At 44.3% G+C, this 57,671-nt stretch carries 42 protein-coding genes (2 of these 42 cut by a window edge); 22 read left to right on the forward strand and 20 right to left on the reverse strand.

All coding sequences use genetic code 11. From position 1 onward, the window contains the following. Together tyrA and AC27HD_RS04300 are read right to left on the reverse strand one after the other, a co-directional pair. A protein-coding gene (gene tyrA / locus AC27HD_RS04295) for a bifunctional chorismate mutase/prephenate dehydrogenase (protein WP_487104056.1) crosses the window boundary here: on the reverse strand, positions 1-398 show its beginning. Its footprint begins 748 nt before the window's first position; only the first 398 of its 1,146 coding nucleotides appear in the window; the start codon lies at positions 396-398; the stop codon falls past the left edge of the window. A 303-nt stretch (positions 399-701) separates the two neighbouring features. Continuing rightward, positions 702-1,790, reverse strand: coding sequence for a 3-deoxy-7-phosphoheptulonate synthase (locus AC27HD_RS04300; protein WP_032094551.1), 1,089 nt, complete (start codon positions 1,788-1,790; stop codon positions 702-704). Between the two features lie 515 nt (positions 1,791-2,305). Here AC27HD_RS04300 and AC27HD_RS04305 point away from each other — a divergent pair. Both AC27HD_RS04305 and AC27HD_RS04310 read left to right on the forward strand, forming a co-directional pair. Beyond that, positions 2,306-3,340: a metal-dependent hydrolase gene (locus tag AC27HD_RS04305; protein ID WP_032094550.1), complete on the forward strand. Its 1,035-nt coding sequence runs from the start codon at positions 2,306-2,308 to the stop codon at positions 3,338-3,340. Positions 3,341-3,538: 198 nt separating this feature from the next. Next, entirely contained in the window at positions 3,539-4,258 is a 720-nt protein-coding gene (locus AC27HD_RS04310) for an enoyl-CoA hydratase/isomerase family protein (RefSeq protein ID WP_487104058.1), read from the forward strand. 94 nt (positions 4,259-4,352) lie between these two features. Here the strand turns inward: AC27HD_RS04310 and AC27HD_RS04315 are convergent, their stop codons facing one another. The 7 genes from AC27HD_RS04315 to AC27HD_RS04345 form a co-directional block, all read right to left on the reverse strand. Next, a complete protein-coding gene (locus AC27HD_RS04315; protein WP_487104060.1) occupies positions 4,353-5,201 on the reverse strand; it encodes a type 2 periplasmic-binding domain-containing protein in 849 nt (282 codons plus the stop codon). A 256-nt stretch (positions 5,202-5,457) separates the two neighbouring features. Next, positions 5,458-5,817, reverse strand: coding sequence for a 50S ribosomal protein L19 (gene rplS / locus AC27HD_RS04320; RefSeq protein ID WP_032094606.1), 360 nt, complete (start codon positions 5,815-5,817; stop codon positions 5,458-5,460). A gap of 18 nt (positions 5,818-5,835) precedes the next feature. Further along, positions 5,836-6,552 carry a tRNA (guanosine(37)-N1)-methyltransferase TrmD gene (gene trmD / locus AC27HD_RS04325; RefSeq protein WP_052010028.1) on the reverse strand — a complete coding sequence of 239 codons (717 nt, stop codon included), beginning with the start codon at positions 6,550-6,552 and terminating at the stop codon, positions 5,836-5,838. A 45-nt stretch (positions 6,553-6,597) separates the two neighbouring features. Continuing rightward, on the reverse strand, positions 6,598-7,119 hold the full coding sequence (gene rimM / locus AC27HD_RS04330) for a ribosome maturation factor RimM (RefSeq protein WP_032094546.1): 522 nt from the start codon (positions 7,117-7,119) through the stop codon (positions 6,598-6,600). Between the two features lie 23 nt (positions 7,120-7,142). Further along, positions 7,143-7,394 (reverse strand): 30S ribosomal protein S16, encoded by a 252-nt coding sequence (gene rpsP / locus AC27HD_RS04335; RefSeq protein ID WP_032094545.1) that lies wholly within the window; start codon positions 7,392-7,394, stop codon positions 7,143-7,145. 254 nt (positions 7,395-7,648) lie between these two features. Further along, positions 7,649-9,028 (reverse strand): M20/M25/M40 family metallo-hydrolase, encoded by a 1,380-nt coding sequence (locus tag AC27HD_RS04340; RefSeq protein WP_487104062.1) that lies wholly within the window; start codon positions 9,026-9,028, stop codon positions 7,649-7,651. 89 nt (positions 9,029-9,117) lie between these two features. Beyond that, positions 9,118-9,990, reverse strand: coding sequence for a mechanosensitive ion channel family protein (locus tag AC27HD_RS04345; protein ID WP_487104064.1), 873 nt, complete (start codon positions 9,988-9,990; stop codon positions 9,118-9,120). Between the two features lie 363 nt (positions 9,991-10,353). Between AC27HD_RS04345 and AC27HD_RS04350 the strand changes: the two genes are divergently transcribed. The 4 genes from AC27HD_RS04350 (at position 10,354) to AC27HD_RS04365 (ending at position 17,755) form a co-directional block, all read left to right on the forward strand. Continuing rightward, entirely contained in the window at positions 10,354-12,129 is a 1,776-nt protein-coding gene (locus tag AC27HD_RS04350) for an ABC transporter transmembrane domain-containing protein (protein ID WP_052010018.1), read from the forward strand. Positions 12,130-12,215: 86 nt separating this feature from the next. Then, on the forward strand, positions 12,216-13,271 hold the full coding sequence (locus AC27HD_RS04355) for an efflux RND transporter periplasmic adaptor subunit (RefSeq protein WP_487104066.1): 1,056 nt from the start codon (positions 12,216-12,218) through the stop codon (positions 13,269-13,271). After that, positions 13,264-16,383 (forward strand): efflux RND transporter permease subunit, encoded by a 3,120-nt coding sequence (locus tag AC27HD_RS04360; protein ID WP_032094544.1) that lies wholly within the window; start codon positions 13,264-13,266, stop codon positions 16,381-16,383. The genes AC27HD_RS04355 and AC27HD_RS04360 overlap by 8 nt, the downstream gene beginning before the upstream one ends. 436 nt (positions 16,384-16,819) lie before the next feature. Further along, positions 16,820-17,755, forward strand: a complete 936-nt coding sequence (locus tag AC27HD_RS04365) for a hypothetical protein (protein ID WP_487104068.1) — start codon at positions 16,820-16,822, stop codon at positions 17,753-17,755. Between the two features lie 23 nt (positions 17,756-17,778). On the opposite strand, the gene AC27HD_RS04370 is transcribed toward AC27HD_RS04365, so the two are convergent. From AC27HD_RS04370 to ffh, 6 genes are all read right to left on the reverse strand, one after another. Continuing rightward, a complete protein-coding gene (locus tag AC27HD_RS04370) occupies positions 17,779-19,050 on the reverse strand; it encodes an alpha/beta hydrolase (protein WP_487104070.1) in 1,272 nt (423 codons plus the stop codon). A 77-nt stretch (positions 19,051-19,127) separates the two neighbouring features. Next, positions 19,128-19,520 carry a TerB family tellurite resistance protein gene (locus AC27HD_RS04375; RefSeq protein WP_032094542.1) on the reverse strand — a complete coding sequence of 131 codons (393 nt, stop codon included), beginning with the start codon at positions 19,518-19,520 and terminating at the stop codon, positions 19,128-19,130. 266 nt (positions 19,521-19,786) lie between these two features. Then, complete coding sequence (locus AC27HD_RS04380) at positions 19,787-21,004, reverse strand: phosphoenolpyruvate carboxylase (protein ID WP_269517877.1); 1,218 nt, start codon at positions 21,002-21,004, stop codon at positions 19,787-19,789. Continuing rightward, positions 21,001-21,636 carry a hypothetical protein gene (locus AC27HD_RS04385; RefSeq protein ID WP_032094540.1) on the reverse strand — a complete coding sequence of 212 codons (636 nt, stop codon included), beginning with the start codon at positions 21,634-21,636 and terminating at the stop codon, positions 21,001-21,003. The genes AC27HD_RS04380 and AC27HD_RS04385 overlap by 4 nt, the downstream gene beginning before the upstream one ends. Then, positions 21,633-25,331: an ATP-binding protein gene (locus AC27HD_RS04390; RefSeq protein WP_487104073.1), complete on the reverse strand. Its 3,699-nt coding sequence runs from the start codon at positions 25,329-25,331 to the stop codon at positions 21,633-21,635. The genes AC27HD_RS04385 and AC27HD_RS04390 overlap by 4 nt, the downstream gene beginning before the upstream one ends. Before the next feature lie 95 nt (positions 25,332-25,426). Next, positions 25,427-26,842, reverse strand: coding sequence for a signal recognition particle protein (gene ffh / locus AC27HD_RS04395; RefSeq protein WP_032094538.1), 1,416 nt, complete (start codon positions 26,840-26,842; stop codon positions 25,427-25,429). Between the two features lie 300 nt (positions 26,843-27,142). Between ffh and AC27HD_RS04400 the strand changes: the two genes are divergently transcribed. Together AC27HD_RS04400 and AC27HD_RS04405 are read left to right on the forward strand one after the other, a co-directional pair. Then, positions 27,143-27,934 carry a cytochrome C assembly family protein gene (locus AC27HD_RS04400; RefSeq protein ID WP_487104075.1) on the forward strand — a complete coding sequence of 264 codons (792 nt, stop codon included), beginning with the start codon at positions 27,143-27,145 and terminating at the stop codon, positions 27,932-27,934. Between the two features lie 139 nt (positions 27,935-28,073). Continuing rightward, a complete protein-coding gene (locus tag AC27HD_RS04405) occupies positions 28,074-29,366 on the forward strand; it encodes an HlyC/CorC family transporter (protein ID WP_032094536.1) in 1,293 nt (430 codons plus the stop codon). Between the two features lie 171 nt (positions 29,367-29,537). On the opposite strand, the gene AC27HD_RS04410 is transcribed toward AC27HD_RS04405, so the two are convergent. Further along, complete coding sequence (locus tag AC27HD_RS04410) at positions 29,538-29,750, reverse strand: hypothetical protein (protein WP_032094535.1); 213 nt, start codon at positions 29,748-29,750, stop codon at positions 29,538-29,540. 136 nt (positions 29,751-29,886) lie between these two features. Beyond that, the gene (gene sixA / locus AC27HD_RS04415; protein ID WP_487104078.1) at positions 29,887-30,402 is read right to left on the reverse strand and encodes a phosphohistidine phosphatase SixA; all 516 of its coding nucleotides are present in this window, start codon (positions 30,400-30,402) and stop codon (positions 29,887-29,889) included. Between the two features lie 167 nt (positions 30,403-30,569). Between sixA and AC27HD_RS04420 the strand changes: the two genes are divergently transcribed. The 3 genes from AC27HD_RS04420 to AC27HD_RS04430 all read left to right on the forward strand — a co-directional run bounded on the left by AC27HD_RS04420 (position 30,570) and on the right by AC27HD_RS04430 (position 38,550). Beyond that, positions 30,570-33,317: an insulinase family protein gene (locus tag AC27HD_RS04420; protein WP_487104080.1), complete on the forward strand. Its 2,748-nt coding sequence runs from the start codon at positions 30,570-30,572 to the stop codon at positions 33,315-33,317. A gap of 212 nt (positions 33,318-33,529) precedes the next feature. Further along, complete coding sequence (locus AC27HD_RS04425; RefSeq protein ID WP_487104082.1) at positions 33,530-38,086, forward strand: EAL domain-containing protein; 4,557 nt, start codon at positions 33,530-33,532, stop codon at positions 38,084-38,086. Positions 38,087-38,382: 296 nt separating this feature from the next. Further along, a complete protein-coding gene (locus AC27HD_RS04430; RefSeq protein WP_487104084.1) occupies positions 38,383-38,550 on the forward strand; it encodes a hypothetical protein in 168 nt (55 codons plus the stop codon). A gap of 135 nt (positions 38,551-38,685) precedes the next feature. On the opposite strand, the gene AC27HD_RS04435 is transcribed toward AC27HD_RS04430, so the two are convergent. From AC27HD_RS04435 to fadI, 3 genes are all read right to left on the reverse strand, one after another. Continuing rightward, positions 38,686-38,883 (reverse strand): hypothetical protein, encoded by a 198-nt coding sequence (locus tag AC27HD_RS04435; protein ID WP_487104086.1) that lies wholly within the window; start codon positions 38,881-38,883, stop codon positions 38,686-38,688. Positions 38,884-39,888: 1,005 nt separating this feature from the next. Continuing rightward, positions 39,889-42,060, reverse strand: a complete 2,172-nt coding sequence (gene fadJ, locus AC27HD_RS04440; RefSeq protein ID WP_442853183.1) for a fatty acid oxidation complex subunit alpha FadJ — start codon at positions 42,058-42,060, stop codon at positions 39,889-39,891. Between the two features lies 1 nt (position 42,061). Further along, complete coding sequence (fadI, locus tag AC27HD_RS04445; protein ID WP_032094529.1) at positions 42,062-43,372, reverse strand: acetyl-CoA C-acyltransferase FadI; 1,311 nt, start codon at positions 43,370-43,372, stop codon at positions 42,062-42,064. Between the two features lie 435 nt (positions 43,373-43,807). Between fadI and AC27HD_RS04450 the strand changes: the two genes are divergently transcribed. The 11 genes from AC27HD_RS04450 to putP form a co-directional block, all read left to right on the forward strand. Next, positions 43,808-44,764: an AAA family ATPase gene (locus AC27HD_RS04450; RefSeq protein ID WP_349379021.1), complete on the forward strand. Its 957-nt coding sequence runs from the start codon at positions 43,808-43,810 to the stop codon at positions 44,762-44,764. A gap of 3 nt (positions 44,765-44,767) precedes the next feature. Further along, the gene (locus AC27HD_RS04455; RefSeq protein ID WP_487104088.1) at positions 44,768-45,730 is read left to right on the forward strand and encodes a DUF58 domain-containing protein; all 963 of its coding nucleotides are present in this window, start codon (positions 44,768-44,770) and stop codon (positions 45,728-45,730) included. Continuing rightward, complete coding sequence (locus AC27HD_RS04460; RefSeq protein WP_052010017.1) at positions 45,730-46,251, forward strand: DUF4381 domain-containing protein; 522 nt, start codon at positions 45,730-45,732, stop codon at positions 46,249-46,251. Before AC27HD_RS04455 ends, AC27HD_RS04460 begins: the two co-directional genes overlap by 1 nt. After that, the gene (locus AC27HD_RS04465; RefSeq protein WP_487104090.1) at positions 46,251-47,285 is read left to right on the forward strand and encodes a vWA domain-containing protein; all 1,035 of its coding nucleotides are present in this window, start codon (positions 46,251-46,253) and stop codon (positions 47,283-47,285) included. The genes AC27HD_RS04460 and AC27HD_RS04465 overlap by 1 nt, the downstream gene beginning before the upstream one ends. Continuing rightward, on the forward strand, positions 47,282-49,324 hold the full coding sequence (locus AC27HD_RS04470) for a vWA domain-containing protein (protein ID WP_487104092.1): 2,043 nt from the start codon (positions 47,282-47,284) through the stop codon (positions 49,322-49,324). Before AC27HD_RS04465 ends, AC27HD_RS04470 begins: the two co-directional genes overlap by 4 nt. Further along, positions 49,325-51,130: a BatD family protein gene (locus AC27HD_RS04475; protein WP_487104094.1), complete on the forward strand. Its 1,806-nt coding sequence runs from the start codon at positions 49,325-49,327 to the stop codon at positions 51,128-51,130. A 135-nt stretch (positions 51,131-51,265) separates the two neighbouring features. Further along, positions 51,266-53,119 carry a DUF885 domain-containing protein gene (locus tag AC27HD_RS04480; protein WP_487104096.1) on the forward strand — a complete coding sequence of 618 codons (1,854 nt, stop codon included), beginning with the start codon at positions 51,266-51,268 and terminating at the stop codon, positions 53,117-53,119. A gap of 149 nt (positions 53,120-53,268) precedes the next feature. After that, entirely contained in the window at positions 53,269-53,826 is a 558-nt protein-coding gene (locus AC27HD_RS04485; protein WP_487104098.1) for a sigma-70 family RNA polymerase sigma factor, read from the forward strand. Continuing rightward, positions 53,819-54,523: a DUF3379 family protein gene (locus AC27HD_RS04490; RefSeq protein WP_032094522.1), complete on the forward strand. Its 705-nt coding sequence runs from the start codon at positions 53,819-53,821 to the stop codon at positions 54,521-54,523. The genes AC27HD_RS04485 and AC27HD_RS04490 overlap by 8 nt, the downstream gene beginning before the upstream one ends. A 416-nt stretch (positions 54,524-54,939) precedes the next feature. Continuing rightward, on the forward strand, positions 54,940-56,799 hold the full coding sequence (locus AC27HD_RS04495) for a diguanylate cyclase (protein WP_487104100.1): 1,860 nt from the start codon (positions 54,940-54,942) through the stop codon (positions 56,797-56,799). A gap of 216 nt (positions 56,800-57,015) precedes the next feature. Next, a protein-coding gene (gene putP, locus AC27HD_RS04500; protein WP_487104102.1) for a sodium/proline symporter PutP crosses the window boundary here: on the forward strand, positions 57,016-57,671 show its beginning. 850 nt of this gene lie beyond the right edge of the window; 656 of the gene's 1,506 nt are visible here — the first part of the coding sequence; its start codon is at positions 57,016-57,018; its stop codon lies off the right edge, out of view.

The raw sequence follows: 57,671 nt of genomic DNA on the forward strand, positions 1-57,671 counted from the left end.
TCTTTTTCAACAACGCCCACGTTGTATTTACTGCGCTGAAACAAACTAACAAACACTCGCCCGAGTGCACCGCCGCCACCAATAACAACCACATTGTCGATATCTGGTTTCACGCAGCGGTATTCATTATTTTGAGTATGGTAAGACTCGCGCATAACGCGGCGAAGAAGATCTTCTGTTAAATCGGCAGAAACCCCCATTTCTTCAGCTTGTTGTCGCCTAGAAGCAATAAGGGCTTTCTCCCGTTCGGGAACGTAAACAGGCATTCCCGCTTGCGCTTTAATCTTCCCTACTTTGGTGGTGATTTCATTGCGCTTTGCAAGCAGTTCAACGAGCTGGGTATCCAGCTCGTCGATGCCTTCGCGCAGTGATGCCAATTGCTGTGAAAAATCGGCCATTGTGGTTTATCCTTGAATCAAATGGCACTAGGGCGTGTTGATCTTTGATGTACGAGTTTTGGGCTAAATGGAAGCATTTTAATCGCGAAACAGTCCTGTAGGCCTAGTGGGCTAAGTCAAAGGGCTGTGACAAAGAGTAAAATGCTTCCATTTAGCCCCCTTCGGGCAGCGCCTGTGAGCTATTTACTCTGCGTTGAATGGTTTCGATTTAGCCCGCTAGACCTTCAACCATTCGCCTTGTCTAAATAGCTCACAGACCGCTGCAAAAATGTACAGCAAAGATCAACACGCCCTAGTAATTCGTTATGCTACTGTGCGCTTATTTTGACGTAAGGGTAGCACAGTTATCAATTTATCTCTGGTTTGAGATATGAGGTTTTCAGTGCTTTCCCAATCAATACAGCCATCGGTAATTGAAACACCGTAGTCTAACTCCTCGTACTTCTTACCTTCTGCTTTTTGATTGCCAGGCTTTAAGTGACTCTCAAGCATAATGCCGATAATAGATTGATTACCTTCCAAAATTTGATTGACCACATTTTGCGCCACTAAAGGCTGACGACGGTAGTCTTTTGAAGAGTTAGCGTGGCTGCAATCAACCACTAAACCTGCCGTAAGATTCGCATCTTGCATCTCAAGTTCACACTCAGAAACGCAAACAGAGTCGTAATTAGGCTGCTTACCGCCGCGAAGAATAATATGGCCATCCGGGTTTCCGCTAGTGCCAATGATACTTACCTGGCCTTGCTTATTTATACCCATGAAACGATGCCCAGATGCAGCTGATTTGAGTGCATTAATAGCAATGCCTAAACCGCCGTCTGTACCGTTTTTAAAGCCCACTGGCATGGATAAGCCACTCGCCATTTCACGGTGAGTTTGCGACTCTGAAGTACGTGCACCAATAGCTGACCAGCTAAATAGTTCAGCAAGGTACTGAGGGCTTATAGGATCGAGTGCTTCCGTTGCAACCGGCAGCTCTAATTCTGCTAACCAAATTAGAAGTTCTCGGGCTTTGCGTAAGCCAGTTTCAATATCGAACGTGCCATCGATATGTGGGTCGTTAATTAAACCTTTCCAACCTGTCGTAGTGCGAGGCTTTTCAAAATAAACCCGCATCACAATAAATAGCGTGTCTTTGCATGATTCGTGAAGCTCTTTTAGCTTCAACGCATACTCTTTAGCCGCTTCAACATCATGGATAGAGCAAGGGCCGCATACCACAAGCATACGATGATCACGTCGATGGATAATATCTGAAATAATTTGGCGTGAATCTGAGATAGCCGCTAACGCTTTGTCTGAAACAGGCAGTTCAGCACTTAACGCATCGGGAGTAATAAGCACATCTTCTGCACTTACGTGAACATTATTAACAGTGTCCTTTATCATGGAAAGCTCTCTTAACTAAAAAATGAAAAAAAATATTAAACGCCAAAAGAGTATGCAACCTGCATGTAAACCTTATTGTACAACCAGCTTTTTCTATATTTCTTTAACGTCGTTGACTTTTTAACAATTAACCACTAAGGAAGCAAGCAATAACGCATAATACTTTGAACTAGGTTAGATGGGATGCGAATGAAGGGTCAAACTGGCGTTTTATTACCCACAATGAGTATAAATCAACCAACTGTGAGCTTACGGGTTTTCTGTGGTATGAGATTAGTATGTCAGTGATATAGGCTGATAGGGCACTGATATGTTAGTTAAGTTAAACGGTGGTATTGCGGTTACAATAAACAAAGATGCCCAGGCTAAGAAGATAAAAACCTAACGCTATTGAAAATGTGAGACTTGCTCCAAATGTGATACTTACTCGAAAAGAGCTGGCTGCTTTATAAGAAAATTGGCCTGATGAGGGGCTCATGTCGTATGAGTATAAAATTAGAAATTAAGTGGGCTATATGGACTCTCTCACACAAGCGGCATTAGGTGGCGCAGTTGGTTATGCGGTACTTGGAAACAAAGTGGGTAGAAAGGCCGCTTTATGGGGCGCAATACTTGGCACCGTTCCGGACTTAGATGTTTTTTTACCCTACGAGGGTGCTGTTGAAGCATTTACCTACCACCGCGGATTTAGCCACTCGCTGTTAGTCCACTTGCTTATCAGCCCCTTAATTGTGTGGTTACTCACACACATTCACAAAGACACATCAAGATTCAAACATCGTTGGTTTTGGTTGGTGTTTCTGTGTTTGTCTACTCATGCGGTTTTGGATAGCTTTACGGTTTATGGTACTCAGTTGTTGTGGCCTATAACCGAATATCCTTTTGCCATATCGAATATTTTCATCATCGACCCATTTGTCACTGTTCCGTTGCTTGTTGGCTTAATCATGGTGTTATTGCCCAAGATTCAAAACATAACAAAAGCGCGAGCCAATGCATTCGGTTTACTTGTAAGTTGCATCTATTTAGGTTGGTCACTTATTGGCAAACTTATTATTGATAACAACGTTGAATCGGCGTTAGCCAAACAAGGTATTCAGTCACAGCACTACATGAGTACACCTGCGCCGCTCACAACACTGTTGTGGCGTATCGTGGTAGTCGCTGAAGACAAGTATTATGAAATCTATACCTCTGTTTTTGATGCGGTAGAGGATGTCAGTATTGACGCCTACCCTACCGCCCCTAAATTACTTATTCCCGTGCAATCTGAATGGGGCATAAAACGCTTACAATGGTTTACCAAGGGGTTATATTCTGTGCGATTACAAAATGATGACATCATTCTCTCAGACTTAAGAATGGGTGTAGAATGTGCTTATGCGTTTAACTTTAAGGTCGCCGAACAAACGGATTCAGGCGTTGAGGTGGGTTCATTTGAAAAATTCAGTGAAAGACCCGACTTAAGCGACATGCAGTCTATTTGGCAGCGTATTTGGGACCCGTCGATTTCATTAGCACCAACCGCAGACCGGCAACCTTCTTGCTAGTAATTCTTGCTCGTAAAATGAGCGCGTAACGTGAGCTCGCTCTTATGCATGGTGGTTGCCCAGCGTCCTGTAGTGCAAATTTACAATAAGACTGCAGTGGTTTGCATGCATCAATGAATAAATATCATTAGGTTAAATTTCTCATTTGCTTATATTTATAGAAGAATACGGTAAACAATAAAGTAAAAGAGACTACGAATGGAAAATATAGCGTTAACGTATGATGGTGATGTGGCCATTCTATTGATGCAAAATGGTGAGAACCGACACAATCCCGCCTATGCTCAGGACATGTTAAAAAGCTTACAGCGCGTTATCGAGAACACCTCCTGTAAAGCACTGGTCATCACATCAAATGATGAAAAATGCTTTAGTTTAGGTATAGATACCGATTGGTTAATGCCTGCAATGAAGGCGCAGCAGTTTGATGAAATTAAAGCGTTTATGCATAGTATGGATGACGTATTTAAAACCTTACTGTTGTTTCCCCTACCTGTGATCGCCGCCATTAACGGTCATGCTTTTGGCAATGGAGCCATTCTTGCTTGTGCATGTGATTTTCGTTTTATGCGTTCAGACAAAGGGTTCTTTTGTTTTCCCGAAGTTGATTTATCTATCCCCTTTTTACCCGGCATGATTGAGTTTGTAAAAAAGGCCATGCCTTATTACCGTTTCAATGAGATGAAACTGTCGGGTCGACGAGTGTCTGGTATAGAACTCGAGCAAGACCATGTCATAGAAAAAGCCTATGACAGCCAAGAGGCGTTAATGCTTGGGGCAGTGGAATACGCAAAAACATTTGATAAAAAGCGTGGTATTTTCGGTGAACACAAAAAACGGTTGCACAAACATATTGTTAATACCATCGACACCGAAAACAAACCCCTTATTGAATCGCTATCACTTATGACAAAATAAATAAGAGTGGCTGGGGAAAGGCGCTGTGGCTTTTCTCCACCGCATTTAGATCGTGTTGTCCTTTAAAGTAAGTTTCTGTTTCAGACATGGTAGTTTATTCATTTATGCTCAATGATTCCGCCATGCTCTGTGATTCATTTATACTCAACGACTCTGCCATGCTCAAGGACTTTCCTTTACTCAATGACCTTCCTATACTCAAGGACTTTCTTTTACTCAATGAGTAGTGACTCATCATTTTTTGCCATGCCTCGGTTTTCAGTTGAGTGCCTAGCCTTTTATTTACATGCGCTGCAATGGGGCTTAAGTGTTTTGGCACTAGCACGTGTCTTAAATAGCTCTCATGAGGGATCGTTGAGATATGAAGCGAATCTATATATTTGGTTTTTTCATGTAGATACTCTAAGGTGCTTCTACTAACTACACCAAAATCGACTCTTTGGTGATAGACCATATCGATTATTTGCTCTGCAGACTCAGTATCAAATCGCTCCAACCGTCCACTAACCACTGCTTTGTTAAGCCCAACATAAAATAACCCTCTCACACCAGCCATGGTTTTATCACTTAGCGTATCGATACGAAACTCAAACGGCGTATCAACGTGGGATATAATTTCGTCCCTGTCTTCTATAAACGCTGACGTCCATAGGTATTTACTTTGCTGACTGTCTGAGAACCAATGGGGACTCACACCTAAAATGACGCCCTCTAGATTACCCCGCTCAAGCAGTTTATTTATTCTTTTTCTGGGCATGTAGGCGAGTCTGTATTCGATTTCATCGTCACTTATCAATGAGAGCAAATCGAAATACAAACCTGACTTCAATTTTTCGTCGATGATGTAAGGAGGTTTTAGATGATAGGTGTAGGCAGTGACAACGCTTGGGGATATGTCGTTGGTTGCACTTAAAAGGGAAGTATTTGCGAACAGCAACAACATGGCTAAACATGCTTTGTGCCTTCTTTTACCTAACCGAAGGACCACGCTAGGTTTCGCGAAACAGTGATACAGACTATTTATTGATAAATTAAACAATGGTTCAGTGCTTCAAAAATTAACTAACCATATATTGAAGCTATAACTCGACTACCCGCTTGTCAAACCTAAAACTCACATCTTAATTTTTAATGGCCACAAAAAAACCCGCACAAGGCGGGTTTTTTCGAAGTTAACAATAACGCAAGAATTAATAATCTTAGTTAAGCTTCTCTTTGATACGTGCAGATTTACCTGAACGCTCACGTAGATAATAAAGCTTAGCACGACGAACCGCACCGCGACGTTTAACTTCAACAGAAGCGATTTGCGGGCTGTGTGTTTGGAACACACGCTCAACGCCTTCGCCGCTAGAAATCTTACGTACGGTAAAAGACGAGTGCAGACCACGGTTACGCTTAGCGATAACAACACCTTCATAAGCCTGAAGACGCTCTTTGTCACCTTCGGTAACGCGAACTTTAACAATTACTGTGTCACCTGGACCAAATTCAGGTACATCAGTTTTAAGCTGTGCTTGCTCAATTTTTTTGATGATATCTTGACTGACTTTGCTCATCATATCCTCTCGTCCTAGTTAACTGTCATCTCGCCGCAGCTGCGCTTGGAATAGTTCAAGCAAACGCATCTGCTCCTCAGTCAGAGCTAGGTGATTTAACAAATCAGGGCGACGTTGCATAGTTCTACCTAAAGACTGCATCAGTCGCCACTGCCTAATTTTTTCGTGATCACCACTTAATAACACCTCGGGCACCTTTTGACCTTCTAGTACTTCTGGCCGCGTATAGTGCGGGCAATCCAAAAGACCGTCTGTGAAGGAATCTTCTACTGCTGAGGCTTTATGCCCTAGCACGCCGGGAACCAATCGGGCAACTGCGTCCATTAAGACCATCGCCGGAAGTTCTCCACCGCTTAACACATAATCACCAATGGAGACTTCTTCATCTACGTGGCTTTCGATTACGCGTTCGTCGATTCCTTCGTATCGACCGCAAATTAAAATTGTGCGTTCGATACTGGCCAAGCGTTTAACGCCAGCCTGATCAAGGGGTTTTCCTTGGGGTGATAAGTAGATCACCTTACTGTTTTCACCGCCAATATTCTTGGCAGCGTGTATTGCGTCAGTTAGCGGTTTTACCATCATAAGCATGCCGGGTCCGCCTCCGTAGGGGCGATCGTCTACTGTACGATGGCGATCATGAGTAAAGTCACGGGGGTTGAAGGTATCAACCGATAACTTACCAGATTTAACTGCCCTACCTATTACACCCTGTTGGGTAAATGGGGAAAACATATCTGGAAAAAGGCTAATAACTCCGAACCACTTTTCCGGTGTCACTTAAAACCCCGGGTCCCAGTCAACTTTAATGACCTTCGCTTCCTTATCTACCTCGTGTACGACTTCGTCGAATACAAAAGGCACAAGTCTTTCTTTTTGACCAAAGGCATCGCCTACATTAGCTTTAACGTGAATAACGTCGTTAGCACCTGTGTTAAATACCTCTTTCACCACACCTAAGTCGTAACCTTGCGTAGTTACCACTTTCATGCCGGTGAGCTCTCGCCAGTAAATGCCATCGTCGCCCAAGTCGGGAAGTTGCGAAGCGTTAATGTAAATATCCAAGTTTTTGACGCGTTCAGCATCATCTCGGTTCTCTACACCCTCAATCTTTGCAACTAGGCTTTTGCCGTGCGTTCGCCATTGATCAATCGAACATTCTTTTTCTTCACCAAGAAACCAAGGCGTGTACTCGAAAATGCCCTCTGGCTTTTCTGTATAGCTGTTGATTTTGACCCAACCTTTAACGCCGTAAGGCGCTCCAATTTTGCCAACAATCACTTTGTCAGACGCTAGACTCATCTATACTCACCAGTTAAAACAGCTTACGCTGCAGATTTTTTCGCTTCTTTTACCAAGCTAGATACGCGATCTGATAAGCCCGCGCCTACGCCAACCCAGTAATCTACACGTTCAAGATCGATGCGAAGACGTTCCGCTTGACCTTGTGCAGTTGGGTTGAAGAAACCGATGTTTTCAATGAAACGACCGTTTCTTGCACGGCTGCTATCAGCAACCACTAGTTGATAAAATGGACGCTTTTTCGCGCCACCACGCTGTAAACGAATAGTAACCATAAAATGCCTCGAACTCGTTGTAGCGTTACCGTTAACTTAAACCCTCTTATCACGCGCAAAAAGTAAGCGCCTGATAGAAGGCTGGCGAATTATACGGATGTGGTGTTCGAATGCAAGTAATAATGCGGGATAAATGGGATTTAGCGGGCCTGTAATGCCGGTCTTGCGGCCCGCTTGAATTTTGGGTCAAACTTACACGTTAAGTAATGTGGTGCACTAAAGGTCTACACTCACTTTTGAACAAGATGCACGACCTATTTTGGGGTGCCTTGTTTTGGGGGGCCTTGTTTTGGGGTGACGTGTTTTGGGGGGCCTTGTTCGCTTAATCGATATATGAGCACAGCTGCCTTGTGAATGTTTTGAGCAAATGTAGACATGTCGGCAACTTCATCTTTCGTGTGGCCGCCATCTCCCATCAATCCGAGGCCATCTATAGCCATGTCGACATGGTCTGCGGCAAATGAAATATCAGCCGCCCCTGCATTGCGCGGGTTTACTGGCGCAATCGGTCCGTAGCCTAACGACTCACTCACGTCGCTATACATTTTTAAAAGAGCGTAATTTTGTTCGGTTGGCGCCATTGGTGGATACCCTTCAGCGAAGGTAAGCGTTGCCGACGTGTGCGCTAAATTGTTAGTCACTATGTCTTGCATCACACGCTTTGCTTTAGTGAGCTCATCTTGGGTCAGTGTGCGAATTCCACCTTTTACAGTCACCTCTTTGGCTACCACATTTGTTTTTCCAAAGCCTTGAACAATAGAATTTTCGGCCTGAACCTCTACTTCGGTTCCTCCCGCAATTAACCCTGGGTTAAAAGTGATATTGCCAACACCGGCCAATTCCTCTCGAAACGTATTTAAAATACGTGCAGTTTCAAAAATAGCCCCATAACCTATGCTGTCGGTAAATATTTGAGAAGAATGAGCAGGTTTACCCGCTACATCCAACTGCCACCCTATTGAACCCCTCCGAGCAACTACTGCGGTTTTGATATCGCCATCAGCATCTTCAAAACCCAATGCGATGTCTGCCCAAACAGCTGCATCAATTAGCGCTTTTTTCGATAATGAAAGTGGACGCCCACTACTTTCTTCATCGCCAGTCATCACTACTTTTATGCTCACATTATCTAGCAGGTCGAGTGCTTTGAGGGCCTGCAGGGCGGCAATAATTATCACATCCCCACCCTTCATGTCTGTAATACCAGGGCCCGCAATATGAGTCTCGTCTACAGGGCGGTACGTCTGAAATGCATCATCTTTTGCAAATACCGTGTCTAAATGACCAATCATCAGTATTTTCGGCCCTGTATTACCGTAGCTGGCTACCAAGTGCCCTGCTCGATTAAACTCGGCGCCATCAACCCACTGGGTGTCAAAGCCCATTGCATCAAATTCAGACCGATAAATAGCGCCAACTTTTTTAACACCGTCAAAGTTCATCGTGCCGCTATTAATGTTCACCGTCTTTTCTAACGTTGTCTTTGACTGCTCAAGAGATTGGTCGATGTACTGCGTGATTTTTTTCTCAGTTGCGGTATCAGCCATACTGGTATAGCTAATTGCGCACAAAAAACTTGTAGCGATTGTTAGGCTAGCCACCTTTTTTATTTTTCTATTCATCTTTGGTGTCATCTTTTAGCATCCTTACGGTTAGGTGAAACAGTCAACTCACCTTTTTAATATAAGCGATTAAATAGGGTGAGTAATAGCATCTGCTGTCATCATACAGGTTCATTATCATTGTGGTTGCTAAGCGGCAGCGGCTCTTTAAACGTAAGCGTGCGATAAGGGAATGGAATTTCAATACCGGCTTCGTCTAACGCTTTCTTAATTGCTGTTACAACGATATCCCTACTTTTATGCATATCGATAGGTCGTGAGTTTGCCCACCAGCGAACGGTGAAATCAAGAGACGATGAATTGAATTCACGGGCGTAAACTTCAACACCTCGCTGTTGATTTATGTCATCGAGCCCTTCTAATGCGCTACGAATAACTTCACGGGCAGTGTCGACATCTTCACCATAGGCAACGCCAACAACAAGGTCAAAGCGACGAAGTGACAGATCCGTGAGTACATAGACTGGGTTTTTAAAAAGAAAGCTGTTGGGAACGATGATGAGCTGATCATCCGTTTTGCGAAGATAGGTTTCTCGAACCGTTATTTTTTCTACTCGTCCATTGATGCTCTCGCATTCAACGAAATCTCCGATACGCATGGGTTTGCGCAGCATAATCAATATTCCCGCAAAAAAATTCTCGAAAATATCTTTAAACGCAAGGCCTACTGCTACAGAGCCCAACCCTAATACGGTTAGTAACTTCGCTGGGGTGAGACTAGGAAATATAATCGTAATGGCAATGAGAAAGCCCACCGTCCATACCGTTACCTTTATAAGACTGGCGAATAATTCGCACAATGAACGGCGAATTTTCGAGTTTTTTAAAGACCGCTTTAGGACAGCAGTGAGAATTCGAGCCATCAGCCATGTGATGATGAGAACCACGAGTGCAATTGCAAGTAGCGGAAGTAGCTCTACAAACCCCACCCACATTCGCTGGACTTTTTGAAATAGTGGCTCAATAAAATTCACCAGGGTGCTCCATAAGTGAAAGGTTTAACACAGAAGTGTCTGCAACCTTATTTGTTGTTTTTGTAGCATAAACTAAACACCTTCCACACCCAAGACTGTTTTAGCGCGGGTTACATTCAACATATAAGCAAACCTGAGACAACGCTGACAGCAGCAAACAAGTACTTTGTTCCTAAAAGCGGCGCAACGAAAAATTAGCTTATCGAAAAGTGGCTAACTCCCATCCAACTGATTTACTGCAAATGTAGTCGCATGTACAAATCAACTGGAGCCATTAACACGTATACTCAATTCTACTGCGCCGCATGTTGCGATTGCAGAGCAACGTGAACAAACCCCCGAAGTATTTAAAAAGAGGCTATTTTGACGACTCCACTTGATGAAGTGTCCACTAAACAGGTTTTGCATTGGATTGGCTCTCACTTAAGCCATTACAAAAAAAGAGTAGCGGGTGCAGTTGTCGCCTTGCTCACGGCCGCTGTTGCTTGGCTAATGCTTGGCCAAGGGATCAAATATGCTATCGACAACGGGTTTGTGGACAACGCTTCTGATACGCTGAATCAGGCAACCGTTGTTGTACTAGGTATAACCTTGGTAGCCTGTATTGCTACCTATGCTCGTTTCTATTTAATGACATGGCTAGGTGAGAGAGTAAGCGCGGATATAAGAAACCAGGTTTATTCTCATTTGCTGTCATTGCCCCCGTCGTTTTTTGCCGAATTGAGAACCGGTGAGGTTATCTCTCGATTTACCAGTGATACCACGGTTATCCAGACCGTCGTTGGTATGAGCCTGTCAATGACTCTGCGTTCTGTGATTACATTCATTGGTGCTCTGATTCTAATGGGTATATCGAGCCCCTTGTTAACGCTGTGCGTTATTGTGGCAGTACCTGCGGTATTAGTGCCTATTAAAGTGCTTGCTCCACAAGTCAGGAAGTTTGCCAAAATTAGTCAAGACAAAGTGGCAGACCTAGGCTCACACATAGATGAGAGTCTTCATGAAATCATGACAGTGCAGGCTTATACGGCAGAAAATAAAGAACGCTCTCATTTTGCCTCAAGAGTAGAGGCTGCCATGGGGGCCGCTGAACACCGAATACATTATCGCTCGCTGCTTATTGGCTGCATAATGTGTTTAAGCATGACGGCGATTATTTTTATCGCATGGGTTGGCGCACGCCAAGTGCTAGAAGGGCAAATGTCCGTCGGTGAACTATCCGCCTTTTTGTTCTATGCAGTAATGGCTGGTGGCAGCGTCGCTACAATAAGTGAAGTTATAGGAGAAGTGCAGCGCGGCGTGGGCGCCAGCGAGCGTCTTTATCAACTTATCCAAGCTGAATCAGATATTCAGCCCCCTTCAAGTAATACAGACAATGAAGAAACGGTTGTCACATTAGCGGAAAACGCATCCCCTGCTATAAACATCAACAGCGTCAGTTTTAGCTACCCAAGTAGTAAAGCACTGTTTACTAACCTCAACCTCAATATCCGCGCTGGAGAAAAACTGGCGCTGGTTGGCCCTAGCGGCGCAGGCAAAACGACATTATTTCAGCTTCTTATGCGTTTTTATGAGCCTTCATCAGGCAGCGTTGTATTTAACGAAACCAACATCAACAACCTGCCATTAGCACAATTACGTGATCAAATAGCCGTAGTAACCCAAGAGCCCGTGGTATTTGCCCGCTCTGTGATGGACAACATCCGCTATGGAAAACCCGAAGCCACTGATGAGGATGTGGTTAAAGCGGCAAAGCTCGCTTTCGCCCATGAATTTATTGATGCCCTTGATAACCGATACGACACCCAGCTTGGTGAACGCGGAATTAAATTATCAGGTGGGCAAAAACAACGTATTGCCATTGCTAGGGCTATTTTAGCCGACCGACCTATTTTACTGCTTGATGAGGCAACCAGTGCCCTCGATGCCATGAGTGAGCGAATGGTTCAACAGGCAATTAACCGCTTAATGGAAGGGAAAACCAGCATTGTGATTGCTCATCGACTAGCAACGGTTCAACACGCCGACCGCATTGTTGTAATGGATAAAGGAAGCATAGTGGCCACCGGGGATCATGCCTCTTTGATGAAAAGCGATACCCTGTATAGGGAATACGCTGAACTGCAATTGCTTAGCTGAACCGCCTATGGTGCTATACGGTATAAATTTGCACTAGCCAAAAGTCTAATTAAAAGACAAAAAACTTATAACTAATGGGTTACAAAATGAACAAGTCAGTGGTTCGCACAATGAAGACATGGATTGGTCTTTTTTCTTTATTTTTGTTTATGCCGTTCGCACACGGTCAATACATGGGTGACCGACAAGCCAAGTTGGTTGTGACAAAACCTATCGAATTCATGAACGAGATTCGCAAGGTTGAGGCGGTAGGTAGCGCTGAAGCAGTGCAGTCTATCGTGCTTTATTCCGCTGTAGCCGACGAGGTTACTGAGATTAATTTTGTGCCCGGTCAAAATGTCGAGGAAGGAAAAGTACTTGTTCGCCTTGACGACCGCAGACAAAAAACTGCATTAAAGCGCGCTGAACTTACCCTAGCTGACGCCCAGCGTACCGTCGAACGTCTTGCATCGAGTTACAAAAAAGGGGCAATCCCGGTAAATGAACTTGACCTTGCCAAGACACAGCGTGATTTAGCAGAAGTCGCGTTAGAAGATGCAAAGACAGATTTAGAAGACCGTCGTATTGTTGCGCCCTTTGACGGCGTTGTTGGCTTTACCGACGTGGAAGTGGGCGACCGTATTAATGAGCAGACGATGATCACCACGCTGGACAATCGTAGCAAGCTGTTTGTTAACTTTAAAGCTCCTGAAGCAGCTCTAGCTGTATTGCTAGACGGTCCGCAGGTTATCCTAGAGCCGTGGAGTGATAAAGAAAAAAGCGTGAAAGCAGAGATTGCGCAGGTAGATTCGCGTATCAATGAAACCGACAGAACACTACGAGCACGAGCTCTTTTGGACAATTCATCTGATCAATTCAGACCAGGCATGAGTTTTCGAGTTAATCTTTCCATTGAGGGCGACCGATTTGCCGCCGTTCCAGAATCAGCTTTATTATGGGGTGCCACTGGTGCTTACATTTGGCTTGCGGTAGATGGCAAAGCACAAAAATTAGACGTAAATGTTCATCAACGTCTTCGTGGCATAATATTGGTATCGGGTGATATCACTAATGGTGACACACTCATTGCTGAGGGTGTACAGCGCCTGAGAACTGGCCAATCTATCACTACCGAAATAGCTGGGGGGCCAGCCGGTGAGTGATAAACAACTTTCTTCACAGGCAAACGACCTTCCATCGCTAGCGATAAGACGTCCAGTACTTATTGTTGTTTTAAATTTGCTTATCGCTATTGCTGGGTTTGCAGCGTTAAGCGGTCTTGAGGTTCGCGAACTTCCCGATGTAGATACGCCGCGAGTAACAGTTACAGCGACATTCCCTGGTGCATCACCTGAAACGGTTGACGCAGAAGTAACCAGTCGCCTTGAAGGTGCGGTAGCGCGGGTAAGTGGTGTAAAAAACATTTCAGCGCAAAGCGAAGAAAACTCGGCCCGTATTCGTGTTGAGTTCCGCCCTGGTGTTAACCTAGAGGACGCCGCGAACGAAACCCGTGAGTCAGTAAGCCGCGTACAGCGACAGCTTCCTGAAGATGTTGAACAGGTTGCCATTATTCGCGCTGACAACGACGCTCAAGCTGTTGTGAGCTTAGCTATATCGAGTAAAACACTTGATATGGAAACACTCACCGAACGAGTAAATACCGATGTCGCCCCCTTATTTTTAAGTATTCCAGGGGTTGCTGATGTCAATATGCGCGGTGAAAGGGAGCGCGTGCTCCGGGTGTCAGTCGATCCACTGAGATTAACCAGCTTTGGACTGTCGATGAGAGACGTGTCCGACGCGCTTGTTTTAGCTCCGTTTGATGTGCCCGCCGGTAGTATTCAGTCATCTGAACAGGCTCTTATTGTTCGAGCTGACGCTACGTCAGTATCAGCCCAAGATGTTGGCGATATCGTTATATCAGGCGACATACGGGTTAACGATGTAGCAAGCGTATATTTTGGCCCAGCAGATTCAACCAGTATGGTGCGATTAGACGGCATGCCGGTTATTGGCTTGGGGGTTATTCGTCAAGCCAGCTCTAACACCATTGAAATCTCTGATGAAGTGCTTGAAATGGTGGGTGAACTAGACAAACGCTTTACTGATATGGATATTGTGGTCACCGCAGACGACGCCGAATTTATCCGTGACTCGGTGAAAGAAGTGGTTATTTCACTTAGCCTCACTGTGGCGCTAGTGATTGTTACGTTACTTGTCTTTATTGGCTCGTGGCGCGCAACGCTCGTCCCCGCCCTATCCATTCCAGTGTCTTTAGCAGGTGCGCTTGCAATAATCTGGGCAATGGGCTTTTCCATTAATATTTTGACCTTGCTAGCGCTTGTGCTTGCCACCGGTATGATTGTGGATGACGCTATTGTTGTGTCAGAGAATATTCAGCGCCGTCGCAGCATGGGCCTTGGCGCAAGGGCAGCTGCGGTGATTGGTACACGAGAAGTGTTTTTTGCGGTAGTGGCAACAACCGCAGTACTTGCATCTGTATTTATCCCCATTGCGTTTTTGCCATCTACGGCAGGTAAACTCTTTAGAGAATTTGGCGGTGTATTAGCCGGCGCAGTGATCATTTCCTCGTTCGTTGCCCTTTCACTGGTGCCTGCGCTTACTGCCCGTCTTGCAGTCAAAAAGCCAAAAGAAAACGGCAAAAGCTTTTTTAACGCCACCTTTGGCCGATTTGGTAACGCGTGTCTTTCGCTGTATCAATCATCGCTATTAAAAGCGCTAAAATATGGTTGGGTTGTTGGTGTATTAAGTCTAGCAGCCGGCGGTGGCGCCTATATATTATCGGGTAATATCGATAATGAACTACTGCCTAGTGAAGACCGTGGAACGATACGCATTTTTGCTCGTGGTCCTGACGGTGCCGGTCTTAACTTTATGGATAGACAAGCCGAGAAGATGGAAGAGATGCTGCTTCCTTATGTGGAAAAAGGCACAATAGATTCTATGTACACCGTAGTTGGGCAATGGGATCCGAACATTGTCTTTATCACCGCGCCCCTGAAGCATTGGGACGACCGCGATATGTCGCTACAAGATGTGGTCAATGAAATTCGCCCAGGCCTGCAGGCTATTCCTGGCGCACCTGGAAACGCATTTGGCGGAAATAGTTTGAATCTTCGCGGACAAGGCGGCGGTTTGGAAATGGCGTTAACCGGTGATACGTATGAAAATATTTATCAGGCAGCGCAGACTTTTGCCACTGAAATAGAAACTAAGCTACCCTATTTAGGCCGTCCACGGGTGAGTTATGACCCTACTCAGCCACAACTGCGTGTGAATATCGACAGACGACGTGCTGAAGAGCTTGGTGTGCCGTTAAATGACATTTCTAGTGCACTACGCGCCGCGGTAAATGGCGATGACATTGCCGATTTGAACGTAGGCGATCAGTCTATTCCCATCATGCTTCAAACCAGCAATAGAAATACGATGGCGCCTTCAGATCTGACTAACCTCTACGTGAAGAGTACTGATGGCAACCTTGTCCCACTATCGAGCGTGGCCTACATTAGCGAAGAAGGCGTAGCAGCAGAATTGGAGCGTCAGGCCCAACGTAGAGCCATTGAGCTTGAAGTTGAGCTGCCTGAAGATAAGGCGCTGAGTGATGTGGTTGAAGAAATACGCGCTATTTCTCAAGATACATTGCCAGATGGTATTGGCCTTATCTTTTTAGGTGAAGCACAAACTTTTGAAGAAACGTCTAAGCAAGTCGCACTTACCTACGTACTGGCATTTGTTATTGTGCTATTGGTATTGGCTGCACAGTTTGAGAGTGTTAACAGTGCAGTAGTAGTCATGCTGACTGTTCCCTTTGGTATTGCGGCGGCGGTTTATGCATTGTTCTTAACCAGTACTTCAATAAACGTTTACTCACAGATTGGCTTAGTCATGCTCATTGGCCTTTTGGCGAAAAACGCCATATTACTTATTGAGTTTGCCGACCAGCTTCGGGATAAAGGGTATTCTGTTTACGATGCTATTGTGGAAGCAGGCACGGTACGTTTAAGACCTATTATGATGACATTGGTGTCTACCATTTTAGGTGGGCTTCCATTAATTCTATCCACTGGCGCTGGTGCGGAAGCAAGAAATGCTATTGGTTGGGTGGTATTTGGCGGCCTAGGTATTGCGGTTGTTTTCACGCTATACCTCACTCCTGTGCTGTATCTTGCTCTAGCCCGATTTACTAAGCCTAGAGCTGATGCTAGTGACCAGCTTGAAAGGGAATTAGAGGAAGCTCAGCCACATACGTAAGTGCCAATAGCGTAAAAACAGCAAATAACGCTTAGCTAATTGAAAGGTCGTTCTTGAAGAGCGGCCTTTTTGTTTTGATGGTGATAAATATTTTAAAAATCATGTGCATTACAAACCCTAGACACTATATTCGTTTATTTAAAAACAAAATTTCAGTTCATCAGGGTTAATCTTATAGTCATGTGGTCGCAGTGTTTTTAAAATATCTGCGGAACATGCTAATGTTAACCAGATGGTTGTTAAATGTAAAAAAACCGATAAGGAAATGGTTTTGAATAAAAGAATACTGTTATCACTAGTTTGGCTATTATCGAGTCAAGTTTTTGCTGGCCAACTGACAAAAACGTACTCTTGCGACACGTGCGATTACGAGGACGCGTATAACATAGCCCAAAAGAGGTTCAAGCCGATAGCTTGTACTTCAGGGTCAAATGGTATGCCAACGTTCGATGATACATTTCAATGCAACACGACATTAAATATTGTCATTGTGGCTAACCCTATTAGTTCACAGGCATTCAAGTTTGAGATTGAAGCTACAAATCACAACCAATATACAGACGCAGTAAAAGTTACTGTAAATAACAAAAGCATCAATGCAAATGAATCAGCTGCCCTTCGAGCATTCTATGAGATAAATAAAGAGTTTCGAGATGCAATAAATGGTTTCTCTAATTCGGTTCAAAACCTATCATCCAGTCGATATTCTCCGTCTCACAAAACTAACACTTATAGCACTAATGCTGACGATTCGTGTAATAACCACCCATCCGTTATTTTTAAACCTACAGCAGAAAAAGATGTACTGCGAGAGCTAACAAAGAACTTAGCTCGAACAATAGTCACAAGAGGCTGGAACGATGTATATGAAGAAGTAAGATTTAACGGTGCTGGGGTTCAAATATCGGCTGATGCAGGCGGTGCCGATATTTCTTGGGAATATAACAACTTAGACTCCTTTGTAAAAAAGTCATATGGCGGCACTGATAACAAACTCATTTATAAAGTCTTATTTGCTGGGAATGCAAGCGCATCTGGAGAGAGAGAGTTGGACTTTAGATTCGAGTTAGATAAAGCAGCATCAAGAGTAGATGGTTTTCCATTGTCTACTTTCATGGGTGGTGGTGGGCACCCAGTTGATCTGACGCAATCCGCAGTATCGAATTGCTTACTCAAAAATATTGAAAGTATTGCGCAAGAGACGATATTCAATGGTGGTGTTACTGGGTCGGGAGAAACAGGTGGTAGCTTTGAGCCTGGTACGATTATTGGCACAGGGGTATGCACCAAACGCACAAAATATACACCATGCTCAACAACCATGGATGGTGTGAGGTTGTGTACTGAAAACTCAATACAAACCAAGTGTTGATAAACAAAGGCAATGCAAAAATTCTAGAGAGTGCAAAAGTCACCCGCAGACTCATCGCTGGTAAATGCCACTATTTTATCTATCATCACATCAAAGTAAGGGTTGTAGGTTAGCCTTGCGTAAACACGGTTGGCATCCTCATCGTCATAGCCCCAAGGGCCATACCATAAGTCTTTACCTTCTTTACCTTCTTTACCTTCTTTACAGCGCGCTTCTGATTCACTCCCTTGGCCGTTATCACAAATTTTAAATGTGCTTTGCGTGCCGTATAGCGAGTTTCTAGCAGAAAACAACGAACTCATATGCGATGCGGCGCTTATACGCTCCTCTGGCAAATTCATTGATTGCATAAGCAGCTGCCCAGACATCAACGGATTATCAATAAATACGTCTGGGGCTTCCTCGCCCTGCCAAAGTAAACACTTTTTATCATTGGTAAAGTTTTCTTTAAAGCGTTGGGCAACATGTTGTGTATCTACAACACTGTCTTTTTCTGCCAATACCATTAGCACGGGAACATCTAATGACGTTTTATTCCCATTGCCATTATCAAACCGGCGCGCTAGTGCATTCACGCTTTCTTGGTAAGCCGCGAAACCGGGCATGGCGGTAGAATTGTAGCGACTTGGATTGTCTTCAGCTTCCACATTCGGCCAAGGGTAAAGCGTATCAATATAAGGCGCTAGTTTAGATACGAAAAAACGAGATTTAAACGCTGGGGAAAAGTGAATCATCCCGTTAATATCATTTCTATCAAAGGCGCTAATGGTGGTGAGGTTAGCCCCTGTTGAAAACCCACCCACATAAAGCTGCTCAACCGTAGAGGCAAATTGCTCAAGCTGAAAATCTGTCTCTGCTTGCCATTGCTCGTAACTCACCGAAAGCATGTCGCCAGGTTTTGAACCATGCCCAGGTAATAACATTACGCGCACTCTCAACCCTTTATCACACAGGGTGGCGGCTAGCTCTCTAAAAAAGTACGGAGAGTCGCCTAAACCATGTACGAGAAACAGGCCTTTATCATTAACTGAAATACCGCACTCAAATGGCATATTCATAGCAATTTCAGCGCTTTTGTCTGTTCCAACAAAGCTGCGATTGGCGCTCAAATAGTTAAAGACTTGCTCTTTGTAATTAGCAAAAGGAGCAACCTGAGTGGGGAACGGTTGAGTGCTGGCATTAAAGCTGGCGTCGCTTTGAGCATCGTCGAAAGAATGACAGCTCGTAAGCAGCGGAAACAGTACCAATACTGATAGGCTCTGCCCAATTTTATTTTCGCTAACATGTTGAGGCATAAGCACCATAAAAGGAGGGGTTGTTGTACCGCTGTGCTTTTAACACACAGCGATACGATTTATGTATAGATTCACTTCTACTGAACGGTCTCACTACCAGAGACAAGGGCTTTGGCGAGCACTTTATGAGTAAGCAGTGATAGAAGCTCGGTCTCAGCTTCGCTTCGCTCTCCATCAACACCTGTTATGGCCATTGCCACTTCAAGGGTTTTATCAGCGTCGAAGGAAAGCGCATTTTTCAAGCTGCGCATGTAAGAGACTGCGTCTCCCGTATCTATGGCCTTTCGTGTTTGATAAATGGTGTCATTGAGAAAGGCTTCTGGGCAAATTGGGCTTTCCCATGAAAGTGTATCCACAATGTCACTGAGGTAGTCTTGCTCTGATAATGTCACTACACCATCTACTTGATAAAGCAAAACAGATAGTTGGATAAGGGCTTGGTTAAAACTTTGTTGTTCTGATAATTGCATAACATCTTCCTCTTCGTACTGTACGCACCAGCACCACAACGATTCTACGTCCTGTAGAAATATAATTTAGAACATCATATGGTCGGACTGACCGAGCTAACGTGGGCGCTGCTATCACTGTGTATAAAGCTACAACACTGTGATGACAGCATGATTACGTCCACTTAAATTATATAGCTCACTACGTGAACTTTTTGTAAATATTTTTTTAAAATAGAGACGCCGCTGAGTAATATCAAGCGCTTGCCATCAAATATTTTTAGGGTTTAGCGCAAGCCTAATGTGATATCACTAATATAAAAATTACCGGTGTAAATCTTATCGTTCATGCCGTGAGGCTCTAAAGCAAAAAACTGCTTCTCTTCATCATCTAACGCCTGATAACCACCAATCACTTGGTAAAGCCATACTTCAGGGTCAAACTCGAGCTGCTGCTGCTCGTAATAATCTAAAGCTGTCTTTGCTTGTCCAGAGTCAATAACATCACAAAAATAAGCTTCAACGGCTTTTTGCAAAGGCTCTTTTTCAAGAGATAGGGTAGCTTGTTCGGTAACATCAATATCGGCGGGCTTACCGTCATCTTGCGTTCCGCGTTTTTTGTGGATATGCGTAAGCGTTGCCACCATGTCATGGTAATCACTCTCATGCTCCACGTTGTTCACGTCTGCGGCCGCCTGAGAAATTGTGGCAGCACTGTGATTAAATAATACAGGGACATTGGTCAGGTTTGCGTAATTGCCTGGAGCAAAATCAGGCTGTTGCTCCATATGCAACAGAAAGCCTTTAAGAAGCCGGGTTCGGCCTTGAAATTCTCTAAATCGGCCCAGTAAATCAAGAAGTCGTGCTTGCACAACCGAGAGCTCTTGGGCGGCTTTCGAAAATCGCTGCTGTAGCGATACCACCAGCAGATGCCTAAGCTCACGATTCGACCCCGCAATTTCACTGAGCTCATCGAACCGAAAGCATTCAAGTTGCGCAAGTAAGTCGGTAACTTGTTGTTGTGCTAACTCATTCTCTCGAATTTTCGCGTCTACCGAAGAGACATAGCCAAATTCATTATTAATTCGACTAAACATTACTCTTACACTATTACTCAGCGTTTCCGACAGCTGATAAACGTGCTCTGTCAGGTCGCTCATGTGCGCGGCAGCTTCGTTGAATTTATTGTAATGGAGTGCTTCTTTATAGTGTTCAGTCAGGGTTTTTAAACTCGCGAGTGATGCCCCAACGTTGGCATTTATCGTACGATTTCTCTCGTCTTGTAAACTGCCCTCTAAAAGAGTGCGTACAGCACTTTTTAAACGCAGTTCACTTTGCGCTTCTGGGCGCCACAACACGCCGAGTTGAACAAGTTGCTCAAGTACTTTGCTGCTGTGATCACGCTCTTTTACAGAGCCGTTAATATACGCTTTCATGATTAGGTCGCTGTGGCGACCTAATGCATTGAGCAATTTGGTTCCAGCTTGAAGTAATACCTGGCTCATATCAGGTTACCTTGAGATACCGCAGCCTCCGCTTGCTCAGACAGGCTCAATGCTTCAGTCTCATCAATAAAGCGTAAAGTTTCATAAAGGTGTTCAATCTTGCCAGTTCCCAAATAGATTTGCTTATCTGGGTTTGGCTTAATTAAATAGCCTAGCTCAGTGAGGCGCTTAAACACCTGCTTAAGCTGGCCGTCCACGTTAACGCTGGTAGAGCCAAACATTCGGTAACGAGATATCTTCTCTAATTGCTCGCCGTAGGCGGGCGTATCTTCAATGCTACCTTGCAATTCATTGAGTCGAATAGCGCTGCCCATAGTAATGGGCATATCAGATTCATTGGCCTGCTGAACTAGTAACAGCCACTCGATGAGAGGCACTAGGTTAGACGCCGTATCTTGGAACTGCTGCGTAAGCACTTTGCGCTCTTGCTCACCAATAGTGGAATAGCTGGCAAAAAATACTTCGCCTTCTGCTGTGGTTGAGAGAGTACGATTAAGCAGCGTTAAATGCGGTTCTAGCTTTGCCGCGTTGTCACGACTTTTGAGAAAGCGCCACGCTTCCTCATCAGTAACTTGGCAAATAAAAGTCCCTTGCAACAATGCGCTTAACACGCGACCTTGTTCTGTCATCATAACGACGGCTCCTGTGTTACGGCATCACTGTGCTTTTTGGCTTTTATACGCGCTGCTATGCTGCTCGCTTTTGGTTGAACCACTTGTAACTGGCGTGTCACTTTGTCGATAAGGTATCGGTTCTCAAACAGTGTGAGCACTTCTGACTCTGGATTAGGGAATGCGCCCACTACGCTGATATTGTTGTTCTGACACGCATCAAATATCTTTTTCACGTTGCTTTGGTGCAGCGTACCGAGCTCATCAATAGGCCAATGCACAGTTGCACCCGCGTCTTGACGCAATAGGCGAGTAAATGCCAATAAGAACTTACACAAAATAAGATAAGCCATTCCGTGACTGGACGACTCATTAAGCTGGCGGTCGGTGCGAATAACCAGGTCGCTATTTCCTTCCCGCAGATGCAGCTCAATATCGAGTAATTTGCTGATACCACCTGTGAGTGCGGCTCGCCCTAGAATATCAAGGACTCTGCGCATGCTTTGGCCATACTCTTCTTCAGGCAGTTCATTTGCCCCTTCTTCCATCCAGAATTCATAATGCTTTCTGAATTGCTCAAGCTCTGGCCAGAATTCAAGTTCACTGATACGAGAACGGATTTTAACAGCGGAGTCTGACACACCATCAAGGAACAGCTCACCATCCACCTCTTGGGTAATTCGACGACTTTGAGATACGATGCGCTTATCGATATCTGCCAATACAAAGTAGTACTGAGATAAATCGGCACCAAAGATCCTGCCCTGCTCTCTGAGCCCTTGCAGCTTTTGAGGCACAATAACGTTAAGCAGCTGTGATAAATGAGACACCATGCGTCGATGATCAAAACTTTTGACGCCATGCGCGTTAATTGTGGCGCATTCTTCTCTTGCGCGTTCCCACGTATCAGAGAGCCCTGTGCCGGCCTGCGCCGCAATAAGCTGATCAAATCGTTCCACATAAGCGCGAATATCACTGAGTAGATTGTCACGCTCTTGCAGCTGACTTTGCACTTCTGATATGCGCTGGCCAATACTCACTTCGTCGTGCTTAATCTCAGCAGTATCATCGCTAGCCTGTAGCGTGAGCTTAGCCAACGACTTGCTCAAGTTTTTAACTTGCTCAAGGTGCTCGGTGGTGGTTTTAAGCGTGCTTTCTAGCTGTGTGTGCTGCTCTTTTAACTGCTCTCTTTTCGTTTTATACGTACTTTGCTTGCTCGCAAGGCTGCGCTCAGACTCACCTAATGATTTGCGAGCCTTAGATAACCCTTCTTGCCACACCACTTTTTGTTTAGTGAACACATTGGTATACCAGCGCTCGTAGTCTGCGACTTTGTGACGGTGAGTTTCTGTGCGCGAAATATCTTCTTTTAACTGATTGATCAACTTTTTAAGCTGGCCAATTTCGTCAACATCAACACCTCGATTATTCAATTCACTCTCTAACCAGTGCTGCATATCTTTGCGATCTTGAGCTGCGCTCTCTCTCGCTTTACGCATGTCGCTGTCTAGTTGAGATAATCGAGCGTCTGTATCTGAAATAAGCTGCTGCCAATGAAACTTATGTTCCGTCTCAGCTTCTCTTTGCTGATCGTTAATTTCGTCTCGGCTTTGTTCAAATTGCGCTTTTACTTGTTTTTGGCTTTGTTGATTAGCCTCTAGCTTTGCTTTCGCCTTCTGCTTTCTCTCTGACAAGGTTTGCTGGTACTCACTAAGCACCGTATCTCTGTCTTGTTGAGCGCGCTTTCGGCTAGCTTCGGCACTTTTAACCACATTGTCTTTTTGTGTAAGTGATAACTCTGTGTTGCGCACATCTTCGTTGGCCTTGGCCAATCGCTGCTCACATTCGTTTTGCGCTGCCAATGCAGCTGCTTGGCGAATCTCAGCATCTTTAAGCTGCTGTTTTAATGCTTGTTCTGTAGAAGCATAATCCGGCGTATCCAGCTCATTAAGCGCTAACTTCACTCCCATGAACGTATCGGCTTGCTTCTCCATGGTGGGAGCCAAGTCAGTGCGGTCCAGCAATTCTGGGCGAATCACTTTACCTAAGGATACTTCCCAGTCGTCCACATTCGCTCTTAAAAATTCGAGCAAAGACCCTTCGCCGGGATACAGCAAGCCGTTTATTTTGTTAACCGACTTTTCTTCCTGCTGAAACGAAGCCCGTGCTTTATCTAATGCTTGAGAGCAGGTTTTACGATATTCACAGGCTTTTGTGTGTGTTTGCTGGGACTGGCGAAGCTCTGCTCGTGCAGTATCTTCATTAATCGACGCTTCTTTGATTGCTGCATCTAAAATATCCAGCTGAGATTGTTCAAACTCGTTGTACCCAGCATTACTCAGAGACGCTTTTAACTCTGCTTCGTATACTTTAAGTTCGTTAACATTGCTTGAAAAATCGCTCTGTAGCGTATTTAACTGCTCGCTGTAGTCGTTGCTAATTTTCGCCAGCGCCTCACGCTCATTTTGCTGTTGTAAAGACTTGTGCTCTGCGGCTTCTTGTCTCGCCTGAGAAAGTTCATCTAGAGTAGCGGAGAGGTTTTCACCGAGTTCGGCTAACCGCTTGTTGTAGGCCGACTCTATGTCTTGGTGCTTTTCAGTAAGCAGCGCATAGCGGCTTACACTAAGCTCTTTCTTGCTATACCACTGAGATAGATTGCCCACGTCTTCTTTAAGTTGCTCGATGTCCTCTTCTTGCCACTTATCAAATTCACCTTCAACATTTTCAAGCTCAATCGTATATTTTTCCACGTCAGCACGTGCAGATGATATGACTTGATTGAGATGGTCGCGATTATCGCCCCATTCACTGTCGGTTTGCTTGCGTTGAAAGTTATTTTCATCGAGCTCGTTTTTTGTAGTTTCTACGCGAGCAGATAGATACGTTTTATCCAGCTCAAAGGTATGCTTAAGCGTTGCCAGCTGAAGTTCGGTGTTGCTTAAGGCCATGTCCGCTTGTTCTAGCCTCGAAAACTCTGGCCTTATTTTATCGAACTGCTTAATTAGGTGGCATTCTTTGATCCAATCATCTACGCGGTTGCGGCTTAATCCTGAGGTAGGCGGTGTGACGCCATCTTCTTCTAATATGGCTGCGATCATTGCCTTGATCGTTTCCATTTTTCCTTCTTTAGAATGCACCGCTTTGGCGAGTTTTTCGATATGACGCATATGCTTAGACGACTCGCACAAACTAAACAGTTTGGCGTAGCCGAGCACTTCACGTGCAGTATTACTTTGATTCAGCACGCCGTGGTCGTTTTGGATAATTGCGCGAAAATCTTTAGTGTTAAGCAAACTCGTTACCATCACGTTGTTGCGCTTCATCGCTCGCGCTAATTCGGCACTGCTAACACTCGCGTGTTTACCGCTCTTTTGTTCAATCAGATAGTCACTTATTTCAAAGGGCTTACCGATGAGACGATAGTTCACTCCGGTGCCATTTGAACTTAGCACCGCTTGGCATAAATCGCCGTCTGCACGGGCGTATTCGTAAATAATAAAACTAGAAAGGCGAGGCAGGTACCAGCGCTCAAAGCTGTCTCGTGTCGCAGGGACAACACGACTTGGATACTCACCGTAAAAAACGGGAATAAGTCGTTGAAGCGTTGTTTTACCTGACGCATTGGTACCACAAATATTTGTGTGTCCATCAAGCTTGAGTTCAACGACACCCGGAAGATGAGTGTCGATAAGAATAATTCGTTTTAAGCCTGCCATAGAATTCCTGTTTCAGTTTTATAACTTTTCTTAAGTAAAAAACCTCAATAATTGGCCATTATTGAGGTTTTGTATTTCATCAAACGCGTTAGCCGTTATCTTGGTGGAAATCCGCCTGGGCCACCGCCAAAACCGCCTGGCCCTCCCGGACCACCAAAACCACCACCTGGCGGTGTCATGCCTTTCATTTGACGCATCATCTTCTTCATACCACCGCCTGACATTTTTTTCATCATCTTTTGCATTTGCGTGAATTGCTTCAACAGGCGATTTACGTCTTGAATTTGCGTTCCAGAGCCAGTCGCTATTCTGCGCTTTCTAGAGCCTTTGATGATGTCAGGACGAGCGCGTTCCGCGGGTGTCATTGAGTTAATGATGGCTTCCATTTGATTGAACTGCTTATCATTGGCCTGATCTTTAATCTTCTCTGACATGCCACCCATGCCAGGAAGCTTATCAAGCATTCCCATCATGCCGCCCATGTTCTTCATCTGCTCAAGCTGATCTTTAAAGTCAGCTAGGTCGAAGCCCTTCCCTTTCTGAACTTTTTTCGCAAGCTTTTCTGCTTTGGTCTTGTCAACCTTGCGCTCTACTTCCTCGATTAAGCTAAGTACGTCACCCATACCTAAAATACGAGACGCTATACGCTCAGGGTGGAACGGCTCTAAGGCATCAACCTTTTCACCCATACCAATAAATTTGATTGGCTTGCCGGTAATATGGCGAACAGACAGCGCAGCACCGCCTCGCGCATCACCATCGGCCTTGGTTAAGATAACGCCGGTAAGCGGCAAGGCATCATTGAATGCTTTGGCCGTGTTAGCAGCATCTTGACCGGTCATTGCATCGACAACGAACAGGGTTTCGATGGGCTTTACAGAGCTATGCAGTTCTTGTATTTCGCTCATCATGTCGTTGTCGACGTGCAGTCGACCGGCAGTGTCCACTAAAAGCACATCGTAAAAGCCTTTCTTGGCTTCATCAATTGCGCTTTCCACGATATCAATTGGCTTTTGAAGAATGCTCGACTGGTGGAAACCTACATTCACTTCGTTAGCTAGCATTTCGAGCTGCTTTATCGCCGCAGGACGATAAACGTCGGCACTCACCACCATCACTTTTTTCTTTTCACGCTCGGTGAGGTACTTAGCTAGTTTACCTACTGAAGTGGTTTTACCTGCACCTTGCAAACCAGCCATTAAAATAACGGCGGGAGGCTGGGTGGCTAGGTTTAGCTTTTCATTCGCTTCCCCCATAACAGCTTCAAGTTCAGATTGTACAATCTTAATAAACACCTGACCGGGCTTGAGGCTTTTACTTACCTCGGTACCGACGGCTCTTTCTTTTACTTGAGCAACAAAAGATTTCACTACCGGCAGGGCCACATCTGCTTCTAATAGCGCCATGCGCACTTCGCGCAATGTCTCTTTAATATTGTCTTCTGTAAGACGCCCCTTGCCACTTACATTTCGTAATGTCTGGCCTAGGCGTTCAGATAAATTTTCAAACATAGTATGAAACTTCTTTTGATTTCAGACGCAATGTCCGTATTGTATCGTAAAAGGCACAGCGAACGTACCCGCAAATGCGTTAAAATTTACGCCTTGTTTTTGCTGTATTATTTGAGCGTCTGACCTTTGCAAAAATTGACATCAAAGGTCAACACGCCCTGGCTTCCCGCCGCTATTTTATTACGTAATAAGTGGTATTGAAGCAAACAAAATCAAGGAGGTGGTTGAATTTAGCCTAAAGTTGCAGTATCAATAGCGACTTATTCGGTGACGATTCACCCACGTATCACAGGAAGTATAATGAATACGCTTTTCGCCATTTCCGCTGCGCTACTCTATACCTTGGCCGCAGCCGTTTTAATTGGCAAATTTGTACACCACGAAGGCCCTAATAAACGCCTCGCCCTTTCTTTGGCCAGCTTAGGTGCTATCGCTCACATCGCTTTTCTTATCAGCGTGATCATCATTGCCCCCGGCCAGAACATGAGCGTAACCAACGTGCTGTCTTTGGTATCTTGGATCATCACCGTTTCAATGCTGCTTTTTGCTCGCTCCATTCCTAACCTCATTTTATTACCCGTAGTATTTGGGTTTGCTGCGCTTGCTGTGCTGTCTGCTGCTTTTGTTCCCGTTTCTTACATCATGCATATTGAATTACAGCCGGGTTTAGTCGTGCACATAAGCTTATCCTTATTCGCCTACTGCACCCTTGTCATTGCGTTTTTATACGCGCTTCAAATGTCTTACATCACCTATCGACTCAAGCAAAAGGGTGCTGCCTTATTACACTCTTCACTCCCCCCCCTTATGTTAGTGGAAAATATTTTATTCAAGTTATTGCTTGCCGGGACATCACTGCTTACCGTATCACTGCTTAGCGGATTTGTTTTTTTAGAGGATATGTTTAGCAAGACTTATGCTCACAAAACCGTGTTATCCGCCGCAGCCCTTGTTGTCTTCTTGGTACTTGTGATTGGACAAAAGTTACGAGGATGGCGTGGAAGACAAGTCATTTTAATGACAGTTACTGGCGTGATATTGCTCACTCTGGCTTACTTTGGTAGCAAGCTAGTGCGAGAGTTCTTGCTGTAAGCTAATATCGGGAATACCATTGCGCGGTAATTTTACGAGCGGATTGAAGCCAATAATACTTTATTGCCCTTTTTTTGCTTGAAACCCAGCCTTCAACTTATTACATTTGAAGACCAGCATTAGATAGGAAGCCACCTTTTTGGACGACATATCAACGAGTACGCTGTTTATTGCGCTCGGCGTACTCATATTATTATCTGCATATTTTTCTAGCTCAGAAACTGGGATGATGTCGATAAATCGCTATCGACTCAAGCACCTTCAAAGCGAAGGGAACAGAGCGGCAATGCGAGTACAAAAACTACTCGACAGGCCAGACCGACTCATTGGACTTATTCTTATCGGCAATAACCTGGTGAATATTGCGGCGTCTTCGTTAGCCACGGTTTTATGCATTCGCTTGTTTGGAGACTACTGGGGTATTTTGGCGGCTACGTTTGGTTTAACCCTTATACTGCTCATATTTGCAGAGGTCACACCAAAGACCCTCGCTGCGCTCTACCCTGAAAAAATCGCTTTCCCTAGTTCGTTAATTCTTTTGCCATTACTTACCGTTTTGTACCCTTTTGTTGCAGCCATCAATGGTATTACAAATGGCATTCTAGCCATACTTCGAATAAGCCCAGCGAATGGTAATGATGACTCACTAAGCAGAGAAGAACTGCGTACCGTGGTGTTTGAAGCAGGTACAATGATACCGAAAAAACACCAAGACATGTTGGTGAGCATACTCGACCTTGAAAGTGTGACCGCCGAAGACATTATGGTGCCAAGAGCTGAAATATTTGCGATTGATATCAATGATGATTGGAAAAAAATTCAAAAAGCACTAACACATGCGCAGCATACCCGCGTACTGCTATATCGCGATAGTGTGGATGATGCAGTAGGCTTTGTGCATGTGCGAGATGCCCTTCGATTGCTGTCTAAAGATCAGTTCACTAAATCGAGCTTGTTGCGCGCTGTGCGCGAAATTTATTTCACTCCAGAGTCAACGCCCCTGCACACCCTAATGTATAAGTTTCAAGCGGAAAAGGAGCGCATAGCCTTAGTCGTTGACGAATACGGCGATATTATGGGCTTAGTCACGCTCGAAGATATTCTTGAGGAAATTATTGGCGATTTCACCACCAGCATGGTGCCCGATCACAGTAAGGAAGCTCATGTACAGCAGGATGGGTCGGTGTTGGTGGATGGCAGTGCCAACGTTCGCGAATTGAACAAAGAGATGAATTGGAACCTGCCTATTGAAGGCCCTAAAACGTTGAATGGATTGTTGTTAGAATACTTAGAAGAAATACCGGAGAACAAAGTGAGCGTCAGGCTTGCCGGTTATCCATTGGAAATTGTGGACATTACAGAAAACATGATTAAAACCGTGCGTGTGATGCCGGAATTTTACAGCGCTGAGAAAAACAACACCTCTATCTAGGGCATCACGCCCTAGTTACTCCCACCTCGGATCATTCTGGTCGGGAAAGCGCTGTTCTGACAAAGCGCTGGCCAATATGTCAATCCATGCGCTTTGAACACAAATCCTTTTTTTGGCAAAAATTCCTTTACTCTTTAATTTTAAAATAAGCAGCTTATCTATAAAGCGTCCCTAGTCGGAAAGCTTTTCATCGGCGATTTTTTCATGCACTAATCGCTGGGCTCTTTTTTCAAGGGCTTTTGCTTTCGCTGCAGCAACCTTGTCTGACAATACAGACAACTTTGCAATAATATCCTGCGTCTCCTCATCTTCACGCAAATCAGCCTCAGCCATATGCGACTGAAGTGAACGCTTGAGGAGCTCAGGAATAGACTTACTATCCATTTCCCAACCCTTCGATAATATACACACTGACACTCTCAAGAAAGTTATCGGCGGTAGCGCAATTAACTTAACTAATCGTCAAAGAAAATATAGCGCCTTGATCTAAGGCTATGTGGGCAAAAGGAATTAGTGCGAATTAAAAGCCTTGATAGTGAGTTACCAAACTGCCTTTCATGCTGCTCAGTGAGTATTTGACCACCGCGATAGACGCTGTGGCAAAGAGACTAGTAGTGTATAAGCTGCAAACCTCATCCACTAGATAACTCACAAGGGGCATGTGACTTACAATTAAGAGTTTTTTGATGGGACGTTTAGCATTAACCGAAGCGTGTATTCTAGCGCTGATATAGTCGCTTACCAGCTTTGGTGAGCCTTCTGGGGTGATATCTTCATTAATCTCTAGCTTGTCGCTACTGATAGTCGAAGACACTTTTTCATAAGTTTGCCTAGCACGCCTGTAAGGGCTCACTAACGCTAAATCGACAGTACCATCGATGCAGTAGTGCTGCGCTAACCAAAGCGCTGCAGACTTTGACTGTTGTTGCCCTACTTCCGTGAGTTGGCGACTTTTATCATCTAACCGAGGTGATTCGGCCTCTCCATGACGCATAATAAAGATATAAATGTCATCGTTGCTACTTTGACCTGACATAACATTGCGCATAGTATTAGTGAAGATACCGTAAAGATATCAGAGACATGATAATACGACTAGCGCTAACCGTTGAATAATGGTTATTTTAATCATCTATTCGTATTGCTATGTATATTTAAATCCTTTCTCCAGAAGTTGGGAGTTAAACAACGCACTGAGATGACATGAAAAACACAATCAAGTTTGAGAATGCTCATCACATAACGCTGCCAAATGGACTGCGCGTTATGGCATGCCATACTCCCGATGCTGAAGAGGCACACGTATCAATTGCGGTGCGCTCTGGACATTTTTACGACCCACATGATTGTCAGGGACTTGCGCACTTACTTGAACACATGTTGTTTATGGGCAGCCGACACTTTCCAAAACCTAATGCCATTAACGACTTTATTGAGCAGCACGGCGGCACGCTCAATGCGTGGACAGGCACTGAATACGCCAACTATCATTACAGTTGTCGTGCAGGCTCTCTTGCTCAAACCCTACCCGGTTTTGCCGACATGCTGCGCCAGCCATTATTTGAAGAGTTATCTATCAGCAATGAGGTAAAAAACATTCACGCTGAGTTCGAGTTCAAGAAAAAGGATGATTTAAGACGTCTCTATCAAATTCACAAAGAAACCTGCAACCCACAGCACCCATTCTCAAAGTTTTCAGTGGGCAATAGCGATACGTTTTCAAAACATACCGCGGGCGAACTTAAGCAACGTCTTAAGGCAATGCACAATGAGCGCTATTGCGGCAACAATTTGTGCCTATGCATAGCGAGCCCTATGCCGATAGACCAACTTAACGCATTGATACATCAATGTTTTGGTAGCTTTAATGCAGGTGAGCTCGCTGACGACCAATGGCCTCCCCTTTATCGTGAGAGTGAATTAGGCATTCAAATTAATATTCAACCTTTGCAGTCGGCAAAGCGAATGATTGTGACCTTTGCTCTCCCACCGTTGCAAAACGACTATGAATGTAAGCCGCTTAACTATATAAGCCACTTAATTGGCGATGAAGGTGAAGGTAGCCTCTTAGCGTTTTTAAAAGAGCGTGACTGGGCGTTAAACCTCATTGCTGGAGCAGGTATTGAGGGCGATGGTTTTAAGGACTTCAATGTTAGCTTTCAGCTTACGAATGAAGGACTAATCAATAAATATAAGGTGCTGCAAGCCTTATTTAGTTACATCGAATTGATTAAGCAAGCGTCGACTGAGGGATGGCGATATCAAGAAAAAGCACAACTTGACGCGCTAGCATTAGAGTATGAAGAAAATATAAAGCCATTGAACCTAATCACAGAGTACGCCCAGCATCAGTTTGTTTTCTCACCTAAAGAACTGAACAAATTGAGAGCGACAATAGGCAGCTTTGACCATAGCGTCATACTTAATGCATTGTCTCACCTCAAACCGGCAAACCTTCGCTTAAAAGTAATTTCTAAAGATGTACCGGTAGATAAAACGTGTGCGTTTTACGAGGCAAAGTATAGCGTTGAAGACATACCTCTAGAAGTAAAAGCGTCATTAGATTCGCCGTCGTTATTAGGCGAGCTCGAGCTTCCGCCCCCAAATCCTTATCTAGGCGAAGAGTACCAACTCGTGCTTCCAGAGTCTGGCTTTCACATTCCTAATAAACTTATTGATAAACAAGGCTATCAGTTTTGGTTTGCGCAAGACCAACAGTTTCACAGTCCTAAAGGGGATATTTATATCTCTTTTGACGCCACAAGCTTTTCTGAATCTCTCACGGCAGTAGCCGCTAAGCGGATTTGGTTGGGGGCGCTTAACGATCACTTACAAGCAAAGTATTACCGTGCTGAAATTGCGGGGCTACATTATCGTATTTACGGGCATCAAGCGGGATTTACACTTCACACACGAGGCTTTACCAATCAACAGCCCCTGCTCGCTAGTCAATTGATGGACGCGGTGATTAATTTCATACCTGATGAGCGGGCGTTCTCGCACCACAAATATTTACAGGAACAAGCACTTCATAATTCATTGCTCAACAAGCCTACTAACCGCCTATTTTCGAGGTTGAGCGTACTTATTCAGCGCAATACGCAAGCGCCAATTGAGCTTTTAGACGTGATGTCTGACACTTGCTATGACGATATGCTCGTAGCTAGAGAAAGCGCGTTTAAGCATTTCTTTGCTGAAGCCTTTATGCATGGGAACTGGACGAGCAACGAAGCAGAACAGTTTGCAACATCGACTTATCGCTTGTGCGAGCATTCACAGGGTAGCCCACTGTCTCGAGCAGTATCAAAGCTTCCCGTTGGTGAAACTCTTTATCATCAAGTTTCCTGTAAACACGATGACGGTGCAGTTGTTTTATACTTACAAGCACCTTCAGCAAGCTTATCTGACACTGCCTTGTGTATGGTTTTAGAGCAGATGCTGGCAGCCCCGTTTTTCAACTCACTGCGCACTGAACAACAGCTTGGTTACATCGTGGGTACTGGTTACGTACCGCACAATCAGCACCCTGGCATTGCCTTTTATATTCAAAGCCCTGAAAAAGGCCCAAAACCTCTGCTTGACGCCATGACCACGTTTTTATATCAACAGCTACATGAAATAGAGTTTTATCGATTTTATTGGCCCACCATTCAACAGAACCTTTTAAAGCAGCTCGAAGAACGGGACCTAACCCTCTCTATGAAGTCACAAAGGTTATGGGTAAGCCTTGGTACACAGGACTTGGAGTTCAACAGAAATTTAAAACTGGCAGAATGTGTGAAAAAACTCACGTTTGAACATATTCAAGACTTTGCCGACCAGCTCGCTAAAAGAGAGCGTTGTGGCGAAATAGTGCTCTATTCAGACGGCAAATTTGACCCTATGCCAACCTGGGAAAAACGCACCATTAACAGCATTGCGGAATTTAAACAGAAAATTCCATATCATTGATAAACAATTCTTTATTCTTGCCGATACAAACTTATCCTAACCTTAGTGGCTGGCTAATAAGTAAGCCGTTGTTTTCGCTTTTATAAAAAGTCCTTGTGGAGAGTGCCTTAATTCGGCATATTTATTCCTCTAGTTGTTAGGGATGCGACTAGGACGCTGTAAAAATAAAACATAAAAAATAAAAACAATCGGCGTAAGCCAAAGGTGTTTAGGTGCGTTCAACCCTATTACAAACTGTGTCCGTTTTCTTGTTGCTGCTTTCAGGGTTATGCTCTTCTGCACACGCAATAGAAGTATCCGATCTTAAATTTACAGAGATAAGCAAACGCCAAGGCTTGTCTGACACTGCTGTACTAGACATAGTCGAAGACAATAAAGGCTTTATATGGCTAGCAACCTCAAACGGTCTTAACCGCTATTCTGGATATGAAGTTAAGCAGTACCACCCTTCAGATATCGACGCAAATTCAATTCCATCAGGTTTTATCCAAACATTATTTTTAGACTCAGACGGCATACTTTGGCTTGGAACGAATAATGGCCTAGCAAAATACAAACCGGACACCGATAACTTTGAGGTGTTTAATAAAGACAACTCTATAATCAAGTCTAATTCAATTACCGCGATAAGCGAATCAAAGGCTGGCAAAATTCTGTTCGCTGACGAAAAGTTTCTTTACCAATTTGATAAAAGTCAAAACAATATTACTTCTGCAAAACAAGTATTTGATGAACGGACGTTTGTAAAAGTGATAATGGATGAGGCCAACCGCACCTGGATTGGATCGAATGAATTTGGTGCAAAAATACTTGATAAAGAAACTGGGGAGTTATCAAGTTTAGACAAGGTGAATCCATGGGGAATTACCCTTGATTCCGCTGCGTTACACGACATTAAGATTATTAACGGCAACTACTGGCTAGCAACCAAAGAAGGCATAAATATCGTCAATGCCCGCGGTAAAACAATCCTTGTAAAAAATGGTGCTGACTTAGGCTTTGATGGCGACCTCAATGTTTTGAATATTACAATTAATAAAAGCGACGTCTGGATGGGCACTACCTCTGGTCTCTTTGTTTTAAGTGATGCTGCTGTACAAGAAATAACGCCTACTACTGAACTCCAGTCGCTGCATTTGAATTCAGACAACTTTGAATCGACGGGTTTCCCGGCAGCAGTGATTATTCGGGTAGCTGTAGACAGAACGGGGGTAGTGTGGGCAGGTACCTTTCGTCAGGGAGCATTCAGATACCACCCTGAATACGCTAGTGTAAATTACCAACCTGTCTACAACTCCTCTCGCCAAACAGAAGATAATTTTGCGACAGTATGGGCACTTTCAGAGAATAATACTGACGATCTAGTTTTAGTAACTCAGGAACGAGGGCTTGCAAAATTTAATAAATTATCTGGAAAAGTTAATTACTTAGTTCGCTCCGATGAGGACAGCATTCAAACAAATTATTGGGACTTGGCTATCGATGCTCAAGGATACTACTGGGTTGCCTCTTCCGATGGACTAATTGCTTTCAAAGAAGAAAACGGGACTGTTGTAAAAGCTGCACATCTATTTGAAGGCGATATTATTGACCACATTCATTACCATGATGACATGATATGGGTTTGGCATGAAAAGCTCGCTACACAATATATTGACACTAGAGCTTTAACGAATCCAAACAAAGCAGTGTCACCCACTAAATTATCCATTGATGGACTTCCTGCCACTCTTATACCTATATTTACAGATAGCTTAAAACGCCTATGGTTACGTGACGATCAAGGCATTACTGTAGTATCGCCATTCTCAAATGAAATTGAAGCCTATATTACGCAGAGTGACGGCTTAAATTCCCAAGTCTATTCTATCTATGAGACTACAGAAGCGTTTTGGTTAACCACTCGTTCGGACGGGGTTCTTATGGTCGATAAGGATTCTTTCGAAATTGTAAAACGGCAGGTCAGAAATGATAGAAATGGGTATATCATCTCTTCTATTGGGGTTGGGCGTAGTATTTGGTATGCCGATGCAGCAGGGGTACACCAGATTGCTCTGCCTTCGCTAACCCAAGAATCTCTTATTCCGTACTCTGAATTGAGTTACAACAGCCTAGGTGAGTCCTCAGTCTTTGTTGCACAAGATGACTCAATATATTTCGGAGGAAGTAAAGGCTATAACAAAATTTCAAAAAAGCTGAGGAGTTTTCAGGGTAATAATTTACGGACTACAGCCCCGCAACTCTCGCAGTTAAACGTTTTTGGAGCGACAAAGTCAGACGACAAGCAACAAAACTCAACAGGTAATGAATATCATGCTAATGCTGACCGCCAAGATGTACATTATCGCGAAAAGGTTCTATTAGCGCATGATGAAACGCGGTTCAGCCTCTCTTTTGCATTAGTGAATCCTGTTTACCCTTCTCAAGTGTCATATCGCTATCGTCTAAGTAATTTAGACGCAAACTGGATTTATATCGACGGTGGACGAGTTGCTCAGTTCAATAATATCAGCTTTGGTCGCTATACCTTTGAAGTTCAGGCGAAAGAACCTGGCAAGCAATGGTCTGAAAGCCGCTCTTTGGACATCGAAGTTGAACGCCCGCCTTGGTTACACGCAGTGGCCCTTGTATTTTATGCGCTAGTCACGGTAGTAATTGTTGCATTTCTGGTTAGACAATTTCAAATTCGAAAAGCCAATCAGCTAGCGATAAAAGAGTCTGAAGAACGATTAAAGTTAACGCTGTGGAGTTCAGGGGATGAGTTGTGGGATTGGGACGTTTACCGAGGTCAAGTGTATCGGGCTAATACCTGGGGCACCCTAGATTTCCCTCAAGATGATATACGAACTACAGGGGCTTATGATGCCAACATACACCCTAACGATCTTAAACGCGTTAAAGACTCACTGAGAGAGCACTTAGAAGGGAAAAGCGACTTCTACGAACTTGCCTACAGAGCGAAAACGTTTAAAAACCAGTGGATTTGGATTCTCGATAGAGGAAAGGTTGTAGAGCGAGATCACAATCAACAGCCAATTCGCATGACGGGTACGCTAAAGAATATTAATCACCTTAAGGAAGCTGAAGAGCAGTTAAATTTATTTAAGCGCTCCATTGAAAACATCTCTGAAGGGGTGTTTATTTCAAACACTAAATTTAAATTTATCAGTGTTAACAACGCTTACTGTGGCTATACCGGTGAAACTAGAGACCAAGCGCTAGCCAGCTATATGCATTTTCATTTATACCCAGATGCCTTTACAGAAGAAATTAAGAAAACCTTAAAGAGCAAAGGCAACTGGAGTGGCGAGGTAGAGAGCGTGCGCGTTAATGGCGAACGTTTTGAGATTGAGCTTAATATCGATGCCGTGCATGATGAAGACGGAAAAATCAGCCATTTTGTGGGCGTTTTTAGTGATATTACATCGCGTAAAAACACCGAGAAAGAACTGCTTAAACTTGCCAATACCGACCCACTGACTGAGTTACCAAATAGGTCGTTCTTTCAGGCCAGTCATCAAAACTTAGTGCGTAAAGGCGAGCAGCACACGCTCCTTTGTTTGGACATGGATAATTTTAAGAAAATAAATGACTCGCTCGGCCATCAAACCGGTGACATTTTAATCAAACAAATTGCTAAACGATTACAGAGAATTACCGGTAAAACAGCCACCTGTTATCGCCTCGGCGGCGATGAATTTAGTATTTTAATGGAGAATAATGCAGATATTCACACCGTTACGCACTATGCACAAAACGTGTTGGATACCCTGTCGCGGCCGTTTATTATTAACAAACAGGAATTTGTACTTGGCGCTAGTATAGGGATCGCATTCTTCCCTGATGACGGTATGTCCCCCCAAGAAATGCTAAAAAATGCCGATACGGCCATGTATTTTGCTAAGAACAACGGCGGCAACAGCTATCAGTTCTTTAGCGGTGAAATGAATCAAAACGCCGTACGACAGCTTCAAATCGAAAACCTAATTAGACAAGGGATCAAAGACGACCTCTTCACCGTGTACTACCAGCCCAAGGTAGATATTACATCAGGCAGACTTGTCAGTATGGAAGCTCTAGTGCGGTTTGAGCATCCTCAAAAAGGGATTGTAAGCCCTGGCCAATTCATTCCCCTTGCAGAGCAAACTGGCCAAATCATTGAGATAGGCGAGCAAGTTTTAAGAAAAGCCTGCGCCGATACAAAGCGCTGGGTCAGTCAGGGGTTATTTAGCGGTCGCGTAGCTGTCAACATCTCTGCCAAGCAATTTGAATTACCTGACTTGGACGAGCGCATCAACCGGATATTGAGTGACGTGGGGCTATCTCCGCTACATTTAGAATGCGAGATAACCGAAGGTACATTAATGGAGAGCCCGGAAAATGGCCTTCAAATGATGACCCGCCTGCGAGAGCGAGGTATACACTTGGCCCTCGACGACTTTGGTACTGGCTACTCGTCACTTGCGTATCTCAAGCGCTTTCCACTAAACACCCTTAAAATCGATAAAGCGTTTATCGACGATATCGCAAAAAGTAGCGTGGACCGTCATATGGCAGCAGCCATTATAAATATTGCCCACAACCTCGGACTTAAAGTGGTTGCTGAAGGCGTAGAAGAAGAGGCTCAGCTTAATATTCTGCGTCGTTACGATTGCGAAATGCTGCAAGGTTTTCTCTACAGTAAACCACTTAATGCAGAGCGCTTTGAAAAGCTACTTACCGAAAATCACCAGCTAAATACAATCCTTGGCAACGCCGATTTACAGTAGCTAACAGCCTACTATTCCAAACCTTTGAAATGTGCATTTTATGGCAGGCTAAGTTCTGCCTCTCCCTCACAATCCATTCCGGCAATTTACCGCCTATTAGGCAAAAGTTTAATAGACTTTGGTATTGAAAAACCGTCAAAAAACCAACAAAAACCAACCAAACCTCTGTTTTTAAATGATTTTTACAAACTGGCACAAGTTTAGCAAAGATATAAATGTCGGTAAGAGTCGACAATAAAAATTCAAATCGACTTTGTTTGTTCGTTTAAAAAAATTAAAAAATCAGAGGAAAAGACATGTTAAAAGAGTACGCTGTTGCACTAGTACTATCTACCGCTACCCCAGTTGCTGCTGACAAGCAAGACGGCGCCAAGCAGGCTCCTGAGACTAAAAAAGAAGTAGCGACAGAAAGTTACATTCCAAAGCCTCGCACAGGTAACAATGGCCGTGGTTTAGGCTGGTAATGCGCACTGACACAGATTCTAAAAAGAGAGCCTCGGCTCTCTTTTTTTATGCCTAGTTTTTACCGAATCATTCGGCCTGTACTCCACCCATCACCACACATTTCACTGAATTAAGTCAAAGCGTCCTGTAAGCCCTTATGCGGCAATAAAGAGGTTGTTGTAGCCTACAGCGTTGCGCCAATGGATATGACGCGAAATAGAGAACATAGGAAGCACTACAGGGCCTAGGAGTAAACCTGCCGCCGCCCAGCGTCTGGCATTCATACCCCACTTAAACGCCTCTACATAAAAATAGGCGCTAAATATCATACATACGAGGATAAGTGACAACACTCTACATCTCCACAATTTCGAAGGGTTTTGATTAAACCATATCAAGTAACCATTGCCTGTTTATTAAAACGGTAACATCATTCACTTTGAACATTGTATCGCCATAAAAATGATCGCCATCAAGATGGTTGCAGTAATAACGGTCTCCGTTAAATGAGACGCCATTTTTTTGACATCAGTATTGTCATTACAATATGAAGTTTCGTTTTGACTGATAAACCGGCAATATCTTAAGAAAACGAGGGCGATTCTAACCATAAATGCTCAATAAACCAGCACAAATTACAGCTACATGAACGAAAATCGACGAACGCCCTGCATTTAACATTTAAGCAACGCTATAGTAACCAAAACTTATCTTTTGGCGTTAATTACTAACAAAAAGCCTTCCGCACGGAAATGGCTCTATATTAATTCTAGGCTGACGAACAGTTAATAAATTGTATTGAATCCACTACCCTTCTTAAACTCATCACGAGTAAATAAGTTTTGAATTTAAAAAACGACTCTAGGTCGTTTCATCCTATTTATTAAACAAGTAAGCAGACTGAATCATGAAAGAAATTTTTTATGCAAATGCCGCGAATGCAAGTTTAGGCTCAAGATCCATTGTGAAGTCGGGTCTAGACTTTACATCGAGATTTCACAATGCAATTCATTAAACCCACAAAAAAGCTTTATCGATTTGGCCAAGGATTGATCGTTGTGAATATTGTGTACTGCTGGGTGATGGTAATGTATTTCGCAGTGTCTAAAGGTGAGTATGTATTCACATCGAAGTATTTTTTTGCCGCAGCATTATTAACCCTGCTTTATTTTAAGGTTCAAACTTACTTGAAGTAGCTAAGGGTAAGCTTGCAAAGCCGGTGCTTTAGCAATTTGCTGTGGGTTCAACTAAGGCCTCTGACTAAAAGCTCTTATTTAAAAAAGCTCTTACTTAAAAAAGACTAAAAAAAACGGGGCATTGATTAAATGCCCCGTTTTTATATCGTACTTCATTAGATGTTAGTAAAACGACTTATCGCTTTCCGCCATTTTCACCAGTACATCAGCTGGCGCGAACTTATCACCAACAGCTGTAGAGTAATGATTTAGCCTAGCTACAACATGCTTTATGCCAAGCGTGTCCATGTATCGGAACGGACCACCTAAAAACGGCGGGAATCCAATACCGAAGATAGCACCAATATCACCATCACGGGCATTGCGAATTACACCTTCATCTAAACAGCGAGCAGCTTCGTTTAGCATCATTAGAACACAGCGCTCGGCCACTTCTTTCTCGCTGAGTTTGCTCGACGGCGATAGCCCTAATAATTCATAAATGCTTTCATCTACTTCTTTACCAGGTTTCTTACCTTCGTAATCGTAAAACCCTTTCTTATTTTTCTTACCTTTACGTCCATCAGACAATACTTTGTCAAATGCAGAAGGCGCGGTGAAACGCTCACCAAACGCTTCCACTAAAAATGGAATAATTTTGGTGCCTACGTCTATACCAACCTCATCAAGCAGCTTGACTGGGCCAACTGGGAACCCAAATTTCACTAAAGACTTGTCAATATGCTCAATTGGCTCGCCATCTAAGATTAAGTTAGCCGCTTCATTCATGTAAGGCGCTAAAATACGATTCACATAAAAGCCTGCGCCGTCTTTAACCACAACCGGTGTCTTGCCCTGCTTCTTCGCAAACTCAACCGTAGATGAAATGACATCATCTGAGGTTTTGTCATGAGCAATCACTTCCGCCAACGGCATTTTATCAACCGGGGAGAAATAGTGCAGACCAATTACATTTTCTGGACGGGCAGCTTTCTCAGCAATTTGCGTGATAGGAATAGATGACGTATTTGATGCGAAAATTGTTGTTTCTTTACAATTTTCTTCAATGTCAGCCACCATCTTTTGCTTTAAATCCAGATCTTCAAAAACGGCTTCTACAACGATATCAATGTCTTTATAACCGCTGTAGTCCAATGTTCCCGTTAGCAAGGCTAATTGCTTCTGCATTTCGCTGTTGCGAATAAAACGCTTCTTCACCTTTTTATTTAAGATGTCATAGCTGTACTTCATTGCATTAGCAATACCTTCTGCGCGCACATCTTTAATACGCACAGGCACGCCAGCCTTTGTTGATGTAACAAAGGCAATACCGCCGCCCATAAGGCCACCGCCTAGAACGCCCACTTTCTTCATCTTTGCAGGGGTAACGCCTTCTACACCGTTTTCTTTTTTCATTTCGGTAGTAGCAAAGAATATTTGGCGAAGCTGGAATGACTCTGGCGTCATCACCAATTTACCAAATGCTTCTGCTTCTGCCTTTAAACCCGCTTTCATTCCATCATTAATGCCAGTTTCAATAACATCAATAATATAACCTGGTGATGGGTAATTGCCCTTAGTTTTAGCAAACGTGGCTTCACGCGCTTTTTTGAACATCATATTGCGACCAGGACCGGTAGTCTCCAATACTTTATTCATTAGCCCTTTTTGCGGCGCTTCGCGCTCTGGCTTGCGCTTAAGCGCAAATTGCTCAGCCACTTTACGCAAGACACTTTCTGGTACAACTTCGTCAACAATGCCGTACTTCTTAGCTTGTTTCGCTCTAGCTGGCGAACCTGTTAGCATCATTTTCATCGCTTGCTGTATACCAATGAGACGCGGAAGACGTTGGGTACCGCCACTTCCTGGTAATAAGCCAAGTTGTACTTCTGGTAAGCCAACTTGCGTGCTTGGTGCGTCGGTACACACGCGATAGTGACAAGCAAGCGCCAGTTCCAAACCGCCACCCAAGGCAGGTCCGTGGATGGCAGCGACAAATGTGGCTTTCATATTTTCAATTCGGTCGAACACAGCTTGGCCACCAGCAGCAATTGCTGTTGCATCTTCGGCTGTTTTGCACGCAGCAAGCATAGAGATATCGGCGCCAGCAACAAACGAATTACGCTTACCGCTAATAACGACTACGCCTTTAATGCTATTGTCTTGCTCAATATCATCTAGCATTGCGCTAATTTCATCGCCGAACTCGGCTTTTAGCGTATTCATGCTCTCACCAGGCACATCCATGCTTAAAATAGCAACGCCGTTGTCCTGCTTAGTCAACGTAAACGCACCTGTGGTGGGCGTGGCTGCCTCGTTCACTTCTGTGTTTTGGCTCATATTTTCCTGACTCATATTATTCTGTCTCCACAATCATAGCTGCGCCTAAACCACCGGCTGCGCATGCTGTAAGAAGGCCACTTCCGCCTCCACGACGATTTAGCTCATTTAGCATCTGCGTAATCATACGAGTTCCCGTAGCGGCAAATGGATGGCCGTAAGCAATCGAGCTGCCCATTACATTGAACTTGTCCATATCAATTTCGCCCGTGGCTTTGCTTCGCCCTAGCTTTTCTTTGGCGAATTTATCGCTTGCAAACATTTTTACATTGGCAAGTGTTTGCGCAGCAAATGCTTCGTGCATTTCTATTAAGGTAAGGTCGTTTAGCGTCATGCCGGCTCTATCTAACGCAATGGGTGTAGCATAAGAAGGTCCCATCAACATGTCTTCCCACACATCAATAGCAGAAAATGCATAGCTCTTGATGTAACCAAGTGGAGTATATCCTAGCTCTTTAGCACGACTTTCTGTCATCATGATAACGGCAGATGCACCGTCGGTAAGTGGCGTGGCGTTAGCCGCAGTCACAGAGCCGTACTTCTTGTCAAAAACAGGGCGTAGTTTGGCGTAACTTTCTAACTTTGAGTCGAAACGCACATTATTGTCGCGCTCAAGAGCACCTTTATAAGGTTCGGCATAAGCAGTCATTACTTCACTTGATAACTTGCCTTCCTCCCAACTTTGCGCTGCGAAGCTGTGCGAGCGGTGAGCCAACTTATCTTGCTCTTCACGGCTAATACCATGAGACTTCGCCATTTGCTCTGCAGTCTGTCCCATTGACAGTCCCGATGAATACTCTGCAACTGCAGGCGGTACAGGGGCTAAATCTTTAAGACCAAGGCGCTTGAAAATATTCAGCTTCTGACCAAGAGTTTTTGTTTTTTGCAAATCAACCAACGCTCTGGCTAAATTCTTAGATACACCAATTGGAGATACAGACGTAGAGTCGGCGCCACCTGCAATACCAACCTGAACGTGTCCCGCCATCATGCTTTCGGCAATATTAACCGTAGACTGAAAGCTTGTGGCACACGCTCGTGAGACGCTGTACGCATCAGTATGCACATTCATGCCAGTGCCCAATACAATTTCACGAGCAATGTTTGGCGCTTCAGGCATTTGCACTACTTGTCCATAGACAACCTGATCCACCCACTCTTTTTGAATTCCGTGGCGAACAAGAAGTTCGTTCACGACCATCTTGCCTAGGTCTACAGCGGGAACGCCGTGAAAATATGTCGCCATCTTTGCGAAGGGAGTACGTAACCCCGCGACAATAGCGATACGATCACCCTCTCGGGTTGTAACTGATTGTTTTGTGGACATAATGCACCTAAATTAGTGACCCTTAGCAAGTGTTATTGGCACTCAGCACAAGTGGTCTGACCTGTAATAACACTGATTTTTACAAACTATGAACAAAATAGCAAATAATGCGAGGAATATAACGGTCATCAAGCAAAGAATATGGGCAGACTACCTTTTAGCTAGATTAGGGCGTGTAGATCGTGTTTCTTATCAGCCTCACCAAAATTTCTTCGCAATTTAATATGGCATTTCTTATTTTCATCCACATAAGTGACTTGAAGTAATGCAAAATGAACCTTATATGAGAAACACAGTCTGTTTTGTGTCATTGTTTAGGTAAGTCTAGGTGATGACCTCAGAAACTACGCTTTTTTTGTGCAAAGTGGTCGACATTTCCTCATAAGCGTCACGGGCACTTCCTGATAACTAGAATTTAATTGGAAAAATGGCAATATGGCAGCAGAGCAATTTAAACAATTACATGCTTACCTTGATCAGCAAATTATCGGTCAACATGCATTAACAAAAAGTATTTTAATAGCGCTACTCGCCGATGGACACCTTCTTGTGGAAGGACCGCCAGGTCTTGCTAAAACCCGTGCTATAAATGCCCTGGCCAATGGCGTGGATGGCGACTTTCATCGAGTTCAGTTTACACCGGATTTGTTGCCTGCTGATTTAACGGGAACAGACATTTACCGCCCTGAGACAGGGGAGTTTGTTTTTCAGAAAGGCCCTCTTTTCCACAATTTAGTACTTGCCGATGAGATAAACCGAGCGCCTGCTAAAGTGCAGTCTGCGTTATTAGAAGCCATGGCAGAGCGCCAGATAACGGTAGGAAGTAAAACTTACCCTTTGCCTCCTCTATTTTTGGTGATGGCAACGCAGAATCCGCTAGAACAGGAAGGAACCTATCCACTCCCTGAAGCACAGCTCGACAGATTTTTAATGCATGTTGATATTGACTATCCCGATGCAGATACTGAATTAGAGATTTTACGACTTACTCGAGGAGAGGCGCTATCGCAACCGCCGGTGACACCGCCAACACTGAGTCAAGACGATATCTTCGCGTCTCGTAAAGAGGCACTGTCTCTTTACATGGCACCTGAGTTAGAAAATTACCTAGTGCAACTTATTATGGCTACGCGCAAACCCGGGCTTTTCGACGACAGTCTTGCTCAGTGGATTGCTATGGGAACCAGTCCACGAGCTACTATCGGGCTAGATCGTTGTGCTCGCGCCCACGCCTGGCTTAGCGGCCGTGACTTTGTTGGACCTGATGATATTCAAGCCGTTGTTCACAATGTACTGAGACACCGAATTATTTTGTCTTATCAGGCAGAGGCCGAAGGCGTTACTGTCAATGATGTACTCGATAAAATAGTCGCTACCGTTGCCGTACCATAAGCCATGTCAAACATTCACTCGCAATTAGAGAAGTTAAAAAGCGATGGGGTAAATCTGACGACAGCAGAGTTACTGCGCTATCAGCAGCTGGCAAAACTGATGAACTTAACTCCCAAAAAGGTGCCACAAGCGCGCTTAAGCGGGAGCTATCTCACCAAGCATAAAGGTAGAGGCATGGAATTCGATGAGGCCCGCCACTACCAGCCTGGTGACGATATTCGAGCCATCGACTGGCGCGTAACTGCGAGAACTGGAAAAACCCATACCAAAATTTATAGAGAAGAAAGAGAACGTCCTGTTTTTATTTTCTGCGACTACCTTCCTTCCATGGGGTTTGGCACGAAACTACTGACAAAGGCCGTTCAAGCAGCGCATATCTCTTCGCTAATAAGTTGGTCTGCCGCCGCTCGAGGAGACAAAGTAGGCGCCTTGGTTTTTAATCAAAATAGTCACAAAGAAATAAAGCCATTAAGTAGAAAAAAAGCCGTACTTCACGTTTGCCATGAGCTAATAGCATTAAGCCAAGGTGCTCATGGGGAGCAGCCGAATACTGCTCGCGACCGAGACGCTTTTTCTGACGCTTGCGCTAGAGCAAGGCGTTTGGCTAAGCCAGGTAGTTTGGTTTATTTAGTTTCTGATTTTCAAAACATGAGCACAGCGGCACAGCAGCATTTAACGCACCTCACACGTCATTGTGAAGTGAGAGCTATCGTTGTCGATGATCCTTTCGAACACAAATTGCCAGAAACCAACGCGCTGCAAAGCGCAAACGTGTCTGATGGCGTTGTGAATCAGCGTTGGGTACTTGGCGATAGCAAGGAAACGCTCAGCTACAGTGAATGGCGCGAAGAACAAAACACAGCAATTACGCAAACGCTCAAACAGATGAGCATTGCACGCTATCACGTCTCTAGCGCCTATCCATTAGATGAGCAACTTCAAAGTATGCAAAGAGAGAAAGTGTAATGGCGTTACAAGCATCACCAGAACAAGATCCACTTTCTCAGTTGCGAGACATTAAAACACCTACGGGCGTTGATTGGTGGCCACTCGATTGGGGATGGTGGCTTTTAATGCTATTGAGTGTGGTTGTATTGATTGCCCTCATTGTTTTCATAAAACGTCGAATTGCATTTAACAGACCTCGCAAGGAAGCATTAAAGGCATTAGGGACAATATCAGAGCATGCCGATGATTGGCCTGTTCAGTTAAATACATTATTAAAGCGAACCGCCCTTTCCTACTTTCCTAAAGAACGCATCAGTAGCCTGCATAATCAGCAGTGGCGAGATTTTCTGTTAGCTTCGTGCCCTAAAAACGCGCAAACCCTTAATGAAGGCCTGACTTCGTTACATGCGAACCTTTATCGAAATAGTGCACAGCATACTGATTTTGCTGTCTCCCATGATGCTGTAAAAATGTGGATTAAAAACGCAAAATTTCCAAGGCAACATCGTATTCCGTCGTATTTAGAGGCAACATTATAATGCTGGATTTCAATTGGTGGTGGGCATTTCTTGCACTGCCTTTGCCCTTGATAGTGAGGTTTCTAGTACCTAAGGCGTCAGAACCTTCGTTGGCTGCTCTTCGAGTGCCTAGGCTGCGTCCCGAGCAACACAATGAAGACAGAACGGTTAAAAAGAGTACGGTAGCGCTGGCAACAGCAACGCTTATATGGCTAGCGTTAGTCACGGCTGCCGCTCAACCCCAGTGGCTAGGTGAGCCCGTCAGCATTCCAAATGAAGGCAGAGAAATGATGCTTGCGGTTGATTTATCCGGCAGCATGAAAATAGACGATATGCAGTTAAATGGCCGGCAGGTTAATCGGCTAACAATGACAAAGTCTGTGGTGTACGATTTTATTCAACGCCGAGTGGGTGACAGGTTAGGGCTCATTCTATTTGCTGATACAGCCTATGTTCAGGCGCCTCTCACGTACGATAGAGAAACCGTATCTACACTTCTTAGTGAAGCCGTTATCGGGTTAGTCGGTGAACAGACTGCTATTGGCGATGCAATAGGCTTGGCGGTAAAACGGTTTGATGCAAAAGATGAATCAAATAACGTGCTCATTCTTCTCACTGATGGTCAAAATACAGCAGGTAACATCACACCAGAACAAGCAAAGGAACTGGCAATCAATAAAGGCGTAAAAATATACACGATTGGTGTAGGCGCTGACAAAATGCTCATCCAAAGCTTTTTCGGCAGCCGACAAATAAACCCTTCCCAAGAGCTAGACGAAACGATGCTTTCGGATATTGCTAGTTCTACTGGCGGGCAGTATTTTCGCGCTCGCAATGCTGAAGAACTCAATTCCATTTATCAACAGCTTGATACTCTTGAGCCTATCGAAGGTGAAACTCGCAAAATGCGCCCGCTTACGGCATTGTTTTACTACCCGTTAGCCTTCGCTCTATTAGGCTCGATGTTATGGGTAATAGGTGCACTTTTAAAGTCGCTGTTTGGTGGTATGAGCTTAAAAAGCACCGATAAAGAAAGCGTGGAGAAGCAGGCGTGATCAACACTGACTTTTTAAACAGCCCTGATTTCCTAAACAACCTTCACTTTATTCGACCTGAGTGGTTTTACAGTGCAATCCCGTTGTTAGTGCTTTATGTGTGGCTAAGAACTCGCTCTGCGAAGTATTCGGGCTGGCAATCGGTGATTCCCGCTCACCTCTATAACCATATGGTTGTGGGAAAAGTGGAAAAAGGAAAACGTCCACCACTTTGGTTACTTCCATTCACATGGTGTATTGCCGTTGTAGCGCTTGCAGGTCCAACATGGGAACGCCTTCCCCAGCCGGTTTATCAGCTTAAAATGGGTCATGTGGTAGTTATTGATATGTCGATGTCAATGCGAGCAACGGATATGACACCGGACAGGCTCACTCGCGCCAAATACAAGGCCATCGATTTAGTCAACACGATCTCCGAGGGCGAAATGGGGTTGGTGGCCTATGCAGGCGACGCCTTCGTTATAAGCCCTTTAACTGAAGATGCCGCGAACATTACTAGTCTACTTCCCAGTTTATCCCCAGAGATCATGCCGGTACCTGGTAGCGACCCACTTCTTGGCATAGAAGCGGCCGTCGAACTGCTAACCAATGCCGGCTTTAACAACGGGGCAATTTACTGGATAACAGATGGTATTGAGTTTGGTCAGCAACAAGAGCTTCAGGAATACGTGAGCGGCATTCCATTTACAGTGAACGCACTGACGGTGGGTAGTGCTGAAGGCGCACCAATCAGACAGCTAAATGGCGAACTGCTTAAAGATACATCTGGAAGCATCGTCGTTCCTAAACTAAAAGAGGATGTGATCCGTGGCGTCATCAGAGCAAGTGGCGGCCAGCTTGAATCCTTTACCTCAAACGATGACGATATTGAGGCGCTAAGCACAGTGTCATTGTTAGAGCGTGACGCTAACGACACTAGTGAAGAAGAAAGTGATTCAAAGGGCGACCAGTGGAAAGAAGTGGGTCCATACCTTATATTGCTCATCTTGCCTTTTGCTGCCTTTGCGTTTCGCCGAGGTTTACTCTTTTTTGTCATAGTAGGAGTGCTAACTCCCTTTGATAGCCAGGTAGCACACGCACAGACATCAGAGCAAACATTTGCAAAAGCATCTGCAGAGCCGCCGGCCCAAACTGACACCGCATCAGATACCCCCCTATCGTGGTGGCAAACTCCATTTTTAAATGCGGACCAAGAAGGGTTAAATAGTTACCAGCAAGCGCAATTTAAGGACGCAGCTGAGCAGTTTGAAGACAATAACTGGAAAGCATCGTCACTCTATAAAGCTGGCCGATTTGAGGAGGCATTAGCTGCCTATCAAGACGTCCCAGGCATTGACAGTCTGTACAATCAAGGCAATGCCCTTGCCAAGCTCGGTAAACTTGAGGCGGCTATTCAAAAATACAATTCGGTGTTAGAACAGCAGCCAGACTATGAAGATGCTCAGGCCAATAAATCACTGCTAGAGGAGTTGCTCAATCAACAGCAACAAAATCAAGAGCAGGAGAATCAAGAGAGCGGGCAACAGGATGGTGATCAGTCAGAGCAAGAGCAGCAACAAGGCGACCAACAGGGACAGCAAGGGGAACAATCTCAAGGCTCTGAAAACGAGAACAACTCTGAAAATGAAAATAGCCCTGAAAACAAGGCTAAACAAGAAAATTCAGACCAAAGCGAAGGCTCGGAACAAGATCAAGGTTCTGAGCAGTCTCAGCAGCAAAACAATCAACAGCCATCAGACGAACAAACTGATGAGCAAGAAGCAGCGGGAGAACCATCAGAAAGCGAAGACTCTTCTGAGTCTAATCAGCAAAGTAGTGAGGTTGCTGAAACCCAAGACAACCAAGCAGACGCTGAGGATATAGCTGTAGGAGCTCAAGAGCAACCGCTAACGGATGCAGAAAAAGAAGAAATGCAACGCATGGAAAACCTAATGCGAAGAGTACCTGATGATCCTGCATTTTTGCTAAAAAGAAAAATGCAGCTAGAGGCTGAGAAACGCAAAAGGCAGCGCATGCCATCAAACCGGAGAGATTGGTAGATGAAAGCTTTATCTAAATCTACAGTATTAACGTTAATTTGTACTTTTTTCGTCACTTTTCACGTGCAGGCTGATATTGAGTCAGTTGAAGCCACTATCGATCGCAACCCGGTAATGTTAGACGAAGCCATAAGACTCACAGTTACCGCAAACGGCAGCGCCGATCGGGATGCGTTCGATAGCTCATCACTGTTAAAGGACTTTGTGGTGGGGCGAACGTCGGTGAGCAGTCAAACCTCTATAGTGAATTTTGATGCGAAGCGCACCACCACCTGGACGACTACCCTGTTCCCTCGAAAAGAAGGGACATTTACCATTCCGTCTTTGCGCATAGAAGATAAAGCGACAACACCCATTGAAGTTTCAGTGATCCCAGTACAGGAACAAAGTAATGTAGCAAGGGATTATTTCGTTACCACTGACATAGACAAGAACGAGGCGTACCTTAATCAGCAATTACTCTACACCGTAAAATTACACCTCTCTAGCAATATTGAAAGAGGTAGTTTGCAGGCGCCGGAAATGGAGAATGCTGAAATAAGACAACTTGGTGATGATAAGCAATACGCTGATATATTAAATGGAAGACGTTATCAAATTATTGAGCGCCAATTTGCAGTGGTACCTCAAGCTTCTGGAGAATTCACGCTACGAGGCCCTGTATTTACCGGTGAGGTGATGGCGGCAAATACAAATCAACGGTTTGGCTTTTTTAACCGCACGCAACAAATTAACCGTGTGGGGCCAGATATTGTCGTAAATATAAACCCTATTCCTCGTGATATTGATTATGCATGGCTTCCATCGGAAATGGTGAGAATTGATGAGGAGTGGCCGCAAGGTGACAATTTTGTTGTTGGCGAGCCTGTTACGCGAATAGTCACTCTCACCGCCCTCGGTGTCGTTGAAGAACAATTGCCTGAAATACCGGAATTCTATCCGCCTACGTTCAAGCTATACCCAGATCAATCAAACACGACTACAGTTGAAAAAAATCAAAACCTGATTGCTCAGCGACAGAGCTCGCTAGCTATTATTCCTACGGAGCCTGGCAAAATGGTTTTGCCAGAGGTGACTATTCCTTGGTTCAATACGCTCACTGAGCAAACAGAGTATGCGACTATTCCGCCCCGCTCAATTAACGTACTGGCGGCCTCTGGGCAAACCGATAGTGCCCCGCCCCAAGCAGCGCCAGAAGATAAAACGCCCTCTGTGATCCAAGCGCCTTCAAATGCCCCTTCTGACATTAAGTCAAATGAGCCGAAGATTGCAGAATCAAGCGATACAACAACACTTTGGTTACTCATTAGCGTGCTGGCATTGGGTTGGTTAGTTACCCTTGTTGTTTTGGTACTGTTTATTAAGAGAAGTCGTCAAGGCTCTCAAATGAGTGAGAATAGAAGTAGCCTGTCTACGTCAGCCGTATTGAACCATCAACACAATTCTAGCGTTGAAAAGAAAGCGTATAACGTCCTTATTAGCATACTGAAAGCAAAAGATATTTCACAAATTGATAGCGCGTTACAAGTATGGCTTCGCGCCTTAAATGGCAATGAGAGTGGGCGGCCAATGCCAGAAGACTCAAGCGACACAGTAGCGATTAGAGGGCCTCTGGATAAATTACAACAAGCCCGTTTTTCAAAGTCTAATAATGCTAAAAGCACAGACAGTATTAATCAAATTCTGTCTGAACTGATGTCAGAAGTTGAGGCGGCTAGAAAAGCGCATTTTATGCACGCTAAAAGTAAAGGCGCTACACTTTCTAAGCTTTACCCTACATCGTCAGTAAACAGTGTAAGCGAGTAAATCGTGCCACGCACTAGCGCTAGTTAATAGCGCCTGTGAGTGAATACGGTAAATTTGTAAAAACGACAGAAGATAACAAAACAATAAAAATAGCCGCACCAACAATAGTGCGGCCAACCACTACCGGGAGATAACATGAAAACGTCACTCTTTTCACTAACACCAGTTGCGTTAGCACTTTTAACGCTAACGGCTTGTTCACCTGCCAATGAAACACCGCAATCCCAAGCGCCGGAAGTAAAATCACAAAGCGAGTCAGGGCAAACGGAATCCCAACGTCTTGCTACTTTTTTTGAAAACTCATTTGAAGATGACCTTAAACGCTCACCACTTTTTCAAAGCTACTTAGGAAAAAAGTGGGACTATGACAAGTGGGATGACATTAGCGAAGACGAGAAAGACGCGCGTATTGCTATAGCGAAGAACAGGCTTAAGACACTAGAGAGTTTCGACACGCTAAAACTGAGTGACCAAGAAAATTTAAGCTTGCGTTTATACAAGCTTGGAATTGAGAGAGACTTGGCCAATGACGAGTTTCGTCATCATAGATATATTGTCCATCAATTCAGAGCGGCTCATACCCAAGTCCCAAGCTTCCTAATTAACATTCATAGTGTGAAGAGCAAAGAAGATGCAGTGGCGTATATCGGCCGACTAACTAATGTAAGTACCTACTTTGATCAAGTTATCGACCAAATGAAGATAAGAGAGAAAGTAGGCGTATTTCCGCCAAAATGGGCTTATGACCAAATGGTGGATGCCTCTGAAAATGTAATAAAGGGGGCGCCATTTGATGACTCAGACACCCCTTCAACATTATTGAACGACTTCCAAAACAAAGTGAATGCATTGGACATTGGTGACAGTGAAAAGACAACGCTGCTCACAGACGCTAAACGCGCACTTACGGCTTCAGTTAAACCAGCCTATACCCGTTTTATCAATGAGCTTGAGCACCAAAAAACATTATCACCTGAAGGCGATGGTGTATGGCGTTTGCCTGATGGCGATAAGTGGTACCAAAACCGTCTAAACTGGTTCACTACCACCGACCTTACTGCCCGAGAAGTGCATGACATAGGTTTAGAAAATGTGGAACGTATTCACAACGCCATGCGCGGCATTATGAAAGAAGTAGGATTTGAAGGTACGCTGCAAGAGTTTTTCGTATTTATGCGCGAAGACGACCAGTTCTACCTTCCCTCTACTCCCGAGGGCAGACAGCAATATCTAGACGATGCTAAGCAAGCTATCGATGATATGAGAGAGATGATCCCTGAATATTTTGGAATACTTCCCGAAGCGCCAATGATAGTAAAACGCGTTGAGGCGTTTAGAGAGCAGTCGGCGGGGAAAGCTTTCTATCAGAGCCCGGCACAAGATGGCAGTAGACCAGGCATTTACTATGCTAACCTATACGACATGAAAGCGATGCCAACTTACCAGTTAGAGGCTTTGGCATATCATGAAGGCATTCCAGGCCATCATATGCAGCGTACCATTGCTCAAGAGCTCGACGGTATTCCGCAGTTCCAAAAGTTCTTAAGCTTTACCGCTTACACCGAGGGCTGGGGACTCTACACTGAAGAACTTGCTAAAGACATGGGGTTTTATGAAGACCCCTATTCTGACTTTGGTAGGTTAGCCATGGAGCTCTGGCGTGCTTGTCGTCTTGTCGTAGACACCGGCATCCATGCAAAAAAATGGTCTCGCGAAAAAGCCGTCGATTACTTGGTAGAAAATACGCCGAACCCAGAATATGATGCACAGAAGGCTATTGAACGCTATATTGCTATGCCTGGGCAGGCCACAGCGTACATGATTGGAAAATTGAAAATTATGGAGTTGCGCGAGAAAGCAATGAACGAGCTCGGCGAAGACTTCAATTGGAGAGGTTTTCATGATGAAGTATTAAAGTATGGACCTGTCCCGCTTTCAATGCTTGAGGAAAACATCGATAGCTGGATAGCAACCCAAAGCGCTATGTAAACGTTCTGTATTTTCCAAATAGAGTTCTAAGAAGCGCCGTCGCTTAAAGCATGGCGCTTTTTTTTGCTCAAAAGATGTCTTTTAGGTTTCTTTAAGTCGGTATTTGGTGTGAGACGTTAAAAAAATTAACCCTTTTTGGAATTTATTTTATGTTTGCTCGAAATAAAACCGATAACACTCAGGTCTTATCGAGTATGAAAGCAAAGCATCAAAGATACGAAGCCCTAGTGAAAGCATTTCACGCCGATATATTTCGTTATGCCTACTGGTTAGTCAAAGACAGAAGTGTGGCGGAAGACATTGTTCAAGAAACATTCCTACGGGCATGGCGTTCTCTCGACGCCTTAAACGACGAAAAAGCAGCCAAAGGTTGGTTAATCACTATATTGCGCCGTGAAAATGCCCGCCGCTTCGAACGAAAACAGTTAGAGCTCGTAGATATCGATGATGTTTTCATTCACGACGACACTCAGCAAGCTGAAGGCGATATTAAAGAACGAGAACTGCATAGGTTACTCGGTACCTTAAGCATTGAATATAGAGAGCCGCTTATTCTGCAGCTGTTATTTGGTTTTAGCGGTGAAGAAATAGCGACTCAATTAGATCTCAACAAAAACACAGTAATGACACGGCTTTTTCGGGCTCGAAATCAGTTAAAAGAGGCGCTGGAGAAACAGAATCAACATAGAGGTCAAGCTAATGGATGAATTAGAATTTAGACGTAGAATTTACGCTGATCCTAATACAACTGACAGCGATTTAGTCGCTGCTGCGAATGCAGATGAGAAAAAGCGCGCTTTTTGGCAGGAACAAAAAGCATTCGACAATAAGCTTAAGCAAACTCTTAAAGTTGATGTACCAGAAGATTTAGCGAGTAAACTTATTTGGCAGCAATCGGCCGATGAATTTAGCCGCTACAAGAAAAGAAGTCGCTGGTATGTTGCGATAGCCGCATCTGTCGCATTTGCTGTGGGGATCAGTTTCACTATGCTTCAGCAGCAGTCCATTAGTTTGGGCGACCATGCGCTGGCTCATATGCAATATGCTGATGTAGAGGAATCTCACTCCCTATTACCCGTTGATTTAAATATGGTAAACGCGAAACTGGCGAGCTTTGGCGCTAGCTTCGACACCATGATTGATGGTGTAGAGGTTGCCAACTACTGCCACCTCAGCACCGTACAAAGCCTGCACCTTATTGTCGATACGCCGCAGGGTAAAATGTCAGTTTTTGTAGTGCCAAGTCGTGACAATTTTAAAGTGCCAAGCGAATTTGAAGATGACTCCTTTCACGGCGAGAGCTTCAAAATGCAACAGGCCAATATAATTGTCGTGGGTAATAAAGGCAGCGACCTATCTACTATGAAAGACGCGGTGGCCAATAGACTTCAGTTTTCTGCTTAAGCAAACAGAAAAGTATATGGCTTTTCAACCGCTTATAGCTTTTCTTTCTACTTACGCTAATTTGCTGCCAACGTCGTCGACTTGGTAGCAAACATAGCCTTATGTTCATTTTAAAAATTTAAGGTGCAACCAAGCGCTGTAAACTCTATACTTTAGACTAATGAAGTAGTGTCGCACATAGGCTACAAATTGTAGCTTTGCGAGCGTGCATAATTATCTATTGAGACAAGTTCAATTCGTCCTAAGCAGTATAGAGTTAAGAGCAGTAAGTGAGCCGTAGATCAAAAAAACTCGCTGGTAGCATCAAAGCCACAGCAGTAACGTTATTATGTCATTGTGCAAATAAGCTAGCGCTTAAGTGCATACTCATGCTTTTGATGACGTCCCCTTCTCTAGCTTATAGCAATGATGCCAGTATGAAAAATCAGGTAGATGCTTATGCTAACCTGACACATGCTGTTCTTTATGAATGGAATTATCCTTCTGACCTTACCAATGAAGACATTACGAAACAGCTAGAAAATAGTGGTATTCAGTCAGATGATTCGGAAATAGCCGTTGTATTTCGCCATATCATGGCACTATCAAATGTAGAACACCAAGGTTCGCCTCAAGTGCCTATTACAGTTAAACGGCCGCTATTAGAAAAAAATTGGCTTGAGTTAAAATCGATAGATATAAGAACTTATGTGTACTTAAAAGCTTATTATTTTTATATAAAAGGGGTAAGTGACTACAAAGGCTCACTAAAACGTTTGAGTACTACTATTCCGTTGCTTTACGACCTTAAGCAGGAAGTACTTCAATCAGGCGACAAGCGAGCGGTCGCAATGGCAAGTATGTGGCTAGCTGACGAGTATTCTATGTCATCTCCCATGCGTTCCATTAACGAAATGGAGTACGCAATCCCCTTTCTTGCTGTTCCTAAAAATAGCAACAAACTTGAAAAAGAATTCAACCTTTATGACGCACATAGATTACTTTCAGAAAGCTATCTCGATTTAAATTTACCCAGTAAAGCTGTTGAACACGCCAAAGAATATATCTCCCTAAAAAAGCAGCATAGTGCATTGGACACTGTTGATTTTTTGTTAGCAATTACAGCTCTCAACCGACTTCGGCATTTTGCAGAGGCTTTAGCCTTAATTGAAGACGCAAAAACATACATGCCCCCTGTACAAGATTTCAAAAGTATTTATGTAGATTTATTGCTTATGAGTATCTACAGCTCTCGTCTAGCTGAGGGTGACAAAGAGAAGCTAGAAGAATTATCCAATAGAATTTTGAGCTCCGGTATTGATATGCCTGATTACCTTCTTGACGCAAAGCCTGTTGCTAATGCTATGTACATTGCGATTAACGGAAGCGATTCCCAATTTGATGCTGCGATTCGCGAATACGAGAAGGCATTTGAAAAAAAGTTGAACGCTGTACCGTATAAGAAGATTGCAATACTGGGAAAATTTCAAGCGCTAAAGCATATATACGCAGTGAGAGGCGACAGTGAAAAAGCATTTGTAAACCAAGATAAGTACAGTGCTGCGCTAGCGAATTACCACACAGAGCGCTTCCAGCTCAATGACAACGCCAAATTAAGCATGCTGTCGCGGGACGTTGAGCTTGCTGAGTATAGGCAAAAAGAACTTGAAACTTTACAACGCGAGACCTCGGGACTTAATGGCGAAACACAGAATTTGCGAACTGCAGTTTTCGCCCTTATAGCCATTATTTGTTCAATTCTAACTACATGGCTATGGATAGCGAAAAGGAAAAGCGACACAAAAGCAGATACCGACTCACTCACTGGCGCCTTAACTCGCCGTGCCATGCTAAGACAATTAAAATCCTTGCTAAAGAAACACCCCGCATCGTGTATCGCCCTTATTGATATCGACCATTTCAAGCGCATTAACGACAAATACGGTCATGCCGTAGGTGATGAGGTATTAAATACCTTTAGCCAAACCATACGCAAGCGTATCCGCAAATCCGACTTGCTTTGCCGCTATGGTGGCGAAGAGTTTTTAATCTACTTTGAGAACTCCAGTGAGCAAGAAGTGAAAAGCGTACTCGATGAGTTAAATTACGCGTTTTCTCGTGTCGCCCATTGGGAGCATACAGACAAGGCGTTTACCGTTTCGTTTTCAAGTGGTGTAGTGGCGCTGAATGGGTCGGTTAACTCAGAGTCTGTGATTAAAACATGCGACGACCTTTTGTATAAAGCTAAAAACAGCGGTCGCTCTCGCGTTGAGTCTACAACACTCGCTCATGCCTAAAGCATAAGTATCTGCGACTCATTTACTCAAGCTCATTTATCAAGCCTCTCAGTGTTGCCTAGCCTCCTGTCTTTTCGCTAATAATCGGGGGGCGGCTTTCATCATCATCACATCAATTTAAGATTCTCTGCTCAGAAAGTAACCGGTGAGTGCCTACTTACGTGGAGACTCCTAAATATTGGTGATAGCATGGAAGAAAAATCATAGGGAACATATATGGCTACTGGTACGATTATTTCGTTGGGTTTGTATTTTGTTGTAATGTTGGGTATCGGTCTTTTTGCTTACCGGCAAACAGATACCAATGTTGAAGGGTATATGCTTGGTGGTCGACAGTTGGGTCCCGCGGTAACCGCTTTATCTGCTGGTGCATCTGACATGAGTGGCTGGATGCTAATGGGTCTTCCTGGTGCAATGTATGTCTCAGGACTTTCTGCTGGCTGGATAGCTGTTGGTTTAACTCTTGGCGCACTTGCTAACTACTTACTCGTGGCTCCTCGACTGCGTATTTACACCGAAGTTGCAAATAACTCTATTACTATTCCAGATTATTTTGAAAATCGCTTCGCTGATAACTCTCGTCTTCTCAGGGTTATTGCATCTGTAGTAATTGTTGTCTTCTTTACCCTGTACACCTCTTCTGGCGTTGTAGCCGGCGGTAAATTGTTTGAAACATCCTTTGGACTGAGCTATGAAACTGGCTTGTATGTTACTGCAGGGGTTGTAGTTGCGTACACGCTGGTAGGCGGGTTCATGGCCGTAAGCATGACCGACTTTGTGCAAGGCTGTATCATGTTTGTCTCGCTCATCATGGTGCCAGCGGTGGTCATCAGTGAATTAGGCGGCATTGGCGCATCTATCGACGCATTAGA

Source organism: Alteromonas sp. 4NS20-0143 (assembly GCF_057542855.1).

Coding starts and splice junctions, on each gene's coding strand:
- AC27HD_RS04300 (WP_032094551.1), bottom strand. CDS start 1,790: ATGATAAAGGACACTGTTAATAATGTTCACGTAAGTGCAGAAGATGTG.
- AC27HD_RS04305 (WP_032094550.1), top strand. CDS start 2,306: ATGGACTCTCTCACACAAGCGGCATTAGGTGGCGCAGTTGGTTATGCG.
- AC27HD_RS04310 (WP_487104058.1), top strand. CDS start 3,539: ATGGAAAATATAGCGTTAACGTATGATGGTGATGTGGCCATTCTATTG.
- AC27HD_RS04315 (WP_487104060.1), bottom strand. CDS start 5,201: ATGTTGTTGCTGTTCGCAAATACTTCCCTTTTAAGTGCAACCAACGAC.
- rplS (WP_032094606.1), bottom strand. CDS start 5,817: ATGAGCAAAGTCAGTCAAGATATCATCAAAAAAATTGAGCAAGCACAG.
- trmD (WP_052010028.1), bottom strand. CDS start 6,552: ATGTTTTCCCCATTTACCCAACAGGGTGTAATAGGTAGGGCAGTTAAA.
- rimM (WP_032094546.1), bottom strand. CDS start 7,119: ATGAGTCTAGCGTCTGACAAAGTGATTGTTGGCAAAATTGGAGCGCCT.
- rpsP (WP_032094545.1), bottom strand. CDS start 7,394: ATGGTTACTATTCGTTTACAGCGTGGTGGCGCGAAAAAGCGTCCATTT.
- AC27HD_RS04340 (WP_487104062.1), bottom strand. CDS start 9,028: ATGACACCAAAGATGAATAGAAAAATAAAAAAGGTGGCTAGCCTAACA.
- AC27HD_RS04355 (WP_487104066.1), top strand. CDS start 12,216: ATGAACAAGTCAGTGGTTCGCACAATGAAGACATGGATTGGTCTTTTT.
- AC27HD_RS04365 (WP_487104068.1), top strand. CDS start 16,820: ATGCCAACGTTCGATGATACATTTCAATGCAACACGACATTAAATATT.
- AC27HD_RS04370 (WP_487104070.1), bottom strand. CDS start 19,050: ATGCCTCAACATGTTAGCGAAAATAAAATTGGGCAGAGCCTATCAGTA.
- AC27HD_RS04375 (WP_032094542.1), bottom strand. CDS start 19,520: ATGCAATTATCAGAACAACAAAGTTTTAACCAAGCCCTTATCCAACTA.
- AC27HD_RS04380 (WP_269517877.1), bottom strand. CDS start 21,004: ATGAGCCAGGTATTACTTCAAGCTGGAACCAAATTGCTCAATGCATTA.
- AC27HD_RS04385 (WP_032094540.1), bottom strand. CDS start 21,636: ATGATGACAGAACAAGGTCGCGTGTTAAGCGCATTGTTGCAAGGGACT.
- AC27HD_RS04390 (WP_487104073.1), bottom strand. CDS start 25,331: ATGGCAGGCTTAAAACGAATTATTCTTATCGACACTCATCTTCCGGGT.
- ffh (WP_032094538.1), bottom strand. CDS start 26,842: ATGTTTGAAAATTTATCTGAACGCCTAGGCCAGACATTACGAAATGTA.
- AC27HD_RS04400 (WP_487104075.1), top strand. CDS start 27,143: ATGAATACGCTTTTCGCCATTTCCGCTGCGCTACTCTATACCTTGGCC.
- AC27HD_RS04410 (WP_032094535.1), bottom strand. CDS start 29,750: ATGGATAGTAAGTCTATTCCTGAGCTCCTCAAGCGTTCACTTCAGTCG.
- sixA (WP_487104078.1), bottom strand. CDS start 30,402: ATGTCAGGTCAAAGTAGCAACGATGACATTTATATCTTTATTATGCGT.
- AC27HD_RS04420 (WP_487104080.1), top strand. CDS start 30,570: ATGAAAAACACAATCAAGTTTGAGAATGCTCATCACATAACGCTGCCA.
- AC27HD_RS04430 (WP_487104084.1), top strand. CDS start 38,383: ATGTTAAAAGAGTACGCTGTTGCACTAGTACTATCTACCGCTACCCCA.
- fadJ (WP_442853183.1), bottom strand. CDS start 42,060: ATGAGTCAGGAAAATATGAGCCAAAACACAGAAGTGAACGAGGCAGCC.
- fadI (WP_032094529.1), bottom strand. CDS start 43,372: ATGTCCACAAAACAATCAGTTACAACCCGAGAGGGTGATCGTATCGCT.
- AC27HD_RS04450 (WP_349379021.1), top strand. CDS start 43,808: ATGGCAGCAGAGCAATTTAAACAATTACATGCTTACCTTGATCAGCAA.
- AC27HD_RS04455 (WP_487104088.1), top strand. CDS start 44,768: ATGTCAAACATTCACTCGCAATTAGAGAAGTTAAAAAGCGATGGGGTA.
- AC27HD_RS04460 (WP_052010017.1), top strand. CDS start 45,730: ATGGCGTTACAAGCATCACCAGAACAAGATCCACTTTCTCAGTTGCGA.
- AC27HD_RS04465 (WP_487104090.1), top strand. CDS start 46,251: ATGCTGGATTTCAATTGGTGGTGGGCATTTCTTGCACTGCCTTTGCCC.
- AC27HD_RS04475 (WP_487104094.1), top strand. CDS start 49,325: ATGAAAGCTTTATCTAAATCTACAGTATTAACGTTAATTTGTACTTTT.
- AC27HD_RS04480 (WP_487104096.1), top strand. CDS start 51,266: ATGAAAACGTCACTCTTTTCACTAACACCAGTTGCGTTAGCACTTTTA.
- AC27HD_RS04485 (WP_487104098.1), top strand. CDS start 53,269: ATGTTTGCTCGAAATAAAACCGATAACACTCAGGTCTTATCGAGTATG.
- AC27HD_RS04490 (WP_032094522.1), top strand. CDS start 53,819: ATGGATGAATTAGAATTTAGACGTAGAATTTACGCTGATCCTAATACA.
- AC27HD_RS04495 (WP_487104100.1), top strand. CDS start 54,940: ATGAAAAATCAGGTAGATGCTTATGCTAACCTGACACATGCTGTTCTT.